This window comes from Tamlana sp. I1 (assembly GCF_015355625.1).
Taxonomy (GTDB): Bacteria; Bacteroidota; Bacteroidia; order Flavobacteriales; family Flavobacteriaceae; genus Pseudotamlana.
Genome location: NZ_JACLAF010000008.1, coordinates 57,672 through 115,342, shown reverse-complemented (window position 1 = coordinate 115,342; position 57,671 = coordinate 57,672). Strand labels below are relative to the sequence as shown.

The 57,671-nt window shown below is 34.7% G+C and carries 47 protein-coding genes and 1 pseudogene (2 of these 48 cut by a window edge); 19 read left to right on the top strand and 29 right to left on the bottom strand.

The genetic code is table 11. From position 1 onward, the window contains the following. Window positions 1-425 carry the beginning of a DUF5689 domain-containing protein gene (locus H6X70_RS08765; RefSeq protein ID WP_194767301.1) on the bottom strand. The gene continues 1,021 nt to the left of window position 1, outside the view, so the window shows 425 of its 1,446 coding nt (coding positions 1-425); the start codon lies at window positions 423-425; its stop codon lies off the left edge, out of view. A gap of 14 nt (window positions 426-439) precedes the next feature. Next, complete coding sequence (locus tag H6X70_RS08760) at window positions 440-3,238, bottom strand: TonB-dependent receptor (protein WP_317171463.1); 2,799 nt, start codon at window positions 3,236-3,238, stop codon at window positions 440-442. Window positions 3,239-3,372: 134 nt separating this feature from the next. Between H6X70_RS08760 and H6X70_RS08755 the strand changes: the two genes are divergently transcribed. Both H6X70_RS08755 and H6X70_RS08750 read left to right on the top strand, forming a co-directional pair. After that, complete coding sequence (locus H6X70_RS08755; protein ID WP_194767300.1) at window positions 3,373-4,419, top strand: endonuclease/exonuclease/phosphatase family protein; 1,047 nt, start codon at window positions 3,373-3,375, stop codon at window positions 4,417-4,419. 119 nt (window positions 4,420-4,538) lie between these two features. Further along, window positions 4,539-5,282 (top strand): hypothetical protein, encoded by a 744-nt coding sequence (locus tag H6X70_RS08750; RefSeq protein WP_194767299.1) that lies wholly within the window; start codon window positions 4,539-4,541, stop codon window positions 5,280-5,282. Between the two features lie 3 nt (window positions 5,283-5,285). On the opposite strand, the gene H6X70_RS08745 is transcribed toward H6X70_RS08750, so the two are convergent. From H6X70_RS08745 to uvrC, 8 genes are all read right to left on the bottom strand, one after another. Beyond that, window positions 5,286-5,723, bottom strand: coding sequence for a hypothetical protein (locus tag H6X70_RS08745; RefSeq protein WP_194767298.1), 438 nt, complete (start codon window positions 5,721-5,723; stop codon window positions 5,286-5,288). A gap of 113 nt (window positions 5,724-5,836) precedes the next feature. Further along, a complete protein-coding gene (locus H6X70_RS08740) occupies window positions 5,837-8,395 on the bottom strand; it encodes a TonB-dependent receptor (protein WP_194767297.1) in 2,559 nt (852 codons plus the stop codon). 299 nt (window positions 8,396-8,694) lie between these two features. Further along, window positions 8,695-10,314, bottom strand: coding sequence for a glucose-6-phosphate isomerase (gene pgi, locus H6X70_RS08735; protein ID WP_194767296.1), 1,620 nt, complete (start codon window positions 10,312-10,314; stop codon window positions 8,695-8,697). A 20-nt stretch (window positions 10,315-10,334) separates the two neighbouring features. Continuing rightward, entirely contained in the window at window positions 10,335-11,675 is a 1,341-nt protein-coding gene (locus tag H6X70_RS08730) for a peptidoglycan DD-metalloendopeptidase family protein (protein ID WP_228530315.1), read from the bottom strand. Continuing rightward, window positions 11,624-12,550 (bottom strand): tryptophan 2,3-dioxygenase family protein, encoded by a 927-nt coding sequence (locus H6X70_RS08725; protein ID WP_194767295.1) that lies wholly within the window; start codon window positions 12,548-12,550, stop codon window positions 11,624-11,626. Before H6X70_RS08725 ends, H6X70_RS08730 begins: the two co-directional genes overlap by 52 nt. Before the next feature lie 5 nt (window positions 12,551-12,555). Then, window positions 12,556-13,338, bottom strand: coding sequence for a DUF3108 domain-containing protein (locus tag H6X70_RS08720; protein WP_194767294.1), 783 nt, complete (start codon window positions 13,336-13,338; stop codon window positions 12,556-12,558). Between the two features lie 274 nt (window positions 13,339-13,612). Further along, on the bottom strand, window positions 13,613-15,814 hold the full coding sequence (locus H6X70_RS08715) for a patatin-like phospholipase family protein (protein WP_194767293.1): 2,202 nt from the start codon (window positions 15,812-15,814) through the stop codon (window positions 13,613-13,615). Window positions 15,815-15,871: 57 nt separating this feature from the next. After that, complete coding sequence (gene uvrC / locus H6X70_RS08710; RefSeq protein WP_194767292.1) at window positions 15,872-17,671, bottom strand: excinuclease ABC subunit UvrC; 1,800 nt, start codon at window positions 17,669-17,671, stop codon at window positions 15,872-15,874. A 130-nt stretch (window positions 17,672-17,801) separates the two neighbouring features. On the opposite strand from uvrC, the gene H6X70_RS08705 reads away from it, so the two are divergent. The 4 genes from H6X70_RS08705 to H6X70_RS08690 are packed head-to-tail and all read left to right on the top strand — an operon-like array spanning window position 17,802 to window position 20,646. After that, window positions 17,802-18,221 (top strand): ATP-dependent zinc protease, encoded by a 420-nt coding sequence (locus H6X70_RS08705; RefSeq protein WP_194767291.1) that lies wholly within the window; start codon window positions 17,802-17,804, stop codon window positions 18,219-18,221. A 1-nt stretch (window position 18,222) separates the two neighbouring features. Then, entirely contained in the window at window positions 18,223-19,098 is an 876-nt protein-coding gene (rimK, locus tag H6X70_RS08700; protein ID WP_194767290.1) for a 30S ribosomal protein S6--L-glutamate ligase, read from the top strand. Beyond that, window positions 19,098-20,081: a succinylglutamate desuccinylase/aspartoacylase family protein gene (locus H6X70_RS08695; RefSeq protein WP_194767289.1), complete on the top strand. Its 984-nt coding sequence runs from the start codon at window positions 19,098-19,100 to the stop codon at window positions 20,079-20,081. Before rimK ends, H6X70_RS08695 begins: the two co-directional genes overlap by 1 nt. A 1-nt stretch (window position 20,082) precedes the next feature. After that, complete coding sequence (locus H6X70_RS08690; RefSeq protein WP_194767288.1) at window positions 20,083-20,646, top strand: 5-formyltetrahydrofolate cyclo-ligase; 564 nt, start codon at window positions 20,083-20,085, stop codon at window positions 20,644-20,646. Between the two features lie 36 nt (window positions 20,647-20,682). Here H6X70_RS08690 and H6X70_RS08685 read toward each other — a convergent pair whose 3' ends face one another. The 12 genes from H6X70_RS08685 to panC form a co-directional block, all read right to left on the bottom strand. Next, complete coding sequence (locus tag H6X70_RS08685; RefSeq protein WP_194767287.1) at window positions 20,683-21,450, bottom strand: phosphoribosyltransferase family protein; 768 nt, start codon at window positions 21,448-21,450, stop codon at window positions 20,683-20,685. Next, entirely contained in the window at window positions 21,425-21,814 is a 390-nt protein-coding gene (locus H6X70_RS08680; RefSeq protein WP_194767286.1) for a hypothetical protein, read from the bottom strand. The genes H6X70_RS08685 and H6X70_RS08680 overlap by 26 nt, the downstream gene beginning before the upstream one ends. Next, window positions 21,801-23,255, bottom strand: coding sequence for a nicotinate phosphoribosyltransferase (locus H6X70_RS08675; RefSeq protein ID WP_194767285.1), 1,455 nt, complete (start codon window positions 23,253-23,255; stop codon window positions 21,801-21,803). Before H6X70_RS08675 ends, H6X70_RS08680 begins: the two co-directional genes overlap by 14 nt. A 114-nt stretch (window positions 23,256-23,369) precedes the next feature. Next, on the bottom strand, window positions 23,370-24,047 hold the full coding sequence (locus H6X70_RS08670; protein ID WP_194767284.1) for an NUDIX hydrolase: 678 nt from the start codon (window positions 24,045-24,047) through the stop codon (window positions 23,370-23,372). A 46-nt stretch (window positions 24,048-24,093) separates the two neighbouring features. Further along, on the bottom strand, window positions 24,094-24,714 hold the full coding sequence (locus H6X70_RS08665) for a lipoprotein signal peptidase (RefSeq protein WP_194767283.1): 621 nt from the start codon (window positions 24,712-24,714) through the stop codon (window positions 24,094-24,096). Between the two features lie 131 nt (window positions 24,715-24,845). Next, window positions 24,846-25,223, bottom strand: coding sequence for a TraR/DksA family transcriptional regulator (locus H6X70_RS08660; RefSeq protein WP_194767282.1), 378 nt, complete (start codon window positions 25,221-25,223; stop codon window positions 24,846-24,848). 4 nt (window positions 25,224-25,227) lie between these two features. After that, window positions 25,228-28,671 carry an isoleucine--tRNA ligase gene (gene ileS / locus H6X70_RS08655; protein ID WP_194767281.1) on the bottom strand — a complete coding sequence of 1,148 codons (3,444 nt, stop codon included), beginning with the start codon at window positions 28,669-28,671 and terminating at the stop codon, window positions 25,228-25,230. A gap of 134 nt (window positions 28,672-28,805) precedes the next feature. Continuing rightward, window positions 28,806-30,164: a DNA repair protein RadA gene (gene radA / locus H6X70_RS08650; RefSeq protein ID WP_194767280.1), complete on the bottom strand. Its 1,359-nt coding sequence runs from the start codon at window positions 30,162-30,164 to the stop codon at window positions 28,806-28,808. 64 nt (window positions 30,165-30,228) lie between these two features. Beyond that, window positions 30,229-31,374: an alpha/beta hydrolase gene (locus tag H6X70_RS08645; RefSeq protein WP_194767279.1), complete on the bottom strand. Its 1,146-nt coding sequence runs from the start codon at window positions 31,372-31,374 to the stop codon at window positions 30,229-30,231. A gap of 95 nt (window positions 31,375-31,469) precedes the next feature. Further along, on the bottom strand, window positions 31,470-32,429 hold the full coding sequence (locus tag H6X70_RS08640; protein WP_194767278.1) for a YbhN family protein: 960 nt from the start codon (window positions 32,427-32,429) through the stop codon (window positions 31,470-31,472). 3 nt (window positions 32,430-32,432) lie between these two features. Further along, the gene (panD, locus tag H6X70_RS08635) at window positions 32,433-32,783 is read right to left on the bottom strand and encodes an aspartate 1-decarboxylase (RefSeq protein WP_194767277.1); all 351 of its coding nucleotides are present in this window, start codon (window positions 32,781-32,783) and stop codon (window positions 32,433-32,435) included. A gap of 13 nt (window positions 32,784-32,796) precedes the next feature. Then, a complete protein-coding gene (gene panC / locus H6X70_RS08630; protein ID WP_194767276.1) occupies window positions 32,797-33,648 on the bottom strand; it encodes a pantoate--beta-alanine ligase in 852 nt (283 codons plus the stop codon). A 199-nt stretch (window positions 33,649-33,847) separates the two neighbouring features. On the opposite strand from panC, the gene H6X70_RS08625 reads away from it, so the two are divergent. The 6 genes from H6X70_RS08625 (at window position 33,848) to H6X70_RS08600 (ending at window position 43,518) form a co-directional block, all read left to right on the top strand. Next, window positions 33,848-34,657, top strand: a complete 810-nt coding sequence (locus H6X70_RS08625) for a glycogen/starch synthase (protein ID WP_194767275.1) — start codon at window positions 33,848-33,850, stop codon at window positions 34,655-34,657. A 23-nt stretch (window positions 34,658-34,680) separates the two neighbouring features. Further along, window positions 34,681-36,393, top strand: a complete 1,713-nt coding sequence (locus H6X70_RS08620) for a DUF4270 domain-containing protein (RefSeq protein ID WP_194767274.1) — start codon at window positions 34,681-34,683, stop codon at window positions 36,391-36,393. A 159-nt stretch (window positions 36,394-36,552) separates the two neighbouring features. Next, window positions 36,553-38,406 carry a glutamine--fructose-6-phosphate transaminase (isomerizing) gene (gene glmS / locus H6X70_RS08615; RefSeq protein WP_194767273.1) on the top strand — a complete coding sequence of 618 codons (1,854 nt, stop codon included), beginning with the start codon at window positions 36,553-36,555 and terminating at the stop codon, window positions 38,404-38,406. Window positions 38,407-38,614: 208 nt separating this feature from the next. Further along, on the top strand, window positions 38,615-41,419 hold the full coding sequence (locus H6X70_RS08610) for a TonB-dependent receptor (protein WP_194767272.1): 2,805 nt from the start codon (window positions 38,615-38,617) through the stop codon (window positions 41,417-41,419). Between the two features lie 10 nt (window positions 41,420-41,429). Next, on the top strand, window positions 41,430-42,917 hold the full coding sequence (locus tag H6X70_RS08605) for an SGNH/GDSL hydrolase family protein (RefSeq protein ID WP_194767271.1): 1,488 nt from the start codon (window positions 41,430-41,432) through the stop codon (window positions 42,915-42,917). 190 nt (window positions 42,918-43,107) lie between these two features. Further along, window positions 43,108-43,518 (top strand): flavodoxin family protein, encoded by a 411-nt coding sequence (locus H6X70_RS08600; RefSeq protein ID WP_228530314.1) that lies wholly within the window; start codon window positions 43,108-43,110, stop codon window positions 43,516-43,518. A gap of 58 nt (window positions 43,519-43,576) precedes the next feature. Here the strand turns inward: H6X70_RS08600 and H6X70_RS08595 are convergent, their stop codons facing one another. Next, window positions 43,577-43,894, bottom strand: coding sequence for a toxin-antitoxin system YwqK family antitoxin (locus H6X70_RS08595; protein ID WP_194767270.1), 318 nt, complete (start codon window positions 43,892-43,894; stop codon window positions 43,577-43,579). A gap of 387 nt (window positions 43,895-44,281) precedes the next feature. Here H6X70_RS08595 and H6X70_RS08590 point away from each other — a divergent pair, with 387 nt between their 5' ends. The 4 genes from H6X70_RS08590 (at window position 44,282) to H6X70_RS08575 (ending at window position 49,294) form a co-directional block, all read left to right on the top strand. Further along, a complete protein-coding gene (locus tag H6X70_RS08590) occupies window positions 44,282-45,472 on the top strand; it encodes a porin (protein ID WP_194767269.1) in 1,191 nt (396 codons plus the stop codon). A gap of 71 nt (window positions 45,473-45,543) precedes the next feature. After that, on the top strand, window positions 45,544-47,880 hold the full coding sequence (locus tag H6X70_RS08585) for an inorganic phosphate transporter (RefSeq protein ID WP_194767268.1): 2,337 nt from the start codon (window positions 45,544-45,546) through the stop codon (window positions 47,878-47,880). A gap of 189 nt (window positions 47,881-48,069) precedes the next feature. Continuing rightward, a complete protein-coding gene (locus H6X70_RS08580) occupies window positions 48,070-48,351 on the top strand; it encodes a pyrimidine/purine nucleoside phosphorylase (protein WP_194767267.1) in 282 nt (93 codons plus the stop codon). 82 nt (window positions 48,352-48,433) lie between these two features. Next, complete coding sequence (locus H6X70_RS08575; protein WP_194767266.1) at window positions 48,434-49,294, top strand: flagellar motor protein MotB; 861 nt, start codon at window positions 48,434-48,436, stop codon at window positions 49,292-49,294. A gap of 109 nt (window positions 49,295-49,403) precedes the next feature. Here H6X70_RS08575 and H6X70_RS08570 read toward each other — a convergent pair whose 3' ends face one another. From H6X70_RS08570 to H6X70_RS08560, 3 genes are all read right to left on the bottom strand, one after another. After that, complete coding sequence (locus tag H6X70_RS08570) at window positions 49,404-51,890, bottom strand: ribonucleoside-diphosphate reductase subunit alpha (RefSeq protein WP_194767265.1); 2,487 nt, start codon at window positions 51,888-51,890, stop codon at window positions 49,404-49,406. Between the two features lie 237 nt (window positions 51,891-52,127). Next, window positions 52,128-53,108, bottom strand: a complete 981-nt coding sequence (locus H6X70_RS08565) for a ribonucleotide-diphosphate reductase subunit beta (RefSeq protein WP_194767264.1) — start codon at window positions 53,106-53,108, stop codon at window positions 52,128-52,130. A 303-nt stretch (window positions 53,109-53,411) separates the two neighbouring features. Next, window positions 53,412-53,975 carry a DUF3109 family protein gene (locus tag H6X70_RS08560; protein ID WP_194767263.1) on the bottom strand — a complete coding sequence of 188 codons (564 nt, stop codon included), beginning with the start codon at window positions 53,973-53,975 and terminating at the stop codon, window positions 53,412-53,414. Window positions 53,976-54,177: 202 nt separating this feature from the next. On the opposite strand from H6X70_RS08560, the gene H6X70_RS08555 reads away from it, so the two are divergent. Genes H6X70_RS08555 through H6X70_RS08545 form a run of 3 tightly spaced genes read left to right on the top strand, consistent with a single transcriptional unit; the run spans window position 54,178 to window position 55,602 of the window. Next, on the top strand, window positions 54,178-54,771 hold the full coding sequence (locus H6X70_RS08555; RefSeq protein WP_194767262.1) for a MarC family protein: 594 nt from the start codon (window positions 54,178-54,180) through the stop codon (window positions 54,769-54,771). Between the two features lie 16 nt (window positions 54,772-54,787). Continuing rightward, window positions 54,788-54,991: a hypothetical protein gene (locus tag H6X70_RS08550; protein WP_194767261.1), complete on the top strand. Its 204-nt coding sequence runs from the start codon at window positions 54,788-54,790 to the stop codon at window positions 54,989-54,991. Continuing rightward, window positions 54,991-55,602, top strand: coding sequence for an FAD-dependent oxidoreductase (locus H6X70_RS08545; RefSeq protein WP_194767260.1), 612 nt, complete (start codon window positions 54,991-54,993; stop codon window positions 55,600-55,602). The genes H6X70_RS08550 and H6X70_RS08545 overlap by 1 nt, the downstream gene beginning before the upstream one ends. 19 nt (window positions 55,603-55,621) lie before the next feature. On the opposite strand, the pseudogene H6X70_RS08540 reads toward H6X70_RS08545, so the two are convergent. The 3 genes and pseudogenes from H6X70_RS08540 to H6X70_RS08530 form a co-directional block, all read right to left on the bottom strand. Beyond that, window positions 55,622-55,768, bottom strand: a pseudogene (locus H6X70_RS08540) (MarC family protein); the annotation flags it as partial. A gap of 6 nt (window positions 55,769-55,774) precedes the next feature. After that, a complete protein-coding gene (locus H6X70_RS08535; protein ID WP_194767259.1) occupies window positions 55,775-56,284 on the bottom strand; it encodes a DUF3124 domain-containing protein in 510 nt (169 codons plus the stop codon). Window positions 56,285-56,389: 105 nt separating this feature from the next. After that, window positions 56,390-57,671 carry the 3' portion of a S41 family peptidase gene (locus tag H6X70_RS08530; protein ID WP_194767258.1) on the bottom strand. It continues 347 nt past the right edge of the window, so the window shows 1,282 of its 1,629 coding nt (coding positions 348-1,629); its start codon lies beyond the right edge, outside the window; its stop codon occupies window positions 56,390-56,392.

Sequence of the window (57,671 nt, the reverse complement as noted above, 5' to 3'; positions counted from 1 at the left end):
CCAATGGTTAAACCATTCATTTTTACATATACTTTTTGTCCGAATTGATAGGTTTCATACAAATTACTCACATTCACATCTAGTCGAAAACCTAATCTCGGGTCGTTATCAGGATTGCTTGCATCAGTTTTATTTTGAATGATTAATTCTTTAAAAAAGTTACCCGATTTATCTGAAGACACTACATAACCTTCAATGTATAAATCGGTTTCAGAACGCACAATTACAGTTGAATTCCCTCCGTTAACAGCCTGTTCGTATAACGCTCTAATACTTTTAAATGTGGTTATTTTATCTGCTGAAACTTCAAAATCATCAATTGAAACATCAGGCAGTTCATAATCATCCGTTTTTACGCAAGATGACCATTGAAGCGCCGAAATAATCAGTAATATTAAAATTCTATGATGATTTATTTTTTTCATGATTTCTACATTTTTCAAAAACTAACATTTAAATTCAAAAAGTATGTGGTTCCGCGACCATACCAATATTTGGGCCCGAAAACGGGCGTTTCCAAAGCTTTATCATCGCGTAATTCCCTATAATTGGCATTTCTAGCTTGCTCAAAACCACCTGTTTTATAAATTTGATTTAAAAGATTGTTGACGCTCGCAAAAATACCAACGTAATATTTACTCAATTTCCATGATTTTCCACCTACCAAATTCACAACCATATAAGCATCAAAACGCTCTTGCTCTAATAAGGTTTTGGCTAAATCTTCATCGTAATCGTTAAACACGTTGCCGTCAAAATCGGTATTAAAATTAGAGGAGCGCGTTAAGGGATTCACATCTAAATAAATATTTGAAAAGAAATTCGCTGTCGCCCCAAACCACCAAAAATCGGGATCACGATATTCGAATCCCACAGAATAGGCGTTTTGTGGTCCTGTTGCCAATTTGTAATGCTTCAATTTTGTTTCACCAAAATCCTTCATTCCGTCTACAAATCCAGCTGCAACAGCATCGTCATCAGGTTCTGTGGTAAGCATTAAATTGGGGTTATTCGCATAGGTAAACTGCCCAACAGAAGCTGCCCCTTTTAATTTTATGGTTGACGTTATTTGAGCTTCAACCCCTAATTCTGCTCCAACATGTTTTTTAGCAACACCTTGTAAAATTTCCTGAACAAAAACCGCGTTATCGCCACCTACACCATCGGCAAAATAAAAAGCGATCTCATTGGCATTGCTTATATTAGTATAATAGCCCGTTAATTTGGCCTGCACCATGGAAGACCGAAAAATATAACTGGCATCGACAGATTGTATTTTTTCTTCGGAAATATTAGGAACGATATTATGGTTTTCTCTGGAGTTTGAAAAGGTATTTTGAATGCTTGGAGCCCTTTGTATATAACCCGCATTGAAATTAAACAGGTGTTTTCCTGAAAATTTATAAGTGCATCCACCCTTTGCCCCAAAGCCTATAAAGCTTAATTTTTCACCTTTTCCTAATGAATTATCAGGAAATCCGCCATTTTGATACAACCCTTCCCGCTGATATGAAGTGCTATTAAAACTACCTGATATATAAAAATCGACAACACGATAGGAAAATGTGGCTTGTGCAAATGCGCTCCATGTTTGTGCATACATATTATAATGATATTTGAAGGTTTCACCCACACCAACCAGTTTATTTGGATGCAACAAATCGTTTTGAGCCTCATTGATGTTTGAAGCAAAAGCATCGACATCCAAATAGGTTGAAGCTCCCAAAAGGTCTAACACATTGGCGAAATTTTCAGATTTTAATGTTTTAAAACTCACCGATGCATCGAAATTTACATGTTGATTAATACTTTTATTCAAAATAGAATTCATTGTAAATTGGGTATCATCAACGCGGTCTTCATATAAGGCATAAATGGCATTACCGCCTTGTTGTGCATTATTCAAATTGGCATTATACATAGCGTTCCAATCGATTTGCCCATCATTCTGAAATGTTTTTTGAGCGCGATAAGCAGGGTCTAAATCATCAGGGAAATTGCGTTCAAAATAACTTGGCAGTTTTTGGTAGTAGGTCGGACTCGGGTTTGCCCCACCACCTTGCGGCATGCCGTCAATTAAATCGGTTCCGTTATAATCCAAACGGCTATTTCCTAGCTTCCCAGTTTGATATCCTAAGTTTGTATTTAATGATGTTTTAGAATTGATATTCCAAAAATGATTCAACATTACAATAGGCTCGTTAACTTCTTTAATTCTAGAATTGCGTTTTTCACCTTCTTGAAACCCCCAATACTCATTGTATTTTATATCTTTTAAATCGTAAACCTCTTGGGTGTTTGGTGATGATTTTCCACGCAAATTAGGCGTGTAAATTCCTGTAAGATTCAAACTGTGTTTCTCTGAAAATTTCTTTTCTATGGAAGTAAAAAATGAATTTGCACTGTATAAAGTTGCGTCTTGATAACCTTCATTACCCCAGCGTCGCCCTAATGAAATGGTAAACGCCCAATCGTTTTTCAACAATCCTGAAGCATAAGTTCCCATAATACGATTAGAATAACTCCTATTGGACGACGAATAGGTAAAACGCACACCTGGCCTAGCCTGAGAGGCACGCACATTTATATTTGTGGCGCCTAAAACACCTCCAAAACTATAGGTTGAAGGTGCCAAGCCCATAGACAATTCCTGATTGCGAAGCACATCATTAATACCGCCCCAATTACTCCATTGTGGTCTGCCGTTATACGTTTTATTCATTTCAATACCATTAATATGAACCAAACCATTGTTAGAATCTAAACCACGAACTCTAAAAAAAGAAGCACTAAATTCAAAAGCAGCCGTGCGTTGAAAAACATCTAAAGAAGCTGCTAAAAGTCCAGAAATATTATCGGAGGCATTGGTGTCGTCGTTTAATTCGTCATCGGATAAAGTGATTGTAAATAGATTGTTTGCAGACAAATCTCGGTTTAAAACCATATCGGTAATATTTACCGTTTTTCCTTCATTTACAATTATGGGATAACGTTTTGTAAGATAGCCTGATTTAGAAACAATCAGCATTTGTTCGCCCAATGGCAAATTTTTATCAAATATAAATTCACCTAAATTATTGGTTGCTGTTTTAAAATCAGTGCCTTCTAAATGTATGTTTACAGCTTCAAGAACTTCTAAAGATTCGCTGTCTTTTACACTTCCTTGTATAACTGTGGTTTGTGCCTGGCAACACATTGAAAAAAAGACCCCTAAAACAAACAGTAAAGTTTTACTCACATAAAATATTTAAAACCAAAATAGGAAAAATATTAACTTATAAGAAATAAAAACCTACAAAGTTGATTGTAAAAACATTAACTTTGACTGTGATTTCATCTTAACAGAACACTAAAACACTGTATTTCAGAAACATGTCTAAATCAAAATTTATCATTTATTTTCTAATTCTAAGTTTATTCACGGTCTTAAATGCACAAGAAAAAAGGTTCAAAATTCACACAGTGGCTTTCTATAATCTAGAAAATTTATTCGACACGATAAACGACCCTAATAAGTTTGATGAGTATAGTCCGATTATGGAAATTAAAACAAACCGCGGCGAGGCTTACAAACAGAAATTACACAATATGGCTCGTGTTTTGGCTGATATTGGCGCAGATGTTACACAGAACACACCAAGCCTCATTGGGGTTTGTGAAATTGAAAATGAAGCTGTTTTACAAGCACTTGTAAACGATTCTTTGTTAGGAAAAAATGAATATAGCTTTGTGCATTTTGATTCGCCAGATGTGCGTGGCATCGATGTGGCGCTTTTATACAAGAAAAATATTTTTAAACCATTACAATCTAGTAGTCATGAACTTAAAATTTATGATGAAACAACCTCAAAACGTATTTACACAAGAGACCAGTTACTGGTTAGTGGAAAACTTGAAAATGAATTGATTCACATTATTGTAAACCATTGGCCATCCAGACGCGGTGGTGAAGCACGAAGCAGACCAAAACGTATTGCCGCTGCAAAACTGAACAAACACCTTGTAGATTCGTTACAAGCTATAGACCCGTACGCAAAAATAATTATGATGGGCGATTTAAACGACAACCCAAATAACGGAAGCATAAAATCTATATTAAAAGCTGAAAAAAACAAAAACAAAGTAGGCTTAAAAGGAATTTATAATCCGTTTATGAACTTCTACAAAAATGGTTTAGGAACCACCGCCTATCGAGATTCATGGAGTTTATTCGACCAAATTATGCTTACAAAACCATTGCTTGATAAAGATTATTCCAAACTAAACTTTTACAAAGCTGGAATCTACAACAATAACTATTTAATCCAGCAAACAGGAAAATACAAAGGTTACCCCTTTAGAAGCTGGTCTAACGGAGGTTTTAGCCATGGATTTAGCGACCATTTTCCTGTATATATTTATCTTATTAAAGCGCTTTAAACTGAAACCTATTCAATTCTGAATAATTTTTTAGAGGCTTCAAACAAATTGAGAGTTCTTTTTGTGTTCTTCATTAAAATATTTAATTTTCAAAATTATACCCAAATTAAAAACTACTTATGACTATTAAAAAAATCAACCTACTTATGCTCCTTTTGTTGGGAGGAATATTCGTTTCATGCAGTTCGGACAACGAAAACACTTCAGAAGATGAAAATATAACTCAGCCAATCTGCGAAACCCCTTCGAATTATATTTTTCAAGAAACCAATGCATTCATACAAATTGAATTTGAAAATGGTGCATTTAGTGACGCTACCAACTGGAAATTTGTTACTTCTAACGAAGTTTCTGGCGGTAAATATGTTGTATGGCAAGGATCTGATTTATTTAACTCACCAGGGGTTGATGTAGTAAGTTTTAAACTAAACATTAAAACTCCTGGCATCTATCGTTTTATATGGAAATCGGCAGTTACTGAAGGTGACAATGGCACTGAGCATAACGATTCTTGGTTACGATTTGCAGATGCAAGCGATTTTTATGCCGAAAAAAATGATCTAAAAATATACCCTAAAGACACAGATAAAACTCCAAACCCTAACGGCTCCTCGAAAGATGGCTGGTTCAAGGTTTACAGAGGTGGAAATGACTTAGATTTTAAATGGCAAGCCAGTACGTCTGACAATGATGCCCATAACATCTATGTGCAATTTGATAGTGCCCGTGAATACACCATGGAAGTTTCAGGCAGATCAAAAGGTCATGGAATCGACCAGTTTTTACTTTTTCAAGAAACTAAACATGATTTGAAAGACGCTACAGCTTCAACTGTTTTTAATGAAATTATTTGTGGCGATTAAATTTTACCCCAACCAAGTACTCCAAGGAATTCTAGACAAGAATAATACTAAAGCTATGGAATAAAATATAGCAATGGTTTTAAGTTTTGCTTTAGAAGTTAATTTTCTTTTGTGTTTAGAATACCCTATAGTAATTAAAGCAATTGCTAAAATATTTATAAAAGGGTGCTCTACAAGGTATAAACGCGCTAAAGAATTACTCATCACTTTACCTCCTAATTCGCTCCATAATTCAAAACGAGGCGATACAAAATACAAGACTAAACCAATTAATAGTTGAATATGCGACACGATTAAAGTGAATAAACCACGTCTGAAATCATTATTTTCATATTCCTTATCGCCTAGTGTTTTAAAAATAGCCGTTACAGCTGTAATGGTTAAAACAATAAGCACTAAATAGGCCCAATATGAGTGTAGTGATAAAACAATGTCGTACATAATTCGATTTATTTATATTTTGAATAACAAATGTAATAATTAAAAAGATAAAAAAACCGCTTCTAGATGAAGCGGTTTTTAGATATTATAAATTCTTGTTGTTATGCATTAATTTAGAAGTTAACACGAATACTTGTATTCCAAGTTCTTCCGTAACCAAAACGCCCTGTATTGCTTTTATTAACACCTTTATAGTTATCAGCGGGATTTGCTGAAGCCTGAGTGTTTCCATTTACAGATTCTAAATAAACCTCATCGAAAACGTTGTCTACGTTAACTCGAAACTGAATTGAGTTTATACCTGCTCCAAATAACATGGTGTATGAAAACCCTAAATCTACCGTATCGTAAGATGGCATAGATAATGGCGCCAATTCTAAAGACCCTGTTGAAAATATATCGTTATACCAATTCCATGCAGCATCAAAACTTGCTCTTGGTAAAAATTCATAGCTACCGTTAACACCACCTGTTACCTGTGCGGCGCCTCCAACATTAAAGCCGTCTATTACAATTTCTTCATCGGAACCAATTTGGACACCATCATTATCAAAAGTTCTCTGGGTCGCATTATCTTTAAACTGCCACTCGCCTAATGATAAATAACCATTCAATCTTAAATGCTCTAATGGACGTGTCATCACTTCCAATTCGGCACCATAATGCACTTGCTTCACACCTAAAGTTTGGAAACTGATATAATCATCACCATTTTCACCATTATTATTTATTAAAGTTCTATTGCCCCATGTGGTGTGGTATGCATTTAAATTAACTGAAATGGCTCGCCCTCCATTAAATTGATATCCTCCTTCAAAACCTGTAATTTCCTCATTACCTGCTTCAGGTTGTAATAATTCATTACTTCCTCTATCATTTTTATATAAATTTTCATGAAAAGGCTGACGCGAATAATATCCTGCATTAACAAATAACTTGTGCATACTGCTAATCTCATAAGCCGCACCAACTTTTAGGTTGTAGCCCATATTATTTATTTTACCACCTTTTTCGCCTTCACCTGGAGTAGAAGTATTTAAAAATTCTTCACGCACATGAGATTGATTAGATAATGCACCTTGGAAAAAGGTTGAAAATTTATCTTTAGAATATTCTAACTGACCAAAAATACCGCCGTAGTTAATTTGTTCTTCATAATCGTAACCAAAACGTTGTAAGTGATCTGTGTTAGGGTTAAAAAACACTTTCCAAGGATTAATACCACCAGCTTCAGTTAAGTAATAATCTTGATTGTTATTATAAGCTGAATTTGCTTGAACTGAATCTACCGAAATAAATTCGCGAACATCTCTAAAGTGAATTCCGTTATAAAAACGCACATCGGCACCTACGTTTAAGTTTAAATTTTCGGTTAATTGGTTGTTGTAGTTTGTTACTAAACCAAACCAATTATGGTTATTGTTTGAACCTCTAGCGTATAAAAGTTCACCTGAATTTCTATCGGTGATAGACTGTGCAAAACTTCCTCGACCCATCGATCCATAAAGCACTGTAGATAATGAAGAATTATCGTTTATAGTCCAATCCCAGTTTAAATTGGCAACCGGCTTATGATAAATATTTCGTCCGCCAGGATAAACGTTATATGGTCCATCAAGTGTGTTAGGACTATCAATACCATCAAAGTTCCATGGGTTGTAACGACGCCCTCTTTCACTATCTAAAAAATCGCCAATATCTGCACTTCCTGCTACAGCATGCCACTGTGGAGCACCAGTGATTAAGAAGTTAATGGAATGATTTTCGTTTGGTTGATATCCTACCGAAAAGAAATAAGTTTGACCTTGCCCTTGGGTAAAATCTACATAACCATTACCTTCCCAATAGCCTAACAAACCTGAGAACGACCAACCTTTATCGTTAACTCCTGTTGAAAAATAAGCATTCGTCTTTAAATAGTTATCGTTACCAAACATTTGCTGCACAAAACCACCTGCTTTTTTATCAATGGTTTTAGTTACGATATTTACTGTACCACCAACTGAAGAAATGGCTAGTTTTGAAGCTCCTAAACCACGCTGAACTTGTATAGCATTTGCTACTTCAGTAACACCTTGCCAGTTTGACCAGTACATTTTACCATCTTCCATACCGTTAATAGGTTGTCCGTTTAATAAAAATGCAATATTTGTTTGATCGAAACCACGTAAATACATCTGACCATCACCAAAACCACCAGACTGAACCGTTTGAACAGAAGGGGTTGATTTTAATAAAACGGGTAAATCAAAATTACCTGCCTTTTCTTGAATTTCTTTAGCTTTAATTGTAGAAACAGCCACTGGAGTTTTTCTGTCTTCAGCTAAATCTACGACACCAGAACCAATAATAACTACTTCATCAAGTGAGTTGTCAGATTCTAATTTAATGTTACCTAAATTGGTGTCTCCTTTAAAATTTACAGTTACCGAGGCGTAACCCACATAAGAAATAATAAGCTGTCCAGATTTTTGTTTTGAAACTAAAGTGAAATTTCCATTAAAATCTGTAGTTACTCCGTTTGAAGTTCCTTTTTCAATAAGATTGGCTCCTGGAAGCGGCATGTTACTTCCAGCTTCTAAAATGGTTCCTGAAAGTTTACTTTGTGAAATTGCTGAAGCAGTCACCATAAGACATACCCATAGCAATAGTGAGGGAATTTTTGTTTTCATAAATTAATTATTAGAATTAGTCATGGCAAAAATACATATAAAATTCGTGTTAATATTATCTAAATGTTAAGACATCAGTGTTTTACACTATTAAAAATATCATTCTAAAAAAATAATGTTAACACAAAAAGAACCTTAAAATTTATCGAAAATGCTAAAAAAGCAGCAAGAATTCTAAATATTTAGGCAATGTATACTAATCCTAATTAAACTTTATTTTAAAAAAAATTTCATGAAATTATAACAAAAAAAAAGCACCATTTAATAAAATGATGCTTTTACTTTAATTCCTATGAAGCTTATCTTATTGATTTATAGTAATTCAATAAGTTTTGAGTTGAAGAATCATGTGTGTTTTCTCCTGACTCATCAAATTCTTGTAAAATTTTATTAGCCAACTGTTTTCCTAGTTCAACACCAAATTGGTCGTAACTAAAAATGTTCCAAATAATGCCTTGCACAAATATTTTGTGTTCGTACATCGCTATTAATTCACCTAAACTTTCTGGAGAAAGCTTGTTAATGAAAATTGTATTTGTTGGCTTATTACCTTGAAAAACTTTAAAAGGCACTAAGTCTGAACTTGCTCCTTCAGCCTTAACTTCAGCCTCTGTCTTACCGTTTAACAAAGCTTCAGTTTGTGCTAAAAAGTTAGACATTAATTTATCTTGATGATCTTGATTACCGTGCAAAGACTTAGTAAACCCAATAAAATCGGCAGGAATTAATTTTGTTCCTTGGTGAATTAATTGAAAAAACGCGTGCTGCGAATTCGTCCCTGGTTCACCCCAAATAATGGTTCCTGTTTGGTAATCAATTGGGTTTCCGTTACGGTCTATACTCTTACCATTACTCTCCATAATCCCTTGCTGTAGATAAGTCGCAAATTGATTTAAATACTGAGAATAAGGAATAACAGCTTCACTTTCGGCATTAAAGAAATTGTTGTACCAAACGCTAATTAAAGCTAAAACCACAGGGATATTGGTTTTAAAATCTTCATTTCTGAAGTGTTCATCCATTTTATTTGCCCCTTTAAGTAAAGCATCATAATTATCGTAACCTACAGCCAAACTAATGGTTAAACCAACCGCACTCCATAAAGAGAAACGACCACCAACCCAGTCCCACATTGGAAACACATTATTGGCATCGATACCAAAAGCTTGAACGTTTTTAATGTTTGTAGAAACCGCAACAAAATGTTGTGCAATAGCCTCTTGATTAGCCGATTTTAAAAACCACTCCTTAATTGTATTGGCATTTGAAAGCGTTTCTTGAGTTGTAAATGTTTTTGAAACAATGACAAATAAAGTCGTTTCTGGGTTTAATTTTTTAATGACTTCGTTAACATGATCGCCATCAACATTACTTACAAAATGTGTGGTTAAATCATTTTTATAATACTGTAAAGAATCTACAACCATAGCTGGTCCTAAATCCGAACCTCCAATACCAATATTTACAACATCGGTAAATGCTTTTCCTGTATAACCTTTACGCTGGCCAGTTACAACTTCGTTTGTAAAGCCTTTTATTTTTTCCTTAACGGCATAAATTTCGGGCATTACATTAACGCCATCCACTTTGAAATCAGCGGTTTTAGGCGCTCTTAAAGCGGTGTGTAAAACGGCTCTTCCTTCGGTTTGATTAATTTTTTCTCCTGAAAACTGACTTTCAATAGCTTCTTTTAAATTAACATCTTTTGCTAGTTCAAGTAAGTGTTTTAAGGTTTCTTCAGTAATTCTATTTTTTGAAAAATCGACATAAAAATCTTCCCATTTTATTGTGAATTTATCTGCTCTATCTTTATCAGATGCAAATAAATCTTTCATGTGAACATCTTTTATGTTTTCAAAGTGCTCTTGTAATTTTCCCCAAGAATTGGTAGTAGTAGGCTTAATTGTTGGTAGCGCCATAAATAGTTGTTGTTTATTATTTAAGAAATTAAATTTTCGTTCGGTTCTATAGTTTCGCCTTGTGGTTCTTCAAAATCTTCAGGTTTAGCTTCAAATTGAATCCCGTCAAGCTGTGCTTTTATAGGTTTTATGAAGTCTAAATATTCCACCTTTAAAGAATCTGATATAGGTTTCGCTTCTGGTAATTTTTGTTTGAAAGGATCAACTTGTTTTCCGTTAACCCAAAAACGGTAACATACGTGTGGACCGCCAGTGTTTCCGGTCATTCCTACCCATCCAATAACATCGCCTTGCTTTACAAACTGCCCAACTTTTACGTTGCGTTTACTCATGTGAAGGTATTGTGTTTCGTAAGTGGCATTGTGTCTAATCTTTACATAATTACCGTTTCCTCCACGACGTTCAGATTTGGTAACCGTTCCGTTTGAAGTTGCCATAATAGGTGTACCTATTGGCGCCGCAAAATCGGTACCTTTGTGTGGTCTTACTTTAAAACCATAAACTGCAATGCGACGTTTTAAGTTATATCTTGAAGAAATACGACTAAACTGAACTGGCGCTTTTAAAAAGGCGCGACGCAGGTTTTTAGCATCTTCATTAAAATAATCGACAATACCTTTTTCGGCATCAGTTTCAAACTGAAAAGCATAGAAAGGCTCTTTATTATGCTCAAAATAAGCTGCTTTAATATCGTGAATACCTGTATAAATAGTATCGTCAATGTATTTATCGGTATAAATAACTTTAAAGCGATCGCCTTTTTGAAGTCTTCTAAAATCGATAGTCCATGCGTAAATTTCGTCAGCCAGCTTATATGCTAATCTCGGACTTAAACCTTTATCTAATAAAGTTTCAGAAATACTGCTATTTATTACACCAGTAGCTGTTTTCTCAACATAAGTGATTGGCTTTTTCTTGGTATAAGCTTGAATGGAATCGTTAAAATCGATAACCACATATTCTTCCAAATTGGGCTGATAAATAAAACATTTTGGGGTTTCTAATGAATCTTTAGAACATAAAAGCGTATAAGGTTTCCCTAATTGAATCCGTCTAATATCAAAGGTAGCTTTAGCTGTTTCGGCAATATTGAAAATTTCAGGATAACTAACTTTATTACGTTCTAGTATTTCACCAAAACTATCACCAGACCTTACGGTATCGCGTTTTACAACAAAATCGTTTAAATTATAACCAAATTCATATACATCTTCAGGTTCTTCAACTGCTGCTATTTCTACTTTTACTAATGGTACTTTATTTTTTGGGGTTTCTTTACAAGCTGAAAAAATTACAACTAATAATACTACTATTCCTCTGCTATATTTGTTCCCCATGCTTCTTTTTCTTTCTCTGTCCATAATTTTGGAAAAAATATTCTTTTTTGATATTTCGGGTGCATGTATTTCACCCACTCACTTCCTCCGGTGGCTTCGGCAGTTTCGCCACCAATATTTAAATAATGATTTGCCGTATTGTAATGTGCCATTACCCATGTTATATTCACTGTATAATCGTAGTGACGCATGGCTTTTATTAAAGCTTCATTTTCTTGTGAAGCTTTTGGCAACGCTTTAAATTTACTCCACAAGTTATTGTTTTTGTAAAAGCGCGTAAAATTAATGAATTCCGATTTATACTTCTGTTCAAAAATTGTTAAAGTATAGCTCTTTTTTCCCGTAACAAAATCTTTTCCAGCAGCTTGCCAATATAAATGTTCGAAAGCATGCTCGTAAGAACTGTCGCGATCAATGGTGTCTCGGAAGCGTTTGTCTATAAGATTAATAAGTTCTGTTGAAGCAAACTCAATTTTTCTGTACTGCGCACTTTGAAAACCACTAGCTGGCGTTAATGTGGTTCTAAATTTATTATACTGCTCCACATCCATACCGTCTTTCATAATGCTAAACGAAGATGTAAGCACATCGAAATACCGGCTTATACGCATTATTTTATCTGTAAACAATTCCGCAGTTAAATCTTTTGCATTCGCGACTTGATCTATTTCGCTAAGCACCATTTTGAATAAAAGTTCGGAAACTTGATGGTACATAATAAAAACCATCTCGTCTGGAAAATTAGTACGTGGTATTTGAAGATTTAATAAAGTATCTGTATGAATGTAATCCCAATAATTAATAGGCTTGCTGTGTAACAACCCCTCTAAATGGGTGTCTACATCTTGATCAATAGCTTCGTATTTTTCTTTGAGTTTTTTTGTGATATCAGATTTCAATCTTCCTAGTTTTTAGCACTGGTTTTAAAAGGATGTTTTAAACCGCTAAACGCTTCTAAATCTGCTCTTAACGATCCTACAGCCAAATCTGCCTTGATACGCAAAGGTACTTTATTTTTATCTTTCGATACCCAGAGCGTTAAACTTTCTTCCTCTTTAAACACACGACCTGCCATAACATAGGGCCTGAATTTTAAGGAACGAATAGGGCCAAAATCGGTGATTATAGTTTCTTCACCTAAATATTTAAGTTTAAAACCATAGTTTTCATCATCAAAAAACATATCGATTTTAACTTCATGACCAACTTTAAGCGCCTTAGTATCTAGCTTGTTGCGTAAATAATAAAAAGTAGACACCATATCTTGTATGTTTGGCTTAGTATCAATAACCTTTTTGGTATTATGTTTTAAATCGTTTACATAAGCTTTATTATTTTTTTGATCGAAGTCTATTACTAAATTTTTAGTATGGCCTCCTTCATCAATCTTTCTTACAAATTTATAAGGCATTATAGTTTGCTTATCAAAATAACTTTCATAAAGATCTTCCACCTCAAAAAACCATTTTATCATGCCTGTGGTCCAACCTTTACCAACAACATGATACACTTCCTTGCCTGCAACTTCGCCTTCTTTTACGGTAAGTGTAGCGTTTCCAGCTTTAAACCAGCTGCTATAACTCATTTTAAATTTAAACCATTCTCCAACACCAAAAGCCGATTCTTCTTGAGCGATTCCCGCTTGCATAAATCCTAAGGTGAGTATTATAAGTAATGTCTTTTTCATTGTTTTTTGCAACTATTTTGAGTGAAACGCGATTTCAATTTGTATTAAGGTGTCGCAATTACCATTCCAAATGTATAAATTTAATCCTATGGATGCGCTTTTGAATTGTTATTGTTTTGTTAGACTTTTCAGACGATTCTAGTATTTAACAATCCTAATCTAAAGTATTCAATTTCTTATCATAAAAAAAGACTTCGTTTGATTAATTGTATTAAAGCATGAAAATGGAATGCTTTTAAAATAGATAGAAGTTGAGTTTTTTTTAGTGCAGAGCTTAAAACCAAAAGCCCACATTAAAAAACCATTTACTAGCGCCTAATTCTGGCGAATAACTGTATTTAAGCTGAATGGGACCAACAAAGGTTTCTACACCATAACCCAGTGAATAACCGGTATAATCTGGAAGTGTAAACCATTCGCCTGTATCGAAAATATCATCAGCGATATTCGACCAGTTTCCTTCAAGGGTGATGTGTTGCTTTTTGAAAATTTCATAGTCTGCAGAAAATGATGCTTTCACATAACTATTTCCTGTTAGAGTCATAAAATCGTATCCTAGAAACGGAATGAAATTGTTTATTAAATGATTCCCATATCCGCCTAATGCAAAATCTAATGTTCTATCCGATTTATCGCCAAATTTAAATCCGCCACTGGTTTGTAGATTAAAAGCCAATTTATTTGATACACTAAAGGCATAGCCCATATTTGCTTTTGCAATCGAAAAGTTTTTAAAATCGCTTCCTAGTCTTGACGAAAATAAATATAAATTAAGATGCCCATCAAAATACACGCCTTTTGTAGGAAAGTAAAAATCATCATAAGTATCTAATTTTAAATTTCCGGCCAAGCCTAAATAATCGGTACTTCCAAAAGAATAGGCGTTATTATTAATCCCAGCAAGATTTTCGGTATCTACATCTAAATACTTATGCTCGATTCCCATACTTAAATAAAAATCTCTTCTAAACAAGGTTTGCAAATAAAATTGATTGGTAAAATCTCTAAGTCTTAAATCGATTTTATTTAAATTTTTAGCCTCAATTTCTTCCGCTTCTAAAAGCAAACTGGCACTAACTTTCTTGTCGAATTGATTGTATCGCGATCTTAAACCGACACTCCAATAAAAACCTCTGTCGATTAAGTACTCGAAATTATAACGCACATTATCGCCTAAAATTAAATCTAGGGACACCATATCGTTTTTAAAAAGCATCTTTTTTTTGGTAACATTTACAAGCACCGCGGTTTTATATAACTGGTCATAATGCACACCAAATTTGAGATACGATCGCACCGAAGATTCTGTGATATTAGCTATTAAATCGTAACCTTCACTGTTTTTTGTTTTCTTTAATTGATATTCAAAAGCATCAAAATTATTAGTTGCTACTAAATTATCGACCCCTTTTGTAAAATCTTTATAGCTTATTTTTTCGTAGTTTTTAAATTTCAGCTTTCCTAAAACATAAGCTCTGGTATAATTTTCGTTTCCTTTAATAAGGATTTGATTAATTTTAATACTATCTAAGTTTGTGGGCTTAAATTCTTTTTTTGCTTGATCTGACTGATAAGTAGGCAAAGCTTTAAGCGCTTCTAATTGGGCTAATGCCGCATCGTTGCCCGACTCTATAATATCTTCTCCACCACTAAATGAAATAATATTGAAATCTTCAATATCTGGTTTTATATAAACATCTGTTTTACCAACCTTTAATTTCATATCATCAATGGTTCGAAAATTATTTATTTGAAGTAAAACATTTGGAGCGGAAGTTAATCGTTCGCGATCTGATAATCCATCTTGTACATCGACACCAATAATTACATCCATGCCCTTTTCTCGCATCTCATCAACCGGGTAATTATTAACCACACCACCATCTACCAAAACCGTATTATTTATTAAAACGGGCTGAAATAACGATGGCAACGCAGCACTAGCCATAATACATTGCGGAAGATTGCCTTTATCTAAAACGACTTGTTGGCCGTTTTCAACATTAGTTGCCATACAGAAAAACGGTATGGGAAGTTTACTAAAATCGTCAATATTACTAACACCAATTAACAAGTTTGAGAATAAATTATAGGTGTTGTGCCCTTTAGAAATCGCCGAAGGTAATTTTATTGAAAATTTATCAAACGGTAATTTTACAGCATATTTCTCGGTATTGTCACGCTCGTAAAACGTTTTTGATGCCCGAGGTAAATCATCATTTATAATCTTATCAAAATTAACAACATGAAACAGGGAATCTAGTTGTTTTCCAGAATATCCTGCTGCATACAAACCGCCAATAACAGCACCCATACTGGTTCCAGCCACATAATCAATCTTAATCCCTAAACTATCAATCACTTTTAAAACCCCAATATGCGCCAATCCTTTTGCACCTCCACCACTTAACACTAAGCCTACTTTTGGTTTATTGTCATAGCTGTTTTGTTGCGCATACCCTAAAGTTATACACATTGCGAAGAGAATAAATATTAGAGTTTGTTGCTTCAAATGAAATTAAGGTCTATTTTATTATTCTAATTGGTCGTGATAATGATTATATACTTTCGCTGCTCTAGCAACCCCAACTACCGCTTCCAACTCATCTAGTTTTGCATTGGCAATACGTTTTGCCGATTTAAAATGTTTTAACAAATCGACAATGGTCTTTTCGCCTACACCCGTAATGGTTTCAAGCTCGGTATTCAAAGCACTTTTACTACGTCTATTCCTATGATGTTCAATTCCAAATCGGTGGGCTTCATTACGTAAAAACTGAATCACTTTTAAGGTTTCACTCTTTTTATCCAAATACAACGGAATGGGGTCGTCTGGATAAAACAGCTCTTCCAAGCGTTTTGCAATTCCAATAATGGCAATCTCGTTTCTTAAACCTAAAGCATCTAAACTTTTTAATGCCGATGATAGTTGACCTTTTCCGCCATCAATAATAATAAGTTGTGGCAAAGGCTGCTCTTCTTCAACCATACGCTTGTAGCGCCTATAAACCACTTCTTCCATTGAAGCAAAATCGTCTGGCCCCACTACCGTTTTTATATTAAAATGACGGTAATCCTTTTTACTAGGTTTTCCGTTTTTAAATACCACACAAGCCGCCACAGGATTTGTACCTTGAATGTTCGAATTATCGAAACATTCTATATGTCGGGGTTCTTCAGACAGTCTTAAATCCAGCTTCATTTGTGCCATAATGCGATTGGCATGCCTATCGGGATCTACAATTTTAATTTGTTTGAAACGCTCCATCCTATAATATTTAGCATTTCTTAAGGACAAATCTAAAATGTGTTTTTTATCGCCCAACTTAGGAATTGTCACTTTTAAAGACGCGCCTAAATCTACTTTAAAAGGTACATAAATTTCTTTAGATTTGGAATTGAAACGTTGCCTAATTTCAGTAATGGCTAATTCTAAAAGTTCCTTATCGGTTTCGTCTAATTTCTTTTTTATTTCTAACGTATGCGAACGAATAATGGCACCATAGGACAGTTGTAAAAAGTTAATATACCCATAACCTTCGTCGCTCATAATTGAAAACACATCAACATTGCTAATTTTAGGGTTTACTATGGTTGATTTGGATTGATAGTTTTCTAAAACCTCAACTTTTTCCTTAATTTTCTGAGCCTCTTCAAACTGTAAATTTTCTGCAAGAGCCTTCATTTGAAGCTTAAACTGCTGCAATGAATCTTTAAAATTCCCTTTTAATATTTCGCGTATTGCTTTTATGTTTTCGTTATAGGCCACTTCGGTTTCCAAGCCTTCGCAAGGACCTTTGCAGTTTCCTAAATGGTATTCTAAACAAACTTTATATTTTCCAGCATCTACTTTTTCTTCAGATAAATGATAATTGCAAGTACGCAATCCATACAAGCCTTTTATTAAATCCAATAAGGTATAAACGGTTTTTAAACTGGTATATGGCCCAAAATATTCGCTACCATCTTTAAAAACGCGACGTGTAGAAAACACTCTTGGAAAACGTTCGTTTTTTATACAAATCCACGGATAAGATTTATCGTCCTTCAACAAGACATTATAACGGGGCTGATACTTTTTTATTAAGTTATTTTCAAGTAAGAGAGCATCGGTTTCTGTATCGACTACAATATGTTTTATATCGGCAATTTTACGCACCAACACTCTTGTTTTACCGCTATCATGATTTTTGGTAAAATAAGAAGTTACCCTTTTTTTGAGGTTTTTAGCTTTTCCTACGTAAATAATTGTACCTTCTTTGTCGTAGTATTGATATACTCCCGGCTGACTTGGAAGGGTTTTTAATTGTATCTCTAAATTAGGGGTATCCATTAGCGTAAAGGTAATTATTTTTAATTTTTTAACAGAAATCCGTTAGCATATTAAACTGTTAAATAAAATGAAGTTATTTATCTTTGAATGAACTAATTCCCTACATTGCGCCACTTTTTAAAAAAACAAAATGAGCAAAAAAACCATTGGACGCGTTGATATTGTTGACTTCCCAGAGTTGGGACTATTCAATATTGATGTAAAAATAGATACCGGAGCCTATACCTCTGCCATTCATTGTTCTAAAATTATTGAAGAAGGCAACAGCCTACGATGCGTTTTTAATAGTAAGTCGCATACTAATTTTGGAAAAACCGAAATTATTTTTGATACTTTTTGGCGCACCGATGTAAAAAGCAGCAATGGTTATAAAGAAAATCGATATAAAGTAAAATCTGAAGTCGTATTCTTTGGCAAAACATATAAGATTAACTTAACTTTAAGCACGAGAGACGACATGAGATTTCCTGTTTTAATAGGCAGACAATTTCTGAAACAAAAATTTATAGTAGACGTAGATTTAATAAACGTTTCTTTTTTAAAAAAATAACATGAATATAGTCATTCTATCAAGAAATTCTCAGTTATACTCTACTGATCGCCTTATTGAAGAAGGTACAAAAAGAGGTCATAAAGTAGAGGTAATAGACCCGCTGAAATGTGACATTATTATTGAAAAAGAAAAACCAACCATTTACTATAAAGATCGTTACTTAGATTATGTAGATGCTATTATTCCTAGAATTGGAGCATCGGTAACTTTTTATGGCTGTGCCGTAGTTAGACAATTTGAAATGATGGGTGTTTTTACCATTGTCACTTCCGATGCCATTCAACGCTCAAGGGACAAACTGCGCAGTTTACAACGCTTAAGTAAAGCAGGAATTGGCATGCCAAAAACCGTTTTCACTAATTATTCTAGAGATGTTGAAGAAGTAATACAACACGTTGGCGGCACCCCTGTAATTATTAAATTATTAGAGGGTACACAAGGTTTAGGCGTTGTTTTAGCTGAAACAAAAAATGCAGCCGAATCGGTTCTTGAAGCCTTTAACGGTTTACAAGCCCGTGTGATTGTTCAAGAATTTATTAAAGAAGCTGGCGGCGCCGATTTACGTGCTTTAGTGGTAGACGGCCAAGTTGTTGGCGCTATGAAACGCCAAGGTAAAGAGGGCGAATTTCGTTCTAACTTACATCGCGGCGGATCGGCAAATATCATTAAACTAAGCACCGACGAGTTAAAACTAGCCATGAATGCTTCTATAGCTTTAAAACTTCCTGTTTGCGGCGTAGACATGCTACAATCTGCTCGCGGACCTTTATTGTTAGAAGTAAATTCCACTCCTGGATTGGAAGGTATTGAGGCTGCTACCGGACGTAACATAGCAAAATCCATTATCTCCTTTATTGAAAAGAATAAAAAATAATGACAGAAATAAATCATGGCGATTTAATCATTCTTGGGGTGACTATTAAACCCGGAGAAAGTAAAGAAGTTAATTTTAATGTTGCCAATTTACATACGTCAACCCCTGTAAACGTTCCAATAATTATCGAACGTGCTAAAAAACCAGGACCTACAGTTTTATTTACTGCAGGCATTCATGGCGACGAAGTTAACGGTGTTGAAATTGTAAGGCAACTCATTTCTAAAGGCATTAACAAACCAAAAGCTGGCACCGTAATCTGTATGCCTGTAATTAATGTTTTTGGTTTTATAAACTTAAAACGCGAATTCCCCGATGGTCGTGATTTAAATCGTGTTTTCCCTGGAAGTCCAACGGGATCTTTGGCAGGCAGAGTTGCCCACAAACTCATTACCGAGGTGATTCCTAATGTAGACATGATTATCGATTTTCACACAGGAGGTTCAGGCAGATTTAACGCCCCGCAGCTTCGTTTTGAAAAAAGCAATCTTGAACTTATTGCCTTAGCCAAAGTTTTTGGAGCACCTTTTGTGTTGTACTCTAAGAATTTACCAAAATCATTTAGGTCGACCTGCTCAAAATTAGGCAAGCCTATTTTACTTTTTGAAGGAGGAAAATCCTTCCACATAGACGATGCCGTTACAAATTCTGGAGTGAATGGTTCCAAACGCATTTTAAAACATTTGGGCATGCTGGCTACAACCATAAAATCCATGCGACCAAAACACGATTGTGTGTTTATAGACGATAGCAAATGGCAACGTGCCAAATTTTCGGGCATGTTTAAAGCCACCATTCGTATTGGTGCTTATGTGCAGAAAAAGGATGTTTTAGGCTATATTACAGACCCGTACGGCAAGTTTAATTACTTTGTAAAAGCACCAAATTCGGGCTATATCATCAATGTAAACGAATCGCCAATTGTTTACCAAGGTGATGCATTATTTCATATTTCAACTAAACTTAAACGGGTTTTAAAATAATATGGACAAGAGCGTCTTACGAAAAACATACAAATCGCTTCGGAATGATTTGACTGAAAACCAGATTGAAGATTTAAGCTTAAATATTTCAAATCAGCTTTTAAAACTTCCTATTTGGGATTTTTCCTTTTACCATATTTTTTTAACGATTGAAGAACAAAAAGAAATAAATACCGATTATATCTTGAATATTTTATCGGGAAAAGACAAACATATTCTCATTTCTAAAAGTGATTTTAAAACTGGCGAAATGATTAATTATCTTTTAACCGATAATACCGTTATTAAGAAAAATAGCTATAACATTCCTGAACCCGTTGATGGTATTGAAATTGAGAACAGTAAAACTGAAGTTGTTTTTATTCCGCTTTTAGCTTTCGACACACAAGGTAATCGTGTGGGTTATGGCAAAGGTTTTTACGATCGGTTTTTAGCAGCATGCAAACCAGAAACCATAAAAATTGGACTATCTTTTTTTGAAGCTGAAAATAACCTCATCGAAACTTTTGACACTGATATTAGGTTGGATTACTGCGTGACGCCGGAGAAGGTTTATAGGTTTTAGACGCTTTCCTTCAAAGAAAGCGCCTTTCTACAAAACCTATTCATCAATTAAAACTTTATATTGAGTTACAAAAGCATCATCAATATCCTTATAACTATTCGTGCAATACACATGATCTATTGCTGTTTTAAGTTCCTCAAACCCATAATTAAATTGCGCATGTGTAACATATAAAAACACTTTTCTAGCGCCTTGTTCTTTTAGTTCTTCAGCTAAAAACTTAAAGGTTCTTCCTCCGTCAGCTAAATCATCTACAATCAAACAATCTTTCCCATTAACATCACCTTGTATACTAATAACAGGCATACCATTTACCCTAACTTTGTTTGAGGGAATTAAATCTGCATCTAATTTCTCGGCAATTTCATGGGTTGTTTTATAAGCTCCAGCATCGGGACTTATTAGCACAGGGTTTCCAATAGCATTATATGCTTTTTTAACGAATTCATAGTTTTTTATTTCTTTTGAATTATTAATTAACGCCAATGTAATACTGCTATGCGGATGTAATATTTCAACTTTATCAAAAGCCATTGAATTAATAAAATTTGCAATAATTTTTAAATCAAAAGACTCTAAATCATTAAAACGTCTATCAGATCGCTGCCCAATTAAACAATAAATTGTTAATGTAGCTGTTAAAGTTTTATTGGTTGAATTTTCATTATCCCAAGCCTCTTTTATTGAAGCTATTCTAAACAAATCTTCATAACTGTTACCCCTAATTTTAATATCTAAATCGCCAGATTCAATAATTTTAGCTGCAACTTGCCCATCTTTAAATTTGTTTATTTTGTATTTCATCTGTAAGTTTTTTTAAATTGATATATGCCTCTTTTAAACCCGCTCTATCGTCTAACAATATGTTATAATAGGGCTTTCGAGTTTTCATTAAAGGGTTCTCATTAATTAAATCATATGGAATTCCCTTTTTCATTAAATCTAACTTAATCGTTTCCAATTGCTCACCTTCATTACCTGTAAATAATATTAATGTAAATCCTAACAACTTACAAACTCTTAAGAGGTCTATTATTTTCCCGTAATCGATGCCTTGGTTATGATAATCAAAAACAGTGTTATCATAATCATAGGCTACAAAAAGACTTCTATGCTGTTGATAATCTTTTCGTAATCGCTCGTAAAAATCAAAATTAAATACATCCATTGATTCTCGCTCTTATTTGTTTTAAATTTATGGGATTGAAAAATTCACCATTTTTGTAAATAATTTTCAATTCCCCTTTTGCTTCTTCAGCTTCAGAAACTTGATCGATCAATTTATATTCACCATCCACCAAATCTATACGAATTAATCCTTTAGCAGATTTCTTAACCCCATCATCGGTAATAGGATCTTTAAAAATTTCTCTGCGTTCCCCATTAACTACTACAGATGTCGCTTTCATAGCAAAACCAAAAGTATCTCTAGTGTTAAATTGATAAGTAAAAGAGCCTATTCCTAAAACCACATTTGTAGAAGCGAATCCTTTATCATACAATCTTTGGCAAATTTGTTCTGCTCTTTCGGTTGTAATACTATCGCCGTAAATCGCTCCAATATGCGGATTTAAAACTTTAAACCCTTCTTTATTAAATGTACCTCCAAAAATATCCCAAAGCAATTCTACAACTCCTTTTTCTTGTGGAAGTTCAGCTCCAATTTGCCTGTTTACACCACAAATAATATCAATAGGATCCCCACTATCTGGACGAATAACTAATTTACCATCTCTAGCAAGCACTTCATCTTTTAATTTTGGTAGGTACTCTGTAAGCACTTTCCATAAATCCCATGTATCACTAACAACTGATAAGATGCCTTTAGGATATGTTTTCATTAAATTCTGAAAGGTTCTTATCTCATCTTCTTTAGTTCCAGCACACATTACAGAGTGTTCTGTTGCATTTACCGAACCAACAACAAATCCTTTTGCATCGTAATACTTACGTAATCCGCTAATAACAGGAAGTGTATCAGACCCTAAAAAAACGCTTGCATGCCCCATTCCAGAAGTAAGTGCACTTTCAAGACCACTCATACCTCGCATTGAAAAATCATGCCCTTGAAAATCGATAAAAGCAAGATTTTCGCTATCGGTAGTCAACGCCCATTTTTTAAAAATACGTTTGTACAAAATAGCGATAGATGCAGACGTCATAGGCTGCCATAACATTGTAGATAGAATGGTTTCTAAAAAATTTGTAACCCAATAAAACTCCTTTTCAGTATTTACAACAGTTAACATTGGAATTCTAATAGGCACTTCAATACCCTCTGGCAATGATTTTACTTGAATGGGAAGATATTGTAAGTCATGTAATTTTTCAAAATGAATTACATCATAATCTGCACCTAAATACAAAGAAAGCTCTTCTTTAATTTCACTACAAACTTGTTCCTTTGGCTTAGAAAAGAAATTATCATTAAAATATTCATGCAACCATGTTACTACATACTGCTGTCCAAATGAAACCACTTTATCACAGCCTTTTGGGGCGTATTTATTGCTTCTTGGAGTCCAATTAGAATATACTTCCTCTGTCCCTGCAGGGTATTGTTGATGGTGCCCTGTTTTATAGCCGTCTGTTAATAATAATCCATTCATAATTTCTGTTTATTTGCGTATTTATTACACAAATATAAACCAGAAAATCATTACCCGCAAAATTATTTTGCGTTTAATTTACACAAAGAACTTATGTAGCTGTATTTTAGTTGATTATATTTCGAAAACAATACCGTCCTTTTTAAGTTGAAAGTATCTTTTTTGATTAAATTGAAATAAACTAGCAGGTCTCCCTGAACCTTTAGACAACTTTTCATCTAATTCATCAAGTACATTTAAGCCTAATATTCTCTTTCTGAAATTACGACGGTCAATATCGCGACCGAGAAGCGTTGTGTAAAGTTTTTCTAAATCTGAAAATGGAAATTTATTATCGAGCAATTCAAATCCTATAGGTTCGTATGTAATTTTGGCCTGTAATCGAAGGATTGCCTTTTGAAGAATGGCACCATGATCGAATGAAAGTTTTGGTAATTCGTGAATATTAAACCACTCAACTGCTGCAGCGTCTGTAGAGGCAAATAATTTAAAAGCATCTGGACGCACTAAACCGAAGTAAGCTATAGACACTACTCTTCCTCGAGGATCTCGTGTTGGGTCCCCAAAAGTATATAATTGCTCAAGGTAGTTAATGGTAATTCCTGTTTCTTCTTGAAGCTCCCTTTCAACCGCCTCCTCCAAAGATTCATCATTTAGAACAAAACCTCCTGGTATTGCCCAATGGTTTTTAAAAGGTTCAAACTTACGTTTTATAAGTAATACAGATATTTTACCTGCTTCGTAACCAAATACAACGGCGTCGACGGAAAGTTTTATAGATTGCTTATTCATATGCGTAGTTTACACACAAAAATATAAAATAAACACTGAATGCTCTCTAATTTCTTGAAAACGCTTGCTTATTAAACACAATAAGCATGACAAACCCAGTGCTTATTGCAACATCGGCAACATTAAAAACAGGCTCAAAAAAGTTGAAGCGTTTGCCACCGTAAAAGGGCACCCATTCTGGCATATCCATTTCAATTAATGGAAAGTATAACATATCGACCACGCGACCGTGTAATAAGCCATCATAGCCACCTTCAGCAGGCAAAAACGATGCGACTTGGCTGTAACTATCGTTAAACAAAACACCATAAAAAACCGAATCGATAATATTCCCTAAAGCTCCAGCAAAAATTAAAGCGATGGCGATAATTAATATTTTCGAACTTTGCTTTTTAGTGGCATCATACAACCAATAACCTATTCCGAAAATAGCAATAACACGAAATAAAGTTAAGGACACTTTAGCGGTACGATCGGAAATTAAAGAGGTAAAATCGCTAATTTTTGTCCCCCAAGCCATGCCGTCATTTTCAATAAAATAGATTTTAAACCAACTAAAAACATCGACACTTTCATGCAATGCGAAATGTGTTTTAATATATATTTTACTAATTTGATCGATTAGTAAAATGATAAGAATAAGAAAAATAGACTTTTTAAGCGACATGGTTGCTTTACGATTTAAAAACAATGCGTTTCAAATTAAAAAAACGCCCCAATGTTGTTGAGACGTTTCAAATATATAACTTAATATTAAGCACCTAGGTGTGTAAATATTCAATCCTGCTTTCTAGCAGCTTATTGTTGCATATTTTTGGCTTCAATACTTAAGGTCGCATGAGGCACAATTTCTAATCGTTTTTTATTGATTAGTTTTCCTGTAACACGGCAAATTCCGTAGGTTTTATTTTCAATACGGATAAGCGCATTTTTTAAATCGCGAATAAACTTCTCTTGACGAATAGCCAATTGAGAATTTGACTCTTTACTCATTACAGCACTACCTTCATCAAAAGCTTTAAATGTAGGCGAAGTATCTTCCGTCCCATTATTAAGGTCGTTCATATACGCACTTTTAATAAGCTCTAAATCGTGTTTCGCTTTATTAATTTTATCAGTGATTAACGCTTTAAATTCCGCTAATTCTGCATCCGAATATCTTACATTATCTGCCATAATTTCAGTTTTTTTGAATAGACAATTTGGTATTTACATCATCAAACGCAATTTCTATACCATTATCTAGATTATCAATTATTTCAAGTTCATTGGTTAAGGTTTCCGATTTTATATAAGCCATATTAGCTTCAACAGCTTTTACAACTTGCTCGTCGTTTTGAAGCCTTACATCAATACGATCGGTGACTTCAAAACCTGAGTCCTTACGTAAATTTTGAATGCGATTAATTAACTCTCTAGCAATTCCTTCTTTACGTAATTCATCTGAAATAGTTACATCTAAAGCTACGGTTAAAGCACCTTCATTTGCAACCAACCATCCTTCGATATCTTGGGATGTAATCTCAACGTCTGAGCGTTCTAATGTAATATTTTTTCCATTAACATTAACCTCTAAACTACCATTTTGTTCAATTTTGTTAATATCTTCTGCTGTAAAGTTAATTACTATTCCTGCAATGGCTTTCATATCCTTTCCGAAGCGAGGACCAAGCGCTTTAAAATTAGGCTTTATTTGTTTTACAAGAATATCGGAAGCATCACTTAAAAGCTCAATCTCTTTAATATTCACCTCGTGTTTTATCAACTCTGAAACGGCTTGAATCTCTTCTTTTTGCTGCTTAGAATCCACAGGAATCATGATTTTTTGAAGCGGCTGACGTACTTTAATTTTCTCCTTAGCTCTTAACGACAATACTAATGAAGAAATGGTTTGAGCACTTTCCATTTTACGTTCTAAAGATTTATCGATAAAAGCTTCATCACAAACAGGGAAATTAGCTAAATGCACACTTTCAAACTGTTCTTTATTAGATACCGAATTTAAATCTAAATACAATTTATCCATAAAGAACGGCGCAATAGGCGCGGCCAATTTCGCTATAGTTTCCATACAGGTATAAAGTGTTTGGTAAGCCGAAATTTTATCTTGCTCGTAATCGCCTTTCCAGAAACGTCTTCTACTTAAACGCACATACCAGTTACTCAAATAATCTTGAGTGAAATCTGAAATAGCGCGTGCTGCTCTTGTAGGCTCGTAATCGGCATAAAAAGCATCTACTTTTTTAATTAAAGTATGTAATTCTGAAAGAATCCAACGGTCTAATTCTGGTCGTTCTTCCAAAGACACATCCGCTTCAGCGTAACTAAATTTGTCTAAATTGGTATATAAACTGAAGAATGAATAGGTGTTATAAAGCGTTCCGAAAAATTTACGTTTTACCTCTTCAATACCTTCTAAATCAAATTTTAAATTGTCCCAAGGATTTGCGTTCGAAATCATGTACCAACGTGTCGCATCGGCACCATAATCACCTAAAGTATCAAAAGGATCGACAGCGTTTCCTAAACGCTTCGACATTTTTTGTCCGTTTTTATCTAACACCAACCCGTTAGAAACCACGTTTTTATAAGCTACAGAATCGAAAACCATGGTTCCAATCGCATGAAGCGTGTAAAACCAACCACGTGTTTGATCGACACCTTCAGCAATAAAATCGGCAGGGAACGACTTATTATCGTCAATTAGCTCCTTGTTTTCAAACGGGTAATGCCATTGTGCATAAGGCATAGAACCTGAATCGAACCACACATCGATTAAATCGCTTTCGCGGAACATTTTTTGTCCGGAAGGAGAAACCAATACAATGTCGTCAACGATATTTTTATGTAAATCTATTTTCGCGTAGTTTTCTTCGGAATTGTTTCCTACTTCAAAATCTTCAAAAATATCTTTAGCTAAAAATCCTGCTGAAACTGCTTTGCTCATTTCAGCTTTAAGTTCTTCAACAGAACCGATACAGATTTCTTCTTTACCATCTTCAGATCTCCAAATTGGTAATGGGATTCCCCAATAACGTGAACGTGATAAATTCCAATCGTTTGCGTTTGCTAACCAATTACCAAAACGCCCTGTTCCGGTTGCTTTTGGCTTCCAGTTAATGCTTGTATTCAGTTCGTGCATACGCCCTTTAACATCGGTTATTTTAATAAACCAAGAATCTAATGGGTAATAAAGGATAGGCTTATCTGTTCGCCAACAATGCGGATAGTTGTGTTTGTATTTCTCAACCTTAAAGGCCTTGTTTTCTTCTTTTAATTTAATAGCAATCTCTACATCGACAGAACGTTCTGGTTCTTGCCCCTCATCATAATACTCGTTTTTAACGTATTTACCAGCAAATTCAGCCATTTCTGGTCTAAATTTTCCTTGTAAATCAACCAAAGGCACCAAGTTTCCATGCTCATCTTTCACTAACATTGGTGGCACTTCTGGCGTAGCTTGTTTGGCAACTAAAGCATCGTCGGCTCCAAAAGTAGGCGCCGTGTGTACAATTCCTGTACCGTCTTCGGTGGTCACAAAATCTCCAGAAATCACACGAAATGCATTTTCAGGATTATCGTTTGGTAAGGCATACGGCAATAACTGCTCGTACTTAATGCCTACTAAATCTTTTCCAATACATTCGCCAATAACTCTATATGGGATTTTTTTATCGCCTTCTTTATATGCTGAAATTTCAGAAGCTTCTTCAACTAATTTGAATTTCCCTGAAAATTGATAACTCAGTAATTTCTTAGCTAAAACCACTTTTATAGGCTCAAAAGTGTATTGATTATAAGTTTCAACTAATACATATTCTATTTTCGGCCCAACAGTTAATGCCGTGTTACTTGGAAGCGTCCAAGGCGTTGTCGTCCATGCTAGGAAGTAAGCCTCCCCCGACCCCTCCATAGGAGGGGAGAACTCAAACGCCTTAGCAATTGAGTTTTCCGTTCCCCCTTTGGGGGTTAGGGGGCTTTTAAACTGTGCAACAATAGTGGTATCTGTAACATCCTGATACGCTCCTGGTTGATTAACCTCGTGTGAGCTTAAACCAGTTCCTGCTTTTGGCGAATACGGCTGAATGGTATAGCCTTTATACATTAATTTTTTGGTGTATATTTCTTTTAAAAGCCACCAAACAGACTCCATGTATTTAGGCTCGTAAGTAATGTATGGATCGTCCATATCTACCCAATAGCCCATTTTTTCAGTTAAATCATTCCAAACATCGGTATAACGCATAACGGCTTTTCTACACGCTGCGTTATAATCTTCAACAGAAATTGACTTACCAATATCTTCTTTTGTAATGCCTAATTCTTTTTCTACACCTAATTCTATAGGTAAACCATGGGTATCCCAACCCGCTTTACGCTTTACTTGGTAGCCTTTCATGGTTTTATAACGCGGAAAAATATCTTTAATAGCACGCGCTAAAACGTGGTGCACACCAGGAAGTCCGTTTGCTGAAGGTGGCCCTTCAAAAAATACATACGGTTCTTTACCCTCTCTTGTGGTTACACTTTTCTCAAAGATGTTGTTTTCTTTCCAATACTGTAGTATTTCGGTTGCTACATTTGGTAAGTTAAGACCTTTATATTCAGGAAATTTAGCGTTCATTTTCATGCGATTCTAATAAGTTCGCGAATTTAAGGAATTCTAAGAAAACAGAAGGGCTAATCGCTAAAAAAACCGATTGAAAATAATCGGTTTTAATATTTATTTATGACTTATTTTTAAATTTTAAAGCTGATTTAAACAATAAAATCGACCAAATCTTCAATTTTTGAAATTAATTGAATTCTGATGGCGGTGTTTTTAAGAGAAATTTTATTGTATTTTGATACAAATATGGTAGCAAATCCTAACTTTTCAGCTTCTAAAATACGCTGTTCCACACGTTGCACCGGTCGAATTTCTCCTGAAAGCCCAACTTCGGCAGCAAAACAAAAATCTTTAGGGATAAAAACATCTTCGTTTGAAGATAAAATAGAAGCAACAACCGCCAAATCGATTGCAGGATCGTCCACAGTAATTCCTCCCGTTATATTTAGAAACACATCTTTTGCGCCCAAACGAAAGCCAGCGCGTTTTTCTAAAACAGCCAACAACATGTTTAAACGTTTCGAGTTAAATCCTGTAGCACTACGCTGCGGCGTTCCATAAACTGCAGTACTTACCAAGGCTTGCACTTCAATCATTAAAGGACGCATGCCCTCTAAAGTTGCAGCAATCGCATTCCCCGATAATTCTTCGTCTTTTTTAGAGATTAATATTTCTGAAGGATTAGAAACTTCCCGAAGTCCAGAACCCTGCATTTCGTAAATCCCTAACTCGTTTGTAGAACCAAAACGGTTTTTATTTGCTCTTAGAATTCTAAATACATGATTTCGATCGCCTTCAAATTGCAAAACCGTATCCACCATGTGTTCTAAAATTTTTGGCCCCGCAATGTGTCCATCCTTTGTAATATGACCAATTAATAAAACAGGTGTCGACGTTTCTTTTGCAAATTTAATCAGCTCGGTAGTGCATTCTTTTATTTGTGAAATACTTCCTGAAGACGATTCGATATAATCGCTATGCAGCGTTTGAATAGAATCGATAATCACAATATCTGGCTCTAAAGCTTCAATCTGTTTGAAGATATTTTGAGTTTTTGTTTCAGTTAAAATATAACAATTGCTGTTATTAGGATTAATACGTTCGGCACGCATTTTTATTTGTTTCTGACTTTCCTCTCCAGAAACATAAAGCGTTTTATAAGGCAAACTTAAAGAGACTTGAAGCAACAGTGTGCTTTTTCCAATTCCTGGCTCGCCCCCTAATAAAGTTAAAGATCCCGGTACAATTCCACCACCCAATACACGATTTAATTCACCATCAAATGTATCTAACCGTGCTTCTTTTGTGGTGTCAATTTCATTTATTAACAAAGGAACCGAAGCCCGTTTTGTTGGCGATGTTGGTGTTTTCCAATCGCTTTTTTCAGGCTTTTGAACCAGCTCTTCAACAATGGTATTCCATTCTTTACAAGCTGTACATTGCCCCTGCCATTTGGCAAATTGTGTTCCGCAATTCTGACAAAAAAATGTGGTTTTAACTTTTGCCATTACAGGTATTGAATTTTTAATTTATACATAGAGATATGTCGAACTGCTTTGAGATAAATCCCGTTTAATAGCCAAAATCTGCCTTAATAGATTCGGCTCTAGTAAGCACTTCGTCTTTTGTAATTCCAGCAATTTCACTTAAAGTATAAGCCGATTGATAGGTTTTCATAGCGCGTTTTGGCTCGCCTGTTTCTTCATAAAAGCGTCCGTAATAATAGCCACCTAAAAGGGTTTCCGGGAAAGCATCTCGTGCCATTTTGCCCAATTCTTCATAATATTCGAAAGTCTCCTTTTTTTCGATGGCTGCAGCAATCGCTTTAAAATCATTAATTAAAACAGGTTTTTCAATCCCATAAATATCTTTAATGGCTTGATATTTTTCTTGAAGATAAAGTACTGGAGACATCTCTAATTCTAAAACAACCTCTTTATATTCTTTAACCGTTATTGGCTGATATATTCTGAACATGTTCTCTAAAGCCACAGGAATCGCGCTAGTTGGTACCGAATAATGCGAAGGCCCTTCAAAACTATTAAAGGTATACACCAACTTATCGTTTTCTATGCCCGAAATATCTGTGTTAAGTGCATCGGTCATCATTTTTATAGTTTCAGAATCGTTATTTGTGTTTGCTAAATAATAATAGGTTTTCGACTGCACATTACGCAATGCTTCAGGAAGATACTCTAACATATTTGGCGCTAAATCTGGACTAATCGACACATATGATTGGAACAGAGGATTAGGTTTTAACAAATAATAATTCACAAAATTAGCCGATTCACCATGACCAATAATGGCTTTAAAAATCCCTGTTCTATACTTTTTTTCTATGTGCGGAATTAACTCCAAACCAAGAAATTCGTAAAAAGCAGCTCCAGAATCAATAGGTAACGAGTTTTGTTCGGAGTACATGCAATCGTCATAGCGTTTATTCAATTGGTTTACCCCTACAACAACTGCAGGCGGCATGTCTTCCCAATAGGAAAAATAATCAACGTTTCCAGCAACAGCATCAAACATATAATCGGCGTCTAAAACCAAAATTAACGGATAGGTTTTATTGTCCTTATTGTAACCTTGTGGTAAATGAATTTTTATCTCACGATCTTGGTCTAATTTTGTAGACTGAAAGATTTCACGCTTCACTTGGGCGTTGCTATAAACTAGTGATATGCTAAACAATAAAACAAAAAGTAGGTGTTTCATCTTAAGTATTTGGTTTTAGATTTGTATGGCAAGATAGTAAATATACGCAGAGTTTAAAAGCAAAGTTTAAGAAGCTTCAAACCTGAATAAAAGCGCTATTTTACTTTTTTTCGATTGAAAATTGGCAAATAAATCAAAGATAAACCACCACAAAGAATAATGACTAGTGTTTGTGAAGCCCACATAATCCATCCGTAGGCTATGCTAGGTTCTTCTGGAATTCCGAAAATTGAAAATGCCGCATAAACAGCCAAAGGATAAGACCCAATACCACCATTTGTTGCCGCAATACTAAAACTAGCCGAAATAAACCCGATTAATATGGCTCCTGCCGAAATGCCGTGTAATTCTTCAATAGAAAAAGAGGTTACATAGAACATTAAAACATACATAGCCCATATAAAAAGGGTATGAAAAATGTAAGCCCACTTATTTTTCATTTTAAAAATAACCAGAACACCTTCAATTAATCCGCTAAGAAAACCTCTAATTTTTAAAGCAATTTTAGATGAACTCTTTTTGATAAAGTACATAACCAACATAAAAAGCAGGATAGCAACTGCAAGCGCAACAATAATTTTTGTTGGATTAAATTTCTGAATTAAAAAGCCGTAAATAAAATCAAACTGAAGAAAAAGTGTAACTGCAATAATACCCAACATAACCACCATATCGGCAATACGCTCGGCAACAATGGTTCCGAAACCTTTTTCAAAGGGTACTTTTTCGTAATTCGTTAAGATAGATGCGCGCGCTACTTCGCCAGCTCTGGGGATAGTGTAATTTATTAAATAAGCCGAGAAAATAGCCATTACACTATTTCCAAATTTCACTTGATAACCCATAGGATCTAACTGAAATCGCCAACGGTAAGCCCGCGACAAATGACTTAGTAAGCCTAAAAACATACCAAAAGCAATCCATGTATAATCGGCATTTTTAGCATACACCAATAATTGGGCTACCGAAACTTTAGAAAGCGAATACCAGATTAAAAAAACTCCCAACAATAGTGGGAGCGTGATCTTTAGTAGATTTTTTGTTTTCTGGTTCAAGGTTTATTTTAACAAGTTTGTTGCTTCATCTGGAAAAACTAATGCTGGTTTAAAACCTTTAGCTTCCTCAATATCCATAATTCCGTAAGTGATTAATATTAAGGTATCGCCTACAGAAACTTTTCGAGCCGCTGCCCCATTTAAAGTGATTTCCCCCGAATTACGAGGTCCAGGAATACAATAGGTTTCTAAACGTTCGCCATTATCGTTATTCACAATCTGAACTTTTTCACCTTGAATAACATTAGCGGCATCCATTAAGTCTTCGTCAATGGTTATACTACCAATATAGTTAAGTTCTGCACCCGTGCATTTAACTCTATGAATCTTAGATTTTACTACTTGAATTTGCATGTGGCAAAGATAATTAATTTAGAGCGATATTGTCTATAAGTCTGATATCATCGGCATAAACCGCAATAAATGCTCTGTATTTTTTTGATTTTACTTTATTTTCAACGGTTTTTAATGTTTCTGAATCTGCAATTATAAAGTATTCCAACTTCAATAATTTTTGACTAGAAAACTGTTTTTCAACCCATTGCGTAACATCATTAGCACTTTCTGTGCCAAATTTAATTTTGGCAGTTGTTAAAGTTTCATAAATAAACGGTGCTGCTTTTTGGTATTCTGGCTTTAATCTCACATTTCTAGAGCTCATAGCTAAACCACTAGTTTCCCGGAAAATGGCGCAAGGCACAATATTTACAGGAATATCATGTTTTTCAACCATTTTTTTAATAATCGCTAATTGCTGAAAATCTTTCTCTCCAAAATAAGCATTATTTGGCTGTATAATCTCGAAAAAACGCTTCACAATAGTACCAACACCGTCAAAATGTCCTGCTCTAAATTTGCCTTCCATCTCAAACTCTAAACCATCAAAATCAAATTTTTGAGATTTTAGGTCGCCTTCATACATGTCTTCAACCGTTGGCGCATAAATTAAAATACGGGTTTCGCTAATATCTTTTAAAAGCGCCATATCGTTTTCAAAAGTTCTTGGATACTTTTCCAAGTCTTCTTTATTATCAAATTGTGTTGGGTTTACAAAAATGCTAACCACCACATTGTCATTTTCTAACAAAGCTGTTTTTACTAATTGTAAATGCCCTTCGTGCAACGCACCCATCGTAGGCACCAAACCTATGGTTTTATTTTCAGCTCTTAAAGCCTTAAGAGTTGCTGTAATTTGTTGTTTTTCTGAGTAAACTTCCACTGTTTAATATAAAATTAACGCGTGCAAACTTAAGATTTTACAACCAATCTGCATAAAATTTTGTATTTTTGCATGTTTTTTATTTTCATTAGCAAAAAGCAATAGCTATATAAAGTGGGTTTATTCTGTTTCATATAAAAAGTGAAACAGGTATTTCTATTTTATTTAGAACATCAATAAAGTCAACAAAAACTAATATATGAAAGATAAGAGGATATTATATGTATCATCTGAAGTAGTGCCCTATCTACCTGAAACCGAAATTTCTTCTATGTCGTTTGAAGCACCACGATTGGTAAATCAACAAGGCGGACAAATTAGAATATTCATGCCTAGGTATGGCAATATAAATGAACGCAGGCACCAATTACACGAAGTTATACGTCTATCTGGGATAAATTTAGTTATTAATGATTTAGATATGCCTTTAATTATTAAGGTAGCATCAATCCCAAAAGAACGTATTCAAGTTTATTTTATTGATAACGACGAATATTTTAAAAGAAAAGCAACCTTAACCGATGAAGCCGGAAAATTATTTCCAGACAACGATGAGCGCGCTATTTTCTTTGCAAAAGGCGTTATTGAAACCGTAAAGAAATTAAATTGGGCGCCAGATATTATCCATGTACATGGTTGGTTAGCCTCATTATTACCACTTTACTTTAAAGAATATTATAAAGACGAACCTTTATTTAGCGAAAGTAAAATTGTAACATCTGTTTACAACCAAAGCTTTAGCGGTACGTTAAACGAAGAAATGGTAAACAAAATTAAGTTTGATAACATTGATGAAGAAGCTATAAAATCGCTTGAAGAACCAACGTATACCAACTTAATGAAAGTAGCTATCGATTATTCGGATGCTTTAATTGTTGGATCGGAAACCATTCCTGACGATTTAGACGCCTATTTAAAAGCATCAAACAAACCTGTTTTAGATTACAAACCTAAAGATGAATTTGGCGAAGCTTACACAACATTTTTCAATAATAGCGTTTTAAGCTAAACATACGACTTCATTAATAACATATGAAAAAGACTTTTAAAACCCTCAAATTTCCTATTATTTGTATTCTTTTTGTTTGTGTTTTCATTGCCTGCGATAAAGATTACAATGTATTAGATAGTGATGTTCTTGGAGATGAAAATGCAAATTTCAAAACAAACGACTCGCTTTTCCCTGTACTAGCATACAATAAAAAGTTAGATTCTTTACAAATAAATAGATTAGGTTCAACCGCCGCGGCAACGTCTGTAAACAATTTATTGGGCGTTTATAAAGATCCTGCTTATGGTTTAACAAAAGCAAGTATTGTTGCGCAAATTGTACCTAACACATATAATCCTAATTTTGGTGAAAGCCCTGTAGTTGATAGCGTTGTATTTACGATTCCTTATTACAACACACTTGTTGAATATGACACCGACAGCAACCCTGTATATCGATTAGATTCATTATTTGGAAATACCGATGCTTCTATAAAGCTTACCGTTTACAGAAGTGATTACTTTTTAAGAGATTACGACCCAAATAATACCGATGGCACTGTGCAAAACTACTTTTCTAACGGAAGTAGCACAGTAAATACAGCCCTTAACGGCACATCTGTAATCCGTTTTGATGACCATATTGTAGATGTTAATACGCCAATCTTTGAAGACGATGATTTTGTTCCAAGCAATAGCCCCATTGTTACTACTGTTGGAGAAGATGATGAGGCTGTTTCTACTACTTCTACCCCTGCATTTAGAGAACTATTAGACAACGATTATTGGAAAGCAACCATTATCGACAAACAAGATGATCCTGTTTTAAGTAATGCCAACAATTTTAAAAATTATTTTAGAGGCCTATATTTTAAAGCTGAAGCAAATTCTGCCGATGGAAATATGATTTTGTTAAACTTAAGTTCTACAAATTCGAACATAACCATTTATTACACCTCTGGAGAAGAAAATTCTAGAACACAAGGCAACTATGTGCTTAATTTTTCTGGAAACCTAAATATTTTAAACACTTATGTTAACGAATATACCATTCCTCTAGCAAATGGCGACAAGGTTTTAGGCGACGAAGAACTGCACTTAAAAGGTACTGAAGGTTCTATGGCTGTAGTAGAATTGTTTAGCGGAAAAGTGGATTGCGATGGCGATGGCATTGTTGATATGGACGCCATTGACTGTTTTAAACAAACCTACAGACAGACTGATGATGATGGTAATTATGTGAAAAACCCGCTTACTCAAAGGTTTCTTCTAAAAAAATTAATAAATGAAGCGCAATTAATTCTTACCGAAAAAGACAACTTACCAACAGATGGCTCGGAAGATTTTCATAAATACGATCGCATTTACGCATACAATATTGAAGACAACTCAACAACAATAGATTACACAATCGATCAAACTAAAAACACGGCAGATCCTCTAAATTCTAATATTATCAGTTTAGGTCAAAGAGATTCCGATGGAAAATTTAAAATACGTCTTACCGAGTATTTAACAAATATTCTACATACCGATTCTATAAAAGATGAAACACCTACAAAACTTGGTTTGGTTTTATCTAACAACGTAAATTATACAGATACTGCTGAAATTCTAGAAAGTCAAGACGAAGTTACCGCGGTGCCTAGAGCATCAATTTTGTCGCCAAGAGGTACTATTATTTACGGAACAAATCAAGCCGTTCCTGCAGACAATCAATTACAATTAAAAATATTTTATTCGGAAGCCAAATAGGCTCTTAAATTTACTTTCGAGCGGATTTATCAAACAATAAAACCGCTCGAAATGAATTTCATCGTGTAAAACGGATGTTTGTATAATAATTGTTACTTCTTAGAAAATATTATACATATTTGTTTTCAATTAATCAAAACAACATCAAATTAAAAAACTATGTGTGGAATTGTTGGATACATTGGACCAAGAGAAGCATACCCCATTATAATAGAAGGCTTAAAACGTCTAGAATACAGAGGATATGACAGTGCTGGAATTGCACTTTTTGACGGTAACGACCTTAAAGTTGCAAAAACCAAAGGAAAAGTAGTCGATTTAGAAGCAATTGTTGAAAAAGAAATTACAACAAACGGAAAAGTTGGTATTGGGCACACGCGTTGGGCAACCCACGGTGTTCCTAACGATGTTAACTCACACCCGCATGTTTCAAACTCAGGCAATTTAGCCATTATTCATAATGGTATTATTGAAAATTATGAATCTTTAAAGCAAGAGTTAATTTCAAGAGGATATACCTTCAAATCTGACACAGACACTGAAGTTTTAGTTAATTTAATTGAAGACGTTCAAAAACAACAAAAATTAAAACTTGGAAAAGCCGTACAAGCCGCCTTAAATCAAGTTGTTGGCGCCTATGCTATTGCAGTATTCGATAAAAACAAACCCGACGAAATTGTAGTTGCGCGTTTAGGTAGTCCGCTAGCAGTAGGAATTGGCCCGAAGGAAGATGAATTTTTTATTGCCAGTGATGCTTCACCCTTCTTAGAATACACTAAAAATGTGGTGTATCTTGAAGATGAAGAAATGGCTGTTATCAGGTTTCATAAACCAATAAAAATTAGAAAAATTGAAGACGATTCTTTAGTTGACACTTATGTTCAAGAACTACAAATTAACTTAGAGCAAATTGAAAAAGGGGGTTACGATCACTTTATGCTTAAAGAAATTCATGAGCAACCAAAAGCTATAACAGATACCTATAGAGGGCGCTTAGTAAGAAACGAAGCCATTATTAAAATGGCAGGTGTAGAAGATAACATGAAACGATTTCTTAATGCCAATCGTATTATTATTGTAGCCTGCGGAACATCATGGCACGCTGGTTTAGTTGCCGAATATATTTTTGAAGATCTTGCAAGAATTCCTGTTGAAGTTGAATACGCTTCAGAATTTAGATACCGTAATCCTGTAATAACAGAAAATGATGTGGTTATCGCCATTTCACAATCTGGAGAAACTGCCGACACTTTAGCGGCAATAAAATTAGCAAAATCTAAAGGCGCCTTTGTTTTTGGTGTTTGTAATGTGGTAGGTTCTTCAATTGCAAGAGAATCTGACGCTGGAGCATATACGCATGCTGGCCCTGAAATTGGAGTAGCATCAACTAAAGCGTTTACTACTCAAATTACAGTTTTAACATTAATTGCTTTAAGATTAGCTCGTGCTAAAGGAACAATAAGCAGTTCAGATTTTAGAACACATCTACTAGAATTAGAAATGATTCCGAAAAAAGTAGAAAAAGCTTTAGAGTCGGACGCCAACATTACAACTATTGCCAATATTTACAAAGATGTTTCTAATTTCTTATACTTAGGTCGCGGATACAACTTCCCAGTTGCTCTTGAAGGCGCACTTAAATTAAAAGAAATATCTTACATTCATGCAGAAGGTTATCCAGCTGCCGAAATGAAACACGGTCCGATTGCTTTAATAGATGAAAATATGCCTATTGTAGTTATTGCAACCAAAAAAGGGCATTATGAAAAAGTGGTAAGTAATATTCAAGAAATTAAATCTAGAAAAGGAAAAATTATAGGTATTGTAACCGAGGGTGACACTCAAGTTAGAGCGCTTGCCGATCATGTTATCGAGGTTCCAGATACTCTAGAATCTTTATCGCCTTTACTAACTACAATTCCGTTACAATTGTTATCATATCATATCGCGGTTATGCTAGGTAAGAATGTCGATCAGCCTAGAAATTTAGCAAAATCGGTTACTGTAGAGTAAAAAAAACATTATAATATATTTTCATTAATTGCCATGGTTTGTCTAATCATGGCAATTTCTTTTTTAGTTAATTCTTGAGCATTCCATAATAAAACCATACTTTTTTTAACAAAATATACTATGCGTGCATAATTTTTTATATTTTTAGCAAAGAACAATATTTTAAATCTTTTATATTATATTGTTTTAACTTAACTAAACTTATAAAATGAAAACAATTCTCCCGTTCTTATTATTGTTGTTTTGTAGTCTAACTTACTCACAAACAACAATCACAGGAAAAGTAGTCGACAACAACGACCAGCCTATTCCTGGAGCAAACATTATCATTCTAAACACAACTTCAGGTACAATTTCAGATTTTGATGGTGCATTCGTGTTAACATCGAGTCAAAACCCACCATTTACACTTCAAGCAAGTAGTGTTGGTTTTGAAACCGTTACTGAAGAAATCACAAGCAATAATCAAAAAGTCACATTCGTTTTAACTGAAGGTACTTCTTTAGATGAAATTGTTATTTCAGCATCACGAACGCCAGAACGTATCTTTGAGTCACCTGTAACTGTAGAACGTTTAGGTCTAAAAGAAATCAAAAACACAGCATCTGCAAATTTCTATGATGGCTTAGAAAACCTAAAAGGTGTCGATGTAAACACAAACTCCTTAACGTTTAAGTCTGTTAACACAAGAGGTTTTGCAACCTTTGCAAATAACCGTTTTATGCAACTTGTTGATGGTATGGACAATTCAACTCCTGCCCTAAATTTTCCGATAGGAAACTTAGTTGGCATGATAGAAACCGATGTTTTAAGTGTAGAGCTTCTACCAGGAGCATCCTCTTCATTATATGGTGCCAATGCCTTTAATGGTATTTTATTTATGCGAAGTAAAAACCCTTTCGATCATGAAGGGATAAGTGCATCAATTAAAAGAGGCGTTACTTCACAAAAAGCTGCAGGAACAAACCCATATACCGATGTAAGCATTAGAGCCGCACATAAGTTTAGTAATAAGTTTGCTGCAAAAGTTAACTTTGGTTACTTAGAAGGTACCGATTGGGCTGCAACTAGTGAAGTTGACAGAAACATGGAGAACGGTACGAGAGCAACCAATTTAAACTACGATGGTATAAATGTCTATGGTGATGAGGTGTCTCAAAACATTAAACAAGTCGCCGTTTTACTAGAGTCGGCAATTAATCCTGCTACAGGACAACCGTATCTACCTTCTGGAGCAAACACGTTGGTGCCTGCTGTTGAAGTAAGTAGAACAGGTTACAATGAACGCGATTTAACCGATTATGAAGCCAGAAGCATAAAAGCCGATTGGGGATTATATTTCCGACCATTAGAAGATGATTTAGAAATCTCTTACGTTGGAAAAGTAGGTACTGGAACTACCATTTATCAAGGTTTAAACCGTTATAACATCGAAAACTTTTTTCAAGAACAACATAAAATAGAAATTCGTGATAAACATTTCTTTTTAAGAAGTTATGTGGTTGCCGATAAAGCTGGTGATTCTTACGATATGGTTTTTACAGGTATTAATATTAACAGAGCATGGAAACCCGATTTAAATTGGTTCGCCGAATACACAGGAACTTATGTACAATCTACCCTAGCTGGAGCCACCGATACTCAAGCCCATGCTGCTGCAAGAAACCAAGCAGAAACAGGGCGTTTTTTACCAGGTACACCCGAATACAATGCTGCTTTTAACAGAAGTATTAACGACCCAAACTTAGCAACAGGTTCTAAATTCCAAGATGCATCTAAATACTACCATACCGATGGAAATTTTAATTTTAGTGATATTATACAGTTTGCTGAAATTCAAGTGGGAGGTTCGTTTAGAAAATATAATCTAAATTCCTTCGGAACCATTTACACCGATTATGATGGTGCAATAAAATATTATGAATATGGGATGTACACCCAAATTCAAAAAGACTTAAAATTAAATGAAAGTCTAGATTTAAAATTAACGGGGTCTGTACGCTACGATAAATCTGAATTTTTTGATGGTTTCTTCTCCCCAAGATTCTCAGCAGGCCTAACTTTAAACCAAAATCATAATTTTAGAGGCTCTGTTCAAACCGGATTTAGAAATCCTACAACTCAAGATTTATTTATTGGTTTAGATGCTGGACGCGCTATATTAGTTGGTGCAGCACCTACAAACTTAGATCGATATTCTGGAGATTACAATGTTAGTGGTAGCGGACAAATTGCAGGACAACCAAGCCAAATTACCCAAACAGGTGCTGCGGCTTACTATAATTCATACTCTGAAAATTCTATACGCAACTATCAAGCTTCAGCAAACCCTGATGACCTTGTTGTTGCTAATCCTGAGTTGGTAAAACCAGAGCAAGTCGTTTCTGTAGAAGTAGGTTATAGAGGAAAAATTAAAAATGTAATAATCGATTTTAGCACCTATTACAACAGTTATAAAGATTTCATATCTCAAGAAAATGTTATAGCTCCTTTATACGGTACTGTTGGCGATAATTCCTTATCTGTAGACGCCATTAATAGAGACGATACCGTTGCTTATAACACTTATACAAATTCTGAAGCCCCAGTAAATTCTTATGGCGCTTCAATTGGAGTTTCAACCAAAATATTTGGAAATTTTGATTTAGGAGGAAATTACACTTTTGCGAAATTAGATTTCGACCAAGCAAAATATCCTGATTTTACGACCAACTTTAATACTCCTGAACACAAATTCAAAGCCTCTTTTGGAAACACCGAATTATTTAAAAATTTCGGTTTCAATATTTCATACCGTTTTAGCGATGATTACTATTGGGAATCTACTTTTGGCAATGGACTTGTTCCAGAATACAATGTTGTTGATGCCCAAATTAACTACAGAATTCCAAGCTTTAAATCGACATTTAAATTAGGCGCAACCAATCTTTTAGGAAAAGAGTACTTTACAGCCTATGGCACAGGCTTTATTGGCTCTATGTACTTCATTACTTGGACCATTAACAACTTATAAAAAAACAATCATGATTAGAACTAAATATATAGGCCTTTTTATAGCACTAATAGGATTTACAGCGTGTAATAATCCAGATGATATTGTAACTCCTGATGATCCAACTCCACTGCCGGAATTAACCGCTGGTAGTTTAGATTTCACAAATTATGTTGCCGTTGGAGCATCGCTTACAGCAGGATACTCCGATAATGGGTTATTCATTGCGGGACAAGAAAATTCATTTCCAAATATGCTAGCATCTCAATTCCAGAAAATTGGAGGCGGCGATTTTTTACAACCACTAGTTAAAGACAATACAGGAGGTATTTTGGTTGGCGGAACACCCGTAAGTGGTTACCGTTTAACCTTTAATAGTAATATTCCTGGACCCCAACCTCTAAATGAATTTTTAGAAGGAATAGGCAAACCTGTACCACCAATTACTACAGAAGCTGGCGTTAATATTGGTAGTGACTTTAATAATTTTGGTATTCCTGGTTCTAAAAGTTTTCATCTTATTGCACCTGGCTATGCTGGAGCAAACCCATACTATGCTAGGATAGCCTCAGCGCCTACAGCTACAGTAATTGATGATGCCGTAGCTCAAAAACCTACATTTTTCACTTTATCTGAAATTGGGGCGAATGATGTTCTAGGTTATGCGCTATCTGGAGGCGACGGGTCAAACCCGATTACTGATGTTGGCACCTTCAATACCGCTTTAAGTGTCTTAGTTGATAAACTAACAGCCAATGAAGCAAAAGGCGCCATATCAAATGTACCAAACGTAACTAGCATTTCACATTTCACTACAGTAGCACACAACCCTGTTCCTCTAGACGCTGCAACTGCCGCGTATTTAAATAGCATGAATGCTTATGGCGCTTACAATGCAGGAATTGTTCAAGCATATGCTTACTTAGTAGCAAACACACCACTAACTCAAGAAATGGCAGATGCTGAAATTGCTCAACGTACCATAACATTTACTGCTGCTCCAAATAATTCACTAGTTATTTTAGATGAAGATTTACGCGATTTAACCATGCTAAATCCTGCATTAGTAAACTTAAGACAAACCACAAGTGATGATTTAATTCTTTTAACGGCGTCTTCTGAAATTCCAAAAGGTGTTGGTGTTTCAACGCCTATGGGTGATAAGTTTGTTTTAACTCCTGAAGAACAAAATGAAATAAGTGACGCCACGATGGCCTATAATACAACTATTGAAACCATAGCAAAATCAAAAGGTTTGGCTTTAGTCGATTTAAATGGTGTTTTAGAGCAAGCTTCAACCCAAGGTATTAAATTTGATGATTTCTATTTAAATACAGATTTAGTTTTTGGTGGTTTAGTAAGTTTAGACGGCGTACATCTAACAGCCCGCGGTTATGCGCTTATGGCTAATACATTTTTAACAGCATTAGATGCCACCTACGGCTCTAACTTTGAAGCTTCTGGGAATTTAATGAAAGCAGCAGATTACCCAATAGCATATTCACCTGAATTAGAGTAAAATATTTAACCATATTAATAAGCGCTTCATTTGAAATAACAAATCTTCTGAAGCGCTTATTAATTTATACTCTTAACAAAAACACTAAAAATTGAGAAAGGTTATCATTTTAGGTTCTTCAAGAAAAGATGGAGAAACAAAAAAAGTTGTTTCAGAATTGATAAAAATTTCTAATTAGGATTTAGTCGATTTGAATGATTACAATATTTCATATTATGATTATAAGCATTTAAATAGACATGACGATTTTATCCCATTAATGAAAAGAATAACCAATAATTATGATGTTTTCATTTTTGCTACTCCCGTGTATTGGTACGCCATGAGTGGGATAATGAAAGTGTTTTTCGATAGATTAACAGATTTATTAACCATAGAAAAAGACATGGGGCGTGAATTAAGAAATAAATATATGGCAGTAATTAGTTCTTCAAACGGCGACCACTTAAATGATAATTTCTGGCTTCCTTTTAAAAAATCGGCTCAGTATCTAGGCATGCACTACCTAACGAATTTTCACAGTATTCAAGGCGAAAACGAAACGGCCAAAATTGCAATGTTTAAAAACAAAATCGAAACTCTAAATTCCACCAAAATATAAATCAAAAAAAGCACCCTATTTCTAGAGTGCTTTTTAATTTTTAATACGAGCTTACTATTTAAAGTGATGCTACATTTTTAGTATAATCTACTTCTTTTGGAACACCATCAATCCAGTGTATCCATTTGCCGACTTTCTTTCCATTATCATAATTTGCAGAAACGATCTTTTTGCCTTCTGTATCAAAACTTAACCAAACGCCTTGCAATTTACCATCTACTGTGTAAGACCCTGTTTGGCTTACAACACCATTGTCATGATAATAAACAACATCTATTAAATTAGTGTCCTTATTAAGTTTTAAATCTCTCTTTTGTTGTGCAAAAGAAACCACAGAAATTAATAAAGCAAAAAGGAATAAAACTGATTTCTTCATAATTATGGGGGTTTTAACATTATAACTCAAAGATACGAATTTGTTAACCTTTAAACAATATTCAGGTAACATTAAATTAACATTAAACTGTTATTTACTTGATTTACAGCGCTTTAAAAACAAAGATTTAACATTGGATTCTTAATAATTAGTTAATATTTAGGTTACATTACGCTAAATTAAAACCTAGATATTTGTATGGTCTTAAGACGACATTAGTAATTCATATAATTTATTAGTTTTTGTCGACTACATTATCATGATTTCTAGAATAAGACTGTCTTGGCCAAGGCAGTCTTTTATTATCTTAAAATTTTAACAATTAGGAAACGTTAAGTTAACATTAGAGTTAGTTATTTGCAGCGACAAAAACTAATTAACATGAATATGAAACTTACCCTACTTGGGGTAATGATGCTTCTTTTCACTTCTTTAAGTGCTCAAGAAATTAAGACAGATACCTTTGGAAAAGGCATTTTTAACGTTGTTGGCAAGGACAGTACCTTTTCAATGAATTTCGCCATTAGATTTCAACTTCTTGGATTTTCAAGCTGGACAGAACACCAACCTAACGAATTAAGTTTTTTAGTGAGACGCTCTAGGCTGAAACTAAAAGGTTTTGTGTACTCACCAAAATTAAAATACAAATTTGAGGCTGGTTTCTCCAATCGCGATATGTCTGGAGGATCGGAAGATTTTACACATGGCTCACCACGCTTCATTATGGACGCTTTCTTAGAGTGGGGTTACTACAAAAATCTTTCTTTATGGGTTGGGCAAGGTAAACTTCCTGGCAACAGAGAACGTGTTATGTCTTCGGCAGATCTTCAACTTGTCGATCGCTCGTTATTAAACGGAAAATTTAATATTGATAGAGATATTGGTGTACAACTTAAACACTATTTTCATCTTTCAGAAAAATTCATCGTCAAAGAAATTTTATCCATTTCACAAGGTGAAGGGCGAAATATTACAACTGGAAACTTAGGTGGTCTTCAATACGTAGGCCGGATTGAATTGTTACCTTTTGGAAAATTTAAAAACAAGGGGGATTATACTGGCGCCGATCTTGTAAGAGAAAAAACTCCTAAATTAGCAATAGGAACAAGTTATGAATTTAACAATGATGCCGTTAGAGAACGTAGTAACCAAGGTCGATATATGCTAATTGATGACGACAGCGCACTATTTAAGTCGAATATAAACACTGTTTTTATAGACGGTATCTTTAAATACAAAGGCTATTCTTTTATGTTTGAATACGCCAACAGAAATGCAGACGACCCAATTGCGAAAAATTCTGACGGATCGGCTACTGGAGATATTATACAAGTTGGTAATGCTTTAAATCTACAATCTGGTTATGTATTTCCTTCTAATTGGGAAATTGCAGGCAGGTTTACCAACCTAAATATGGATGAAATTACCATGGAAAATTCTAGAGATATGTATACCTTAGGACTTTCGAAATATATTGTTGGTCAAAAACTAAAAGTTCAAAGCGATTGTAGCTATATAAGCAACAATGGTAGACCAAATGAAATATTAGCTAGATTACAAATAGATGTTCACTTTTAAAACATAACAATTACGTAACACAACACACATTTATACACATGATATTTGCAAACTTATTTCTAATAAACACTATGGATAGTATCTACTTATACATGATTATCGCGTTAGCCATCTTAGCAGTTGCCGATTTGGTTGTTGGGGTTAGTAATGATGCCGTAAACTTTTTAAATTCTGCAATAGGATCTAAAGCGATTTCCTTTAAAACAATTATGATTGTTGCTAGTTTAGGTGTTGCGGTCGGCGCTGTTTTTTCAAGCGGAATGATGGAGGTTGCCAGAAAAGGTATTTTTAATCCAGGCGAATTTATGTTCGATGAAATCATGATTATTTTCATGGCGGTAATGATAACCGACATCCTCCTACTCGATTTCTTTAATTCTGTGGGGATGCCTACCTCGACTACCGTTTCTATTGTATTCGAATTATTAGGTGCTGCTGTAGCCATCGCCTTAATTAAAATAGGACATGATAACGGTAATTTTAGCGATGTAATTAGCTATATCAACACCTCGAAAGCCACACAGATTATATTTGGTATTCTGCTCTCGGTGGTCGTCGCATTTACCATAGGCGCCCTTGTTCAATGGTTTTCAAGACTACTTTTATCATACAATTTTGAAAAGAAAGCGCATTGGGTAGGTGCTTTATTTGGTGGTTTTGCATTAACTGCTATCACTTACTTTATTTTTATGAAAGGCTTAAAAGGCACCTCATACGCAAACCAATCTTTTGAAATTTTAGGTGGTGGCACAATGAGTAATTTCCTAGAAAAACAAGTTATGATTATCCTTTTAGTTAATGCCATAATTTGGTCTTTACTATCCTATATACTCATTGCGTTCTTTAAGACAAATATTTATAAACTCATCATTATTGTAGGAACCTTTGCTTTGGCTTTAGCTTTTGCAGGAAATGACTTGGTAAACTTTATTGGAGTTCCTGTTGCTGCCTACAACGCATTTACCGAGTGGTCTGCATCTGGAGTAGCAGCTAGTGAGTTTTCAATGGAAGTGTTGGCTCAAAAAGTACCAACCAATAACTGGTTATTATTTTTAGCCGGTATGGTTATGGTTTTAACACTTTGGTTTTCTACAAAAGCGAAAAACGTAGTAAAAACTTCTTTAGATCTTTCTAGTCAAACGGAAACTAAAGAACGTTTTCAACCTAACTTCTTATCTCGAGGATTTGTTAGAACAGCAGTGTTAATGTCGCAAGTTACTTCATACATGCTTCCTGAATCGTGGCAAGAGAAAATAGACAAACAATTTGAAGCTCCAGTAATTACGGTTTCTAAAAACAAAAAAATAGAATTACCAGCTTTCGATTTAGTTCGTGCTGCAGTAAATTTAATGGTTGCAGCGGTTTTAATTTCTATTGCAACTTCTTATAAGTTACCCCTTTCTACAACCTACGTGACTTTTATGGTAGCCATGGGTAGTTCACTTGCCGATAGAGCTTGGGGTGCAGAAAGTGCTGTATATCGTGTAGCCGGTGTAATTAACGTCATTGGAGGTTGGTTCTTTACCGCTTTTAGCGCCTTTACTGCAGCAGCTTTAGTGGCTTACTTATTAAACTTGAATGTTAAAGTAATGTTCCCTATTTTATTGGTATTGGCCTTTGCTTTATTGATAAGAAGCTCTATGGTTCATAACAAAAAATCTAAAGAAGTTAGAGCTGAAGACAGCTTAATAAAAGCAGAAAGCAGTTCGGTACAAGGTGTTATTCACGAAAGTGCTAATAACATTGCTAGCGTGGTTAAACGTGGAAATAAAATTTACACCAATTCCATTAATGGTCTAGCAAAACAGGATTTAGTGATGTTGAAAAAGAACAACAAACAAATTCTTAAATTATCTCAAGAAGTAGAAGGCTTACGTGATAACATTTTTTATTTCATTAGAAATTTAGACGATTCCAGTCTTGGAGCTAGTAATTTTTACATAAATATCTTAGGGTATTTACAAGACATGACACAATCTTTAGAATACATTTCTAAGGTGAGCCATAAACACGTAAATAACAATCATAAAAAATTAAAGTTCAATCAAATTAAGGAGCTTAAAGAAGTTGATCTTGCGCTAGATAAATTATTAGCGGAAACCAAAGACGCTTTTGAATCGCGTTCATTTGATAAGATTGGAGATATTATAAAGCACAAAGATGTGATTTTCAAAATGCTTTCTGAAAAAATTCAGAAACAAGTGGAACGCACACGTACCGAAGAATCGAGTCCGAAAAACACGACGCTTTATTTTGGATTATTATTAGAGACTAAAGATTTATTTGTAGCGACCATGAATCTTTTAGAAGAATATTACGAAGCTCATGACAGCTCTGTAAAACCAGCTAAAATCGTTCCGCAAGACCCTTCTACGCCTTTAAAATTAGACGAAGAAGAGGAAGAGTAGAATTGATCCTTCAAAGTAAAACAAAACACTTATTGATGTAAAATCGGTAAGTGTTTTTTTTATGTCTAAAATGAAGAAATCAACACTTCAAAAGGGATTGAAATTCTGAAAAGTTGGTAATTCCGTTCGCTTAGCACTTTAAAAAACTTACATTTGCACTCGTTTAAAACTAATAAAATTTAATAATTTATGATTTCAAGTAACGAGTATTTTGATAGCAATGTAAAATCTTTAGGCTATACAACAGCAGAAGGAAGTTCAACTTTAGGTGTTATGAATCCTGGAGAATATGAATTTGCAACGTCTAAACATGAAACAATGCGAGTGATTGAAGGCCAAATGGTTGTAAAATTACCTGAAGCTTCAGATTGGGCAACTTTTAATGCTGGAGAAGCTTATGAAATTGATGCTAACAAAAAGTTTCAAGTTAAAGTTTCTTCGCAAACTTCATATTTATGTACTTACAAATAATACATTTCGGCAGATAAATTTAGCACTTCGTAATCTATACACGGGTTTAATTACGTAAATCAATTAAACTTAAAAATTAATTATGAAGAAAATTTCAGTTGTATTACTAGTAGCCCTTACATTTTCATGTGTTTCAAAGAAAAAATATATCGCTTTAGAGCACGAAAATGGCGAGATTAAAAGTGAATTGCAAAAAACACGTGTTGAAAAAGAAGATTTAGAAGCAAAATTTGCTAGAATCGAAGAGCGTGTAGAGACTTACAATTCTAAAATCATGTCTTTAAAAGCTGAAAATGATACAAAACTTGACGTTGTTGAAAACGGCACAGTAGTATCTAATGATGCTAAAGTAAAGATGCGTGAAACCTTAACGCATGTTGATTCTGAAAAATTAAGTCAAGCTAAAACGCTTAAAGATTCTATGAATTTGGCTGTAGCTTATAATCTTGAAAAAGTTATAAGCCATTCAGATTTAGATACAGATGACGATTTTGCTGTTAATATTGATGGCACTGTTGTTATGATTTCTATTGCAGACGATATGCTTTTTAATACGGCAAGCTATAAATTAAGTTCGAAGGCAGATCCTTTGTTACAAAAATTAGCTGACGTTATTAATTCTGAGCCTAGTTTAGATGTTATGGTTGAAGGGCACACAGATTCTAGAACCATAAACACAGTAAACATTGCTGACAACTGGGATTTAAGTGTTTTAAGAGCCACATCGGTTGTTAGAAAATTACAAGACCGTTATAATGTAGCTCCAGAAAAATTGATTGCTGCGGGTAGAAGTAGCTACCAACCGCTTGCAGACAATGACACTTCTGAAAATAGAGCAAAAAACAGAAGAACACGCATCATTATTCTTCCAAATATTGATAAATTTTTCGCTTTAATGGCTGATAATGATACAGCAGTTGCTGAAAACAATGATTTAGATTAAGTTCTAAAAAATCTATTGTAACAAAATAAAAAAGGGTCGTTTAAAATCTATTTAAACGACCCTTTTAATTGGTCTCACACAAACGGTGAGCCCAGCGCTATTAATATAATTACGATCCGCACATTAAACAATCGTCACCTTCAGCTTCTTTGGCCTGCGCTATAAGTGCTTTCATTTCTTCAGCAGTCATAGGTTCTATTTCAGGTTCGTTTTGTTTTGCAAATTTAGCCGCATTTTGCGCTGCTAATTTCATTTTCTTAGCATCATCTTGTTCAGAAGACACTTCATTATTTACCTCAACAACTTCAGCAATTGGTTCTTCTTTTTTAGTGGTTTGAAGCGTAAATTTAATCGCATCAACAGCACTTTTCGTTCTTAAATAATACATCCCTGTCTTTAAGCCGCTTTTCCAAGCATAAAAGTGCATTGAAGTTAATTTAGCCATAGTGGCGCCTTCCATAAATAAATTAAGCGATTGTGATTGATCTATAAAATAACCACGTTGACGAGACATATCGATAATGTCTTTCATACTTAATTCCCATACCGTTTTGTAAAGATCTTTTATATCTTGAGGAATAACATCAATATGTTGTACAGAACCATTGGCTCTCATGATATCTTGTTTTAAAGACTCATTCCAAAGGCCTAGTTCAACTAAATCTTCTAATAAATGCTTGTTTACCACAATAAATTCACCAGATAACACGCGACGCGTATAAATGTTTGATGTATAAGGCTCGAAACATTCGTTGTTTCCAAGAATTTGTGAAGTTGAAGCTGTTGGCATTGGCGCTACTAATAACGAGTTACGCACACCGTGTTTTAGGACTTGTTTACGCAGTTTTTCCCAATCCCAGTTTCCGCTTAATTCATCTTCATTAATATTCCATAGGTTGTGTTGGAACTCCCCTTTGCTTATTGGCGAACCTTCATAAGTTTGGTAAGGGCCATCAACTTTTGCTTCTTCCATACTGGCTGTAACTGCAGCATAGTAAAGGGTTTCAAAAATATCTTTATTTAATTTTTTAGCTTCATCACTTGTAAACGGCATACGCAATTGAATGAAGGTATCTGCCAATCCTTGAACCCCTAAACCAATTGGTCTGTGACGCAGGTTTGAATTTTCAGCTTCAATAACAGGATAGTAGTTTCTATCAATTACGCGGTTTAAGTTTTTAGTAACGCGTTTTGTAATGCGGTATAATTCTTTATGATCGAATTCGCCGTTTTTAATAAACATTGGCAAAGCAATAGATGCTAAATTACATACAGCAACCTCGTCTGGCGAAGTATACTCCATAATTTCTGTACACAAGTTTGAAGAACGAATAGTTCCTAAATTCTTCTGATTAGATTTACGGTTAGCCGCATCTTTATATAGCATGTATGGCGTACCAGTTTCAATTTGAGATTCTAAAATTTTCTCCCAAAGCTCACGCGCTTTTATCGTTTTTCTTCCTTTTCCTTCAGCTTCATATTTTAAATAAAGCGCTTCAAATTCTTCACTATGAGTTTCTGGTAATCCAGGACATTCGTTAGGACACATTAAAGTCCAATCGCCATCTTCCTGAACACGTTTCATAAATAAATCTGAAATCCACATCGCATAAAATAAATCACGCGCACGCATTTCTTCTTTACCATGATTTTTCTTTAAGTCTAAGAAATCGAAAATATCGGCATGCCAAGTTTCTAAATAAATCGCAAAACTCCCTTTACGTTTTCCACCACCTTGATCTACGTAACGTGCTGTATCATTAAAAACACGTAACATCGGCACAATACCATTACTTGTTCCGTTTGTACCAGAAATATAACTTCCGGTAGCACGCACATTATGCATTGCTAAGCCAATACCGCCAGCAGATTGCGAGATTTTTGCCGTTTGTTTTAACGTGTCGTAAATCCCATCAATACTATCTTCCTTCATGGTTAAAAGGAAGCAAGAAGACATTTGTGGTTTTGGTGTACCAGCGTTAAATAATGTTGGTGTAGCGTGTGTAAAATATTTTTTCGACATCAACTCGTAAGTTTCAATCGCAGCATCTAAATCGTTTAAATGGATTCCGATAGAAACACGCATCAACATATGTTGTGGACGTTCGGCTATTTTTCCATTTAACTTTAGAAGGTAAGAACGTTCTAGTGTTTTAAACCCGAAGTAATCATAACCAAAATCGCGGTTATAAATAATGGTCGAATCCAAACGATCTTTATTTTCCATGATGACGTTATACACTTCATCAGAAAGTAAAGGCGCATCTTTTCCTGTTCTTGGATTTACATATTTATGTAAATCTTCCATCACCTCGCTAAAGGTTTTTTTGGTATTTTTATGTAAGTTAGAAACCGAAATACGAGCCGCCAAACGCGCGTAATCTGGGTGTGCTGTTGTCATGGTCGCTGCAACTTCTGCTGCAAGATTATCAAGTTCGCTTGTGGTTACACCATCGTAAAGACCTTCTATAACACGCATTGCGACTTTTAACGGATCAACTAGTTCGTTTAATCCGTAACATAATTTTCTTACTCTAGCAGTAATTTTATCGAACATTACTTGTTCCTTTCTGCCATTTCTTTTTACTACATACATATTTTTACACTTTTTAATACCTCCCGATACACCGTCGGGAAATAGGTTGATTGGTTAGTTTTCTAAAACTGAGCTTATAAAGTTCAGTTTAGTTGGTTTAATTAATGATATTACCTTTTCCTTTTACAGAAATTCACTTCAGTAGAAACATTTTGAGTCCTTTGTTAATCACGCTTTCGCGGAAAAACAAAACTTTAGGGAGAGCACGCTACTTTGTTTCTTAAAATTTTAATTTTATTAAAAATCGGCGTCGAAATTAAATTTATCTTTTTCCTCTTCTTTATTAAGTACGCCTGCTTTTTGGTATTCTGAAACACGCTTTTCAAAGAAATTGGTTTTCCCTTGTAATGAAATCATGTCCATAAAATCGAATGGATTTGCTGTGTTATATTCTTTCTCACAATCTAACTCGCTTAACAATCTGTCGGTAACAAATTCTAAGTATTGCGACATTAAAACCGCGTTCATTCCAATTAAACTTGCAGGCAACGATTCTGTGATAAATTCACGCTCTATATCCAAAGCATCGATTAAAATTTCTCTTATACGCGCTTTTGGTACTTTATTTACTAAATGTTTATTGTGTAAGTGCACGGCGAAGTCTGCATGCACACCTTCATCTCTAGAGATTAACTCGTTAGAGAATGTTAATCCTGGCATTAAGCCACGTTTCTTTAACCAGAAAATTGAACAAAATGCTCCTGAAAAGAAAATCCCTTCAACCGCCGCGAAAGCAATTAAACGCTCTGCAAAACTTGGCGATTCAATCCATTTTAATGCCCAATCTGCCTTTTTCTTAATGGCTGGAAAGTTTTCAATAGCATTAAATAATAAATCTTTTTCCTTTTCATCTTTCACATAAGTATCAATTAAAAGCGAATAGGTTTCACTATGAATGTTTTCCATCATAATTTGAAATCCGTAAAAGAATTTCGCCTCACTATATTGTACTTCGTTTACAAAATTTTCGGCTAAATTTTCATTTACAATACCATCACTGGCAGCGAAAAAAGCTAAAATATGTTTAATAAAATAACGCTCGTCGTCATTTAATTTAGTCGACCAATCGGTAAGATCTTGATGTAAATCAATTTCTTCAGCCGTCCAAAAACTGGCTTCTGATTTTTTATACCACTCCCAAATATCATGATGTTGGATTGGAAAAATTACAAATCGATCTTTATTTTCTTGAAGAATAGGTTCTACGGCTTGAGACATTGTGTGTTGGTTATTTTTTTTTTAGATTAAACGAAATTAGCTTCGATTTGGGAATAACAAAGATTGCAAAATGATTGGTAACTTTGGCAAAAAAGAATGAAAGCTTTTCAACAAGTTTTTAACAAAGAAAAAAACGAGCGCCATTTAAGAAGTTTACACAAAAAAACAGTTAAAATATTGACAATTAATATTTTAACGTTTTTTGAAATTCAAAAAGTTTACAAAAAAAAATTAAGTTTTTAAATTCTAAAACCCTTATTTTAAAGGGTTTTTATAGGTTTTTTTACAGTAATTTTAAGGTTGTTAAAAAGTATCTGCAACCTTTTCCAATTCCATATACCAATCCTCGCCAAATTTTCTTATTAGGGCTTCTTTTACAAATTTATAGATTGGCACCTGTAATTCTTTCCCAAGTTGGCAAGCATCATCGCAAATTTGCCATTTGTGATAATTTACTGCTGAAAATTCACTGTAATCTTGTACTCTTACAGGATATAAATGACAAGAAACAGGTTTTTTCCAAGTCACTTCACCTTGATTATAAGCTTCTTCAATCGCACAAAGGGCTACCTTTTTTTCATCGAAAATAACATAAGCACAGTCTGCACCATTTATAAGTGGTGTTTCTAGCTCACCTTCTTCAGTAGTTGTATAGGTACCTTGTGATTCGATTGCATCAATACCTTCTTGACGCAAAAACGGTTTAACTTTAGGATAGATATCTTTTAATATTTCAGCTTCTTCAGCATCAAGTGGTGCCCCTGCATCGCCATCAATACAACACGCACCTTTACATGCCGACAAATTGCACAAAAAGTCCTTTTTAATAATATCTTCTGAAACAATGGTTTTTCCTAACTGAAACATAAAATGCGCTTAAAAATAGTTTACAAAAATAGACAAACTTTGCCGTAAAATTTTAAGATTATTCGGCAATAATGGCATATTTTTGCCGAAAATTCAAAATTGCTAAAAAAACCAATTTCATATTTTGGATTTTCATAAAAACCAAAGCGATAACTTACAGTACATTAAGAAGTCTTATCGTTTCTTTTAAAAATTAAAACTTATGAACTTACAATTCAATTTTAAAGAAATTTTTACAGCATTTATGATTTTATTTGCGGTAATTGACATTGTCGGGAATATTCCAATTGTTATAGATTTAAGAAAAAAAGCAGGACATATACAAAGTGAAAAAGCATCGATAATAGCTGGCGTTATTTTAATCGTGTTTTTATTTTTAGGAAAAAGTATTTTAAACCTTATTGGCATCGATGTAAATTCGTTTGCAGTTGCTGGCGCATTTATTTTATTTTTTATTGCTTTAGAAATGATTTTAGGCATCACACTATACAAGCAAGAAGAGCACGACTCTATGACTACGGCGGTTTTTCCTTTGGCGTTTCCGTTAATTGCAGGCCCTGGTAGTTTAACCACTTTACTTTCTTTACGAGCTGAATTTAATACCGAAAACATTATTGTTGCGGTATTATTGAATGTTATCATTATCTTTATCGTCCTAAAAACATCGGCTAAAATCGAACGTTTAATTGGGCAAAATGGCATCAATATCATCAGAAAAGTATTTGGTGTGGTATTATTAGCCATTGCTGTAAAATTATTTGCACACAATATTAAAGCCTTGTTCGACCTCGTTTAGAATTAAAACATAACAGATGAAAGTTTTCACCATTATACTTAGCGTTATTGCTTTAGCATTAATCATTTTTAACTGTACTCAAATAAATTTTAATGCGCCGTTTGAAGGCCAAAGTATGATTGCTTTAATTACCATTATTGCATCGCTTTGCGTTATCGTGATGATGGCCATATTACGAACATCAAAACGTATTGAAGACCAAGTAAAAGGTAGAAAATAATGTTTGATACTTTAATTATTGGCGGTGGCGCTGCAGGCATGTCTTGCGCATTAGTTTTAGGTTCGGCAAAAGATAAAGCCTGTGCACAAAACAAAAGCATTGGTATTGTTCTGCACCAAAAAACCTCACATTTACAAACAGCATTGTTCAATAATGTTCTTGGCCTTACCCCTGGCACTACTGGCGCTTCAATTTTAGAAAGCGGCCAAGCTCAACTTTCATCACTTTATCCTCATGTTCAACAAATAGAACACGAAAAAGTTTTAGAACTATCAAAATCTAATGGTGTTTTTACCATAACAACCAACAAAAACGAATACCAATCTAAATTAGTGGTTATTGCCGTTGGCTACACCAATTTAATGACTATTAAAGGTTTAGAATCTTACATTGAACCACACCCAAGGGCTGCAATTGAAAAAGACCGTATTTGGTTAAAAAACACCGACCACCTAATTGAAGACAACCTATATGTTGCAGGTTCGCTTGCCGGATGGCGTAGCCAATTTGCTATTGCTTCAGGAAGTGGTGCGCATGTGGCTACCGACATTTTAACTCTTTGGAATGACGGTAAACACATGAAGGTGCATGATAAAATAGAAGGTATTTAATTTAGGCTTTAGCTGAAAATCACATATTTCCAAAGTAACTGCTTATACCACTTAAAATACTTTGAACGGCATAAGAAGCCAAAATTAACCCCATCACTTTACTAATTACTGTAATACCATAATCTCCTATCTTTTTCTGAAGAAGATTATCGGTCATTAAAACCACCGCCAACTATTTTATACGTAGTGCTTGAGTTGTAAATGAAAGTCCTTGCTGCCCCATTGTCGAGCTCATAACAGCTTCAAATAAAGGTTCTGGACAATTTTCAGGAATTTTCCAATCGAAAACAAAATTAGACCCTGTTCCTCCAGAGACATCAATCTCATCGATAATAATTTCCGTAGTTTCCATGGGCGCTAAATAAATAGGCACACCAAAATAGTCTCTTACAGGTTTACCGTGTGTGTCGTAATATTTAGCTTTTAAGAGGTAAATTGTATCCGATTCGCTCGTGTTTCTTAAACTTACCATTACCGTTAAATTGTGTGTTTTATGCTCGGAAAGACTATAAATTTGTGAGTACACCGACAGATAGGATTTACCAAACTCTAAGGAGTCCATAGAAGTTAAGTTCGCACGTCGTGCCGACCAGTTTTCAGGGTGTAAAGAACTCACTTCTTTTTCGTCATGACAACTGAAAATTATAAGTAAAAAAAGTAAGGTAAAGTATTTTATTTTCATGCTGACATATCGTTTTAACGTGATGCATTATTACTCCTAAAGATTGTTTTCAGCCATTAAATGAGGTTTACCTAAAGCAACAAAACCAAAAGAATCTATACACCCCTACTCCGCTTCAAGCTCTAAAACTTCACCAGTATCATCTTGAACCCCTTTGCTTAATTTCACAACTTCTTCAATCATAAGGTCGCGTTGGTTGTAAATTTCTTCAAAAGCACCACTACCATAAAGCTGATCGGCAAGCGTAGCCTTTATGTATTGCTTTACCTCATCGTGATACGCCACAAAAGTAATTTTAGAGTCGGAACGCAAATTTAAATAATCCTGAAAAGCATACACTAGATCGTCGCCAACTTCAAAAGAGTCTATAAAATCGCGTCTGGAAATACCATCATAAACATGACGGTCTTTTTCAAGTTCTTCAAATACAAAATTCCCAAAATAACCACGACGCAATAAAAACGACAAGGTTTCATTTTGCATACTCGTATCTATAGGTACAAAAACATCTGGAATAATACCACCACCGCCATAAACGATTTTACCACCCGGGGTTGTAAATTTCAACGAATCATCAACATGAATTTTCTCAGGATCTAAAAGCTCACCACTGTTAATTCTATCAAAATATTCATCGTAATAATCTTTATTTCCATGCCCGTACGGACGCTGAATAGAACGCCCTGTAGGCGTATAATATCTTGAAACGGTTAACCGTACCGCAGATCCATCGCCCAAATCCATTTCGCGTTGCACCAAACCTTTTCCATAAGATCGGCGCCCAACAATTGTACCTATATCGTTATCTTGTAAGGCACCAGCAACAATTTCGCTTGCCGAAGCCGAATTTTCATCAATAAGCACAAACACTTTTCCGTTTTCAAAATCACCTTTACTCGTCGCGTAGCTTTTTTCAATATCGCCACGTTTATTTTTTGTGAATAAAATTAATTTATCATCAGACAAAAATTCATCGGCAATTTGCTCTGCAATACCTAAAAACCCACCAGGATTCCCTCTTAAATCCAAAGCGATTTCGGTGGCTCCCAAGGCTTCCAAAGCTTTAATTCCAGCTCTAAATTCTTTATAAGTAGACTCTGCAAAACGGTTCACTTTAATGTAGCCCAATTTATCGGTAAGCATATAAGCAGCATCCACACTACTAATAGGAATTTTTCCGCGCTTAACTGTAAACTTCAACAATTCGGGTTCGCCGCGTCTAAAAACAGTAAGATTAACTTTAGAATTTATGGGCCCTTTTAACTTTTTTACCAAATCGTGATCCTCTACATTTTTACCATAAAGCGTATCGCCATCGGCAAAAATAATACGGTCGCCCCCCTGAATACCAGCTTTAGCACTTGGCCCACCTTCAATAGCACGAATA

Bases quoted from the DNA above. Each gene is read 5' to 3' on its own strand.
- H6X70_RS08610 (WP_194767272.1), top strand. From the start codon at position 38,615: ATGAAAACAATTCTCCCGTTCTTATTATTGTTGTTTTGTAGTCTAACT.
- H6X70_RS08675 (WP_194767285.1), bottom strand. From the start codon at position 23,255: ATGAATGGATTATTATTAACAGACGGCTATAAAACAGGGCACCATCAA.
- H6X70_RS08570 (WP_194767265.1), bottom strand. From the start codon at position 51,890: ATGTATGTAGTAAAAAGAAATGGCAGAAAGGAACAAGTAATGTTCGAT.
- H6X70_RS08680 (WP_194767286.1), bottom strand. From the start codon at position 21,814: ATGGATGTATTTAATTTTGATTTTTACGAGCGATTACGAAAAGATTAT.
- H6X70_RS08740 (WP_194767297.1), bottom strand. From the start codon at position 8,395: ATGAAAACAAAAATTCCCTCACTATTGCTATGGGTATGTCTTATGGTG.
- H6X70_RS08565 (WP_194767264.1), bottom strand. From the start codon at position 53,108: ATGTCTCAAGCCGTAGAACCTATTCTTCAAGAAAATAAAGATCGATTT.
- H6X70_RS08715 (WP_194767293.1), bottom strand. From the start codon at position 15,814: ATGTGTATAACTTTAGGGTATGCGCAACAAAACAGCTATGACAATAAA.
- uvrC (WP_194767292.1), bottom strand. From the start codon at position 17,671: ATGGATACCCCTAATTTAGAGATACAATTAAAAACCCTTCCAAGTCAG.
- H6X70_RS08595 (WP_194767270.1), bottom strand. From the start codon at position 43,894: ATGAAGAAATCAGTTTTATTCCTTTTTGCTTTATTAATTTCTGTGGTT.
- H6X70_RS08660 (WP_194767282.1), bottom strand. From the start codon at position 25,223: ATGGCAGATAATGTAAGATATTCGGATGCAGAATTAGCGGAATTTAAA.
- H6X70_RS08665 (WP_194767283.1), bottom strand. From the start codon at position 24,714: ATGTCGCTTAAAAAGTCTATTTTTCTTATTCTTATCATTTTACTAATC.
- glmS (WP_194767273.1), top strand. From the start codon at position 36,553: ATGTGTGGAATTGTTGGATACATTGGACCAAGAGAAGCATACCCCATT.
- H6X70_RS08555 (WP_194767262.1), top strand. From the start codon at position 54,178: ATGAACTTACAATTCAATTTTAAAGAAATTTTTACAGCATTTATGATT.
- H6X70_RS08695 (WP_194767289.1), top strand. From the start codon at position 19,098: ATGACAGAAATAAATCATGGCGATTTAATCATTCTTGGGGTGACTATT.
- H6X70_RS08625 (WP_194767275.1), top strand. From the start codon at position 33,848: ATGAAAGATAAGAGGATATTATATGTATCATCTGAAGTAGTGCCCTAT.
- H6X70_RS08580 (WP_194767267.1), top strand. From the start codon at position 48,070: ATGATTTCAAGTAACGAGTATTTTGATAGCAATGTAAAATCTTTAGGC.
- H6X70_RS08750 (WP_194767299.1), top strand. From the start codon at position 4,539: ATGACTATTAAAAAAATCAACCTACTTATGCTCCTTTTGTTGGGAGGA.
- H6X70_RS08670 (WP_194767284.1), bottom strand. From the start codon at position 24,047: ATGAATAAGCAATCTATAAAACTTTCCGTCGACGCCGTTGTATTTGGT.
- H6X70_RS08575 (WP_194767266.1), top strand. From the start codon at position 48,434: ATGAAGAAAATTTCAGTTGTATTACTAGTAGCCCTTACATTTTCATGT.
- pgi (WP_194767296.1), bottom strand. From the start codon at position 10,314: ATGGCGCTACCAACAATTAAGCCTACTACTACCAATTCTTGGGGAAAA.
- H6X70_RS08560 (WP_194767263.1), bottom strand. From the start codon at position 53,975: ATGTTTCAGTTAGGAAAAACCATTGTTTCAGAAGATATTATTAAAAAG.
- H6X70_RS08690 (WP_194767288.1), top strand. From the start codon at position 20,083: ATGGACAAGAGCGTCTTACGAAAAACATACAAATCGCTTCGGAATGAT.
- H6X70_RS08550 (WP_194767261.1), top strand. From the start codon at position 54,788: ATGAAAGTTTTCACCATTATACTTAGCGTTATTGCTTTAGCATTAATC.
- panD (WP_194767277.1), bottom strand. From the start codon at position 32,783: ATGCAAATTCAAGTAGTAAAATCTAAGATTCATAGAGTTAAATGCACG.
- H6X70_RS08705 (WP_194767291.1), top strand. From the start codon at position 17,802: ATGAGCAAAAAAACCATTGGACGCGTTGATATTGTTGACTTCCCAGAG.
- H6X70_RS08590 (WP_194767269.1), top strand. From the start codon at position 44,282: ATGAAACTTACCCTACTTGGGGTAATGATGCTTCTTTTCACTTCTTTA.
- H6X70_RS08755 (WP_194767300.1), top strand. From the start codon at position 3,373: ATGTCTAAATCAAAATTTATCATTTATTTTCTAATTCTAAGTTTATTC.
- H6X70_RS08685 (WP_194767287.1), bottom strand. From the start codon at position 21,450: ATGAAATACAAAATAAACAAATTTAAAGATGGGCAAGTTGCAGCTAAA.
- H6X70_RS08585 (WP_194767268.1), top strand. From the start codon at position 45,544: ATGGATAGTATCTACTTATACATGATTATCGCGTTAGCCATCTTAGCA.
- H6X70_RS08535 (WP_194767259.1), bottom strand. From the start codon at position 56,284: ATGAAAATAAAATACTTTACCTTACTTTTTTTACTTATAATTTTCAGT.
- H6X70_RS08645 (WP_194767279.1), bottom strand. From the start codon at position 31,374: ATGAAACACCTACTTTTTGTTTTATTGTTTAGCATATCACTAGTTTAT.
- radA (WP_194767280.1), bottom strand. From the start codon at position 30,164: ATGGCAAAAGTTAAAACCACATTTTTTTGTCAGAATTGCGGAACACAA.
- H6X70_RS08720 (WP_194767294.1), bottom strand. From the start codon at position 13,338: ATGAAAAAGACATTACTTATAATACTCACCTTAGGATTTATGCAAGCG.
- H6X70_RS08545 (WP_194767260.1), top strand. From the start codon at position 54,991: ATGTTTGATACTTTAATTATTGGCGGTGGCGCTGCAGGCATGTCTTGC.
- ileS (WP_194767281.1), bottom strand. From the start codon at position 28,671: ATGAACGCTAAATTTCCTGAATATAAAGGTCTTAACTTACCAAATGTA.
- H6X70_RS08605 (WP_194767271.1), top strand. From the start codon at position 41,430: ATGATTAGAACTAAATATATAGGCCTTTTTATAGCACTAATAGGATTT.
- rimK (WP_194767290.1), top strand. From the start codon at position 18,223: ATGAATATAGTCATTCTATCAAGAAATTCTCAGTTATACTCTACTGAT.
- H6X70_RS08620 (WP_194767274.1), top strand. From the start codon at position 34,681: ATGAAAAAGACTTTTAAAACCCTCAAATTTCCTATTATTTGTATTCTT.
- H6X70_RS08745 (WP_194767298.1), bottom strand. From the start codon at position 5,723: ATGTACGACATTGTTTTATCACTACACTCATATTGGGCCTATTTAGTG.
- H6X70_RS08730 (WP_228530315.1), bottom strand. From the start codon at position 11,675: ATGGACAGAGAAAGAAAAAGAAGCATGGGGAACAAATATAGCAGAGGA.